The 57671-nt window shown below is 54.9% G+C and carries 51 protein-coding genes, 3 tRNA genes and 1 other annotated feature (2 of these 55 only partly in view); of the genes, 43 read left to right on the top strand and 11 right to left on the bottom strand.

The genetic code is table 11. The features are described 5' to 3' along the window. From BQ5462_RS11600 to BQ5462_RS02465, 3 genes are all read right to left on the bottom strand, one after another. Positions 1-699, bottom strand: partial view of an IS3 family transposase gene (locus BQ5462_RS11600; RefSeq protein WP_407923320.1) — the 5' portion only. Its footprint begins 174 nt before the window's first position; the window shows 699 of its 873 coding nt (coding positions 1-699); its start codon is at positions 697-699; its stop codon lies off the left edge, out of view. Then, positions 669-1247 (bottom strand): helix-turn-helix domain-containing protein, encoded by a 579-nt coding sequence (locus tag BQ5462_RS11595; protein ID WP_071141865.1) that lies wholly within the window; start codon positions 1245-1247, stop codon positions 669-671. Before BQ5462_RS11595 ends, BQ5462_RS11600 begins: the two co-directional genes overlap by 31 nt. 88 nt (positions 1248-1335) lie before the next feature. Next, positions 1336-2496 (bottom strand): iron-containing alcohol dehydrogenase, encoded by a 1161-nt coding sequence (locus tag BQ5462_RS02465; protein WP_071141864.1) that lies wholly within the window; start codon positions 2494-2496, stop codon positions 1336-1338. A 318-nt stretch (positions 2497-2814) separates the two neighbouring features. Between BQ5462_RS02465 and BQ5462_RS02460 the strand changes: the two genes are divergently transcribed. The 9 genes from BQ5462_RS02460 (at position 2815) to BQ5462_RS02420 (ending at position 11156) form a co-directional block, all read left to right on the top strand. Next, positions 2815-3225 carry a MerR family transcriptional regulator gene (locus BQ5462_RS02460; protein ID WP_071141863.1) on the top strand — a complete coding sequence of 137 codons (411 nt, stop codon included), beginning with the start codon at positions 2815-2817 and terminating at the stop codon, positions 3223-3225. Between the two features lie 53 nt (positions 3226-3278). After that, complete coding sequence (locus tag BQ5462_RS02455; protein ID WP_083378042.1) at positions 3279-3818, top strand: cupin domain-containing protein; 540 nt, start codon at positions 3279-3281, stop codon at positions 3816-3818. A 36-nt stretch (positions 3819-3854) separates the two neighbouring features. Further along, positions 3855-4775, top strand: a complete 921-nt coding sequence (locus BQ5462_RS02450) for an AEC family transporter (protein WP_071141862.1) — start codon at positions 3855-3857, stop codon at positions 4773-4775. A 4-nt stretch (positions 4776-4779) separates the two neighbouring features. Further along, entirely contained in the window at positions 4780-6516 is a 1737-nt protein-coding gene (locus BQ5462_RS02445) for a carboxylesterase/lipase family protein (protein ID WP_071141861.1), read from the top strand. 81 nt (positions 6517-6597) lie between these two features. Then, positions 6598-7674, top strand: a complete 1077-nt coding sequence (locus BQ5462_RS02440) for an alpha/beta hydrolase (RefSeq protein ID WP_071141860.1) — start codon at positions 6598-6600, stop codon at positions 7672-7674. Between the two features lie 12 nt (positions 7675-7686). After that, positions 7687-8826 (top strand): alpha/beta hydrolase, encoded by a 1140-nt coding sequence (locus BQ5462_RS02435; RefSeq protein ID WP_235819553.1) that lies wholly within the window; start codon positions 7687-7689, stop codon positions 8824-8826. Between the two features lie 12 nt (positions 8827-8838). Continuing rightward, positions 8839-9699 carry a carboxymuconolactone decarboxylase family protein gene (locus BQ5462_RS02430; protein ID WP_235819551.1) on the top strand — a complete coding sequence of 287 codons (861 nt, stop codon included), beginning with the start codon at positions 8839-8841 and terminating at the stop codon, positions 9697-9699. A gap of 103 nt (positions 9700-9802) precedes the next feature. After that, a complete protein-coding gene (locus tag BQ5462_RS02425) occupies positions 9803-10564 on the top strand; it encodes an EFR1 family ferrodoxin (protein ID WP_071141858.1) in 762 nt (253 codons plus the stop codon). A 4-nt stretch (positions 10565-10568) separates the two neighbouring features. Then, positions 10569-11156 (top strand): HD domain-containing protein, encoded by a 588-nt coding sequence (locus tag BQ5462_RS02420; RefSeq protein ID WP_071141857.1) that lies wholly within the window; start codon positions 10569-10571, stop codon positions 11154-11156. A gap of 117 nt (positions 11157-11273) precedes the next feature. On the opposite strand, the gene BQ5462_RS02415 is transcribed toward BQ5462_RS02420, so the two are convergent. From BQ5462_RS02415 to BQ5462_RS02405, 3 genes are all read right to left on the bottom strand, one after another. Then, entirely contained in the window at positions 11274-12749 is a 1476-nt protein-coding gene (locus tag BQ5462_RS02415; protein ID WP_071141856.1) for a sodium-dependent transporter, read from the bottom strand. Between the two features lie 124 nt (positions 12750-12873). After that, entirely contained in the window at positions 12874-14355 is a 1482-nt protein-coding gene (locus BQ5462_RS02410; protein WP_071141855.1) for a sodium-dependent transporter, read from the bottom strand. Between the two features lie 78 nt (positions 14356-14433). Then, a complete protein-coding gene (locus BQ5462_RS02405) occupies positions 14434-14853 on the bottom strand; it encodes a hypothetical protein (protein ID WP_071141854.1) in 420 nt (139 codons plus the stop codon). Between the two features lie 152 nt (positions 14854-15005). Here BQ5462_RS02405 and BQ5462_RS02400 point away from each other — a divergent pair, with 152 nt between their 5' ends. Continuing rightward, positions 15006-15773 carry an HAD family hydrolase gene (locus BQ5462_RS02400; protein ID WP_071141853.1) on the top strand — a complete coding sequence of 256 codons (768 nt, stop codon included), beginning with the start codon at positions 15006-15008 and terminating at the stop codon, positions 15771-15773. Between the two features lie 123 nt (positions 15774-15896). Next, positions 15897-16805 (top strand): protein-tyrosine phosphatase family protein, encoded by a 909-nt coding sequence (locus tag BQ5462_RS02395; protein ID WP_071141852.1) that lies wholly within the window; start codon positions 15897-15899, stop codon positions 16803-16805. Between the two features lie 195 nt (positions 16806-17000). On the opposite strand, the gene cysK is transcribed toward BQ5462_RS02395, so the two are convergent. Next, entirely contained in the window at positions 17001-17942 is a 942-nt protein-coding gene (gene cysK, locus BQ5462_RS02390) for a cysteine synthase A (protein ID WP_071141851.1), read from the bottom strand. 128 nt (positions 17943-18070) lie between these two features. Next, positions 18071-18769, bottom strand: coding sequence for a serine O-acetyltransferase (gene cysE, locus BQ5462_RS02385; protein ID WP_071141850.1), 699 nt, complete (start codon positions 18767-18769; stop codon positions 18071-18073). A 44-nt stretch (positions 18770-18813) separates the two neighbouring features. Beyond that, positions 18814-19032 (bottom strand) — a binding site (T-box leader). 144 nt (positions 19033-19176) lie between these two features. Between cysE and BQ5462_RS02380 the strand changes: the two genes are divergently transcribed. From BQ5462_RS02380 to BQ5462_RS02270, 23 genes are all read left to right on the top strand, one after another. Beyond that, a complete protein-coding gene (locus BQ5462_RS02380; RefSeq protein ID WP_071141849.1) occupies positions 19177-19890 on the top strand; it encodes a L,D-transpeptidase in 714 nt (237 codons plus the stop codon). A 164-nt stretch (positions 19891-20054) separates the two neighbouring features. Next, entirely contained in the window at positions 20055-20489 is a 435-nt protein-coding gene (locus BQ5462_RS02375; RefSeq protein WP_071141848.1) for a transcriptional regulator PerR, read from the top strand. Between the two features lie 132 nt (positions 20490-20621). After that, positions 20622-21407: an MBL fold metallo-hydrolase gene (locus tag BQ5462_RS02370; RefSeq protein WP_071141847.1), complete on the top strand. Its 786-nt coding sequence runs from the start codon at positions 20622-20624 to the stop codon at positions 21405-21407. A gap of 14 nt (positions 21408-21421) precedes the next feature. Then, positions 21422-22555: a S1C family serine protease gene (locus BQ5462_RS02365; RefSeq protein ID WP_071141846.1), complete on the top strand. Its 1134-nt coding sequence runs from the start codon at positions 21422-21424 to the stop codon at positions 22553-22555. Continuing rightward, entirely contained in the window at positions 22552-23034 is a 483-nt protein-coding gene (gene rlmH / locus BQ5462_RS02360; protein WP_071141845.1) for a 23S rRNA (pseudouridine(1915)-N(3))-methyltransferase RlmH, read from the top strand. Before BQ5462_RS02365 ends, rlmH begins: the two co-directional genes overlap by 4 nt. Before the next feature lie 70 nt (positions 23035-23104). Beyond that, positions 23105-24229, top strand: a complete 1125-nt coding sequence (locus tag BQ5462_RS02355; protein WP_071141844.1) for a DUF362 domain-containing protein — start codon at positions 23105-23107, stop codon at positions 24227-24229. A gap of 60 nt (positions 24230-24289) precedes the next feature. Next, positions 24290-25036 carry a metallophosphoesterase gene (locus BQ5462_RS02350; protein WP_071141843.1) on the top strand — a complete coding sequence of 249 codons (747 nt, stop codon included), beginning with the start codon at positions 24290-24292 and terminating at the stop codon, positions 25034-25036. Between the two features lie 112 nt (positions 25037-25148). Continuing rightward, positions 25149-25222, top strand: a tRNA-Gln gene (locus BQ5462_RS02345). Between the two features lie 12 nt (positions 25223-25234). Beyond that, positions 25235-25309, top strand: a tRNA-Glu gene (locus BQ5462_RS02340). A 228-nt stretch (positions 25310-25537) separates the two neighbouring features. Then, positions 25538-26011 carry an IS200/IS605 family transposase gene (gene tnpA, locus BQ5462_RS02335; RefSeq protein ID WP_071141842.1) on the top strand — a complete coding sequence of 158 codons (474 nt, stop codon included), beginning with the start codon at positions 25538-25540 and terminating at the stop codon, positions 26009-26011. 170 nt (positions 26012-26181) lie between these two features. Then, a complete protein-coding gene (locus BQ5462_RS02330) occupies positions 26182-27153 on the top strand; it encodes a FecCD family ABC transporter permease (protein ID WP_071141841.1) in 972 nt (323 codons plus the stop codon). A 50-nt stretch (positions 27154-27203) separates the two neighbouring features. Beyond that, positions 27204-27767, top strand: a complete 564-nt coding sequence (locus BQ5462_RS02325; RefSeq protein WP_071141840.1) for a flavin reductase family protein — start codon at positions 27204-27206, stop codon at positions 27765-27767. A gap of 276 nt (positions 27768-28043) precedes the next feature. Then, positions 28044-30437 carry a phosphoenolpyruvate synthase gene (gene ppsA / locus BQ5462_RS02320; protein WP_071141839.1) on the top strand — a complete coding sequence of 798 codons (2394 nt, stop codon included), beginning with the start codon at positions 28044-28046 and terminating at the stop codon, positions 30435-30437. A 75-nt stretch (positions 30438-30512) separates the two neighbouring features. Continuing rightward, entirely contained in the window at positions 30513-31178 is a 666-nt protein-coding gene (locus tag BQ5462_RS02315; protein ID WP_071141838.1) for a transcriptional regulator CcpN, read from the top strand. Then, positions 31171-31992, top strand: a complete 822-nt coding sequence (locus tag BQ5462_RS02310; protein WP_071141837.1) for a pyruvate, water dikinase regulatory protein — start codon at positions 31171-31173, stop codon at positions 31990-31992. The genes BQ5462_RS02315 and BQ5462_RS02310 overlap by 8 nt, the downstream gene beginning before the upstream one ends. Before the next feature lie 104 nt (positions 31993-32096). After that, positions 32097-33908 carry a DNA primase gene (dnaG, locus tag BQ5462_RS02305; protein ID WP_071142120.1) on the top strand — a complete coding sequence of 604 codons (1812 nt, stop codon included), beginning with the start codon at positions 32097-32099 and terminating at the stop codon, positions 33906-33908. 48 nt (positions 33909-33956) lie between these two features. Next, the gene (rpoD, locus tag BQ5462_RS11545) at positions 33957-35732 is read left to right on the top strand and encodes an RNA polymerase sigma factor RpoD (RefSeq protein WP_071141836.1); all 1776 of its coding nucleotides are present in this window, start codon (positions 33957-33959) and stop codon (positions 35730-35732) included. Between the two features lie 39 nt (positions 35733-35771). Then, positions 35772-35846, top strand: a tRNA-Ile gene (locus tag BQ5462_RS02295). A 221-nt stretch (positions 35847-36067) separates the two neighbouring features. Beyond that, a complete protein-coding gene (glyQ, locus tag BQ5462_RS02290) occupies positions 36068-36940 on the top strand; it encodes a glycine--tRNA ligase subunit alpha (protein ID WP_071141835.1) in 873 nt (290 codons plus the stop codon). Between the two features lie 6 nt (positions 36941-36946). Next, the gene (gene glyS / locus BQ5462_RS02285; protein ID WP_071141834.1) at positions 36947-39004 is read left to right on the top strand and encodes a glycine--tRNA ligase subunit beta; all 2058 of its coding nucleotides are present in this window, start codon (positions 36947-36949) and stop codon (positions 39002-39004) included. 287 nt (positions 39005-39291) lie between these two features. After that, positions 39292-41358 carry a hypothetical protein gene (locus tag BQ5462_RS02280; RefSeq protein ID WP_071141833.1) on the top strand — a complete coding sequence of 689 codons (2067 nt, stop codon included), beginning with the start codon at positions 39292-39294 and terminating at the stop codon, positions 41356-41358. Between the two features lie 59 nt (positions 41359-41417). Beyond that, positions 41418-42611, top strand: coding sequence for an ISL3 family transposase (locus BQ5462_RS02275; protein WP_071141821.1), 1194 nt, complete (start codon positions 41418-41420; stop codon positions 42609-42611). A gap of 47 nt (positions 42612-42658) precedes the next feature. Further along, the gene (locus BQ5462_RS02270; protein ID WP_071141832.1) at positions 42659-43111 is read left to right on the top strand and encodes a YadA-like family protein; all 453 of its coding nucleotides are present in this window, start codon (positions 42659-42661) and stop codon (positions 43109-43111) included. A gap of 166 nt (positions 43112-43277) precedes the next feature. Here BQ5462_RS02270 and BQ5462_RS02265 read toward each other — a convergent pair whose 3' ends face one another. Continuing rightward, positions 43278-44174 (bottom strand): LysR family transcriptional regulator, encoded by an 897-nt coding sequence (locus tag BQ5462_RS02265; protein WP_071141831.1) that lies wholly within the window; start codon positions 44172-44174, stop codon positions 43278-43280. A gap of 157 nt (positions 44175-44331) precedes the next feature. Here BQ5462_RS02265 and BQ5462_RS02260 point away from each other — a divergent pair, with 157 nt between their 5' ends. After that, entirely contained in the window at positions 44332-45402 is a 1071-nt protein-coding gene (locus BQ5462_RS02260; protein WP_071141830.1) for a tartrate dehydrogenase, read from the top strand. A 40-nt stretch (positions 45403-45442) separates the two neighbouring features. Here BQ5462_RS02260 and BQ5462_RS02255 read toward each other — a convergent pair whose 3' ends face one another. Further along, on the bottom strand, positions 45443-46582 hold the full coding sequence (locus BQ5462_RS02255) for a trans-sulfuration enzyme family protein (RefSeq protein WP_071141829.1): 1140 nt from the start codon (positions 46580-46582) through the stop codon (positions 45443-45445). A gap of 246 nt (positions 46583-46828) precedes the next feature. Here BQ5462_RS02255 and gatC point away from each other — a divergent pair, with 246 nt between their 5' ends. From gatC to BQ5462_RS02215, 8 genes are all read left to right on the top strand, one after another. Further along, complete coding sequence (gatC, locus tag BQ5462_RS02250) at positions 46829-47116, top strand: Asp-tRNA(Asn)/Glu-tRNA(Gln) amidotransferase subunit GatC (protein ID WP_071141828.1); 288 nt, start codon at positions 46829-46831, stop codon at positions 47114-47116. A gap of 14 nt (positions 47117-47130) precedes the next feature. Next, positions 47131-48597: an Asp-tRNA(Asn)/Glu-tRNA(Gln) amidotransferase subunit GatA gene (gene gatA / locus BQ5462_RS02245; protein WP_071141827.1), complete on the top strand. Its 1467-nt coding sequence runs from the start codon at positions 47131-47133 to the stop codon at positions 48595-48597. Next, positions 48597-50045: an Asp-tRNA(Asn)/Glu-tRNA(Gln) amidotransferase subunit GatB gene (gatB, locus tag BQ5462_RS02240; RefSeq protein ID WP_071141826.1), complete on the top strand. Its 1449-nt coding sequence runs from the start codon at positions 48597-48599 to the stop codon at positions 50043-50045. Before gatA ends, gatB begins: the two co-directional genes overlap by 1 nt. Positions 50046-50201: 156 nt before the next feature. Beyond that, entirely contained in the window at positions 50202-51518 is a 1317-nt protein-coding gene (locus BQ5462_RS02235) for an SGNH/GDSL hydrolase family protein (RefSeq protein WP_071141825.1), read from the top strand. A gap of 99 nt (positions 51519-51617) precedes the next feature. Continuing rightward, positions 51618-52484: an epoxyqueuosine reductase gene (locus tag BQ5462_RS02230; RefSeq protein WP_071141824.1), complete on the top strand. Its 867-nt coding sequence runs from the start codon at positions 51618-51620 to the stop codon at positions 52482-52484. Positions 52485-52517: 33 nt separating this feature from the next. Next, positions 52518-53741, top strand: coding sequence for an HD domain-containing protein (locus BQ5462_RS02225; protein ID WP_071141823.1), 1224 nt, complete (start codon positions 52518-52520; stop codon positions 53739-53741). A 417-nt stretch (positions 53742-54158) separates the two neighbouring features. Then, complete coding sequence (locus BQ5462_RS02220) at positions 54159-55397, top strand: Glu/Leu/Phe/Val family dehydrogenase (protein ID WP_071141822.1); 1239 nt, start codon at positions 54159-54161, stop codon at positions 55395-55397. A gap of 206 nt (positions 55398-55603) precedes the next feature. Continuing rightward, the gene (locus tag BQ5462_RS02215) at positions 55604-56797 is read left to right on the top strand and encodes an ISL3 family transposase (RefSeq protein ID WP_071141821.1); all 1194 of its coding nucleotides are present in this window, start codon (positions 55604-55606) and stop codon (positions 56795-56797) included. A gap of 165 nt (positions 56798-56962) precedes the next feature. On the opposite strand, the gene recQ is transcribed toward BQ5462_RS02215, so the two are convergent. Then, positions 56963-57671: the 3' portion of a DNA helicase RecQ gene (gene recQ / locus BQ5462_RS02210; protein ID WP_143038005.1), read on the bottom strand. The gene runs 1145 nt beyond the window's last position; 709 of the gene's 1854 nt are visible here — the last part of the coding sequence; its start codon lies off the right edge, out of view — the gene reads right to left on this strand; its stop codon occupies positions 56963-56965.

Below are 57671 nucleotides of genomic sequence, written 5' to 3'. Positions count from 1 at the left end.
TTCCATTACAGCGTTATCATGACAGTTACCCTTTCGAGACATGCTCTGAAAAATTCGTTCTTTTTTTAGTTTCCTGGTATAGGCCTTCATTTGGTATGCCCAGCCCTGATCGGAGTGAAACGTTCTTCGATATGGACAATCAGCAGTAATTTCGATTGCTTCAGCTTGAGCTTTCAGTATGCTTTCAGCCGAAGGACGTTTGGCTATTCCATAGCTGATGATTTCATCATCGAACATGTCCAGGAAAGGATCCAGATAAAGCTTGTGCAGGGTCAGATGTCCCTGTGTATCTACTTCATAATATTTGAATTCTGAAGTATCGGTCGTAATCTTCTGATGTGGGATATTCGTCTCAAAACGACGATGTATTCTATTCGGAGCAATGGTCCCTACCTTACCCTTATAGGAACTGTATTTACGGCTTTTCCGGGTAAAGGATGTTACCTGAAGGCTCAGTTTCTGCATGATACGTTGAACTTTCTTCTTGTTCACGCAAATCCCTTGATTCTTCAGCTCACCGGTCATGCACCGATATCCATAATCTTTATGCTGGCTGCGGATTTCCTGTATTTTATCCTCTACTTCCTGGTCTGGATTCACGCGGTCAAACCGTTTCTGCCAGTACATATAGGTCGCTTTGGGCATTTGAGTATAGGAGAGAAGGTCTTTCAATTTGAATGATCTTCGGAGACTGGAGATGATTTTCGCAACTCTCTCATTTTTGCTTCGTCCTCTAAACGCAGTCTCCTCAGTTCTTTTAAAAAAGCATTCTCTATACGGAGTTTAAGATTTTCATCCTCTAACTCCTGGACATGTTCCACACTGATGTCGACCATCGGCTGCTGAACCTGGGTATCTGTTTTTTTGGTTTGAGATTTGTTCAAAGTTCTCTTCCTGCCTTTTTTATGTGACCGTAACGCTTCCGGCCCCGCAATCTTGAATTCGTTGACCCATCTGGCAATCATGGATGGATTATTGATCCCTACTTGAATTGCCAGTTCCTGATATGAGATTTCATTTGTTAAGTAAGACTCTACCACAGAAAGTTTTTCTTTGAAAGAGTATATTTTTTGAGAGCGGGATCTCTTCAGTCCATTATCTCCAAATGCCTTGTAAGCAGAAACCCACTTTAGCAGCTGGCTGCTGCTTGTCATCCCATATTTACGTGAAATAGAAATACACCCTTCGTCACTGTTCAAGTATTCCAGTACTATTTTTTTCTTAAATTCATAGCTGTATTTTGCCATAAAAAACTGACCCCCAATTGTTAGATTTTTGGTCTAACAATTGGGGGTCAGCTCAGAAATCATTCACAACTCCTTATTTTTTATGTACTTATTTACATTCTTCCAGTACCTGCAGCAGTTCTTCCCGGCTGAAGGCTTTGCAGCATCCACCGGTCAGGATGGTGGTATCAGCTACCGCTTTCAGATCGGTGTTCGCAGGGATGCCCAGCTCCCGGAAATTGGTGGGCAGGCCGATTTCTTTGATGAAGGCGGCCAGCTTTTCCAGGAAGGCTTCTGCCAGGGCTTCCTGGTTCTTGCCTTCGGCAGGGATCTGCCATACATTCGTTGCTAGACGGGCGAATTGCGCCGCAGCAGACGGCAGATAATGCCGGTACAGTACCGGATGCAGTACGGCCAGGCCTCTGCCGTGATTACAGTTGGTGTAGGCTCCCAGCTGGTGTTCCAGCATATGGCACTGGAAATCGCCCTGTTTCCCGATCTTCAGGATGCCATTTTCAGCCATGGCGGCGGCCCATACCAGTTCGCTGCGGGCTTCGATATCCTGGGGATCCTTCAGGGTTTGACGGATATTGCGGATGATATTCCGCTGGCAGGCTTCGTTGATTTCATCCGAAAGATTGACCGTACGAGGATTGCCCAGGTAGGTTTCCATACAGTGGCTCAGAGAGTCGAAAGCACCGGAAATCACCTGTTCCAGCGGCATGGTCAGCGTATAGGCCGGATCCAGGATGGCGAACCGATAGTAGGAACCGGTCAGGGGAGACTTGCTCTTTTTGGCTTCGTGGGTGATGACGGCCCCGTTGTTCATTTCGGCTCCGGTTCCGAAGGCCGTGACCACGGCTCCCATGGGGATAAATTGGCTGGGAACCTGTTTCTTGCTGTATTCATAGTCCCAGATATCCTCGTCCAGGAGGGCCTGGGCAGAGACGATTTTGCAGCAGTCGATGACGGAACCACCGCCCACAGCCAGAATGAAGTCGATTTTCTTTTCCCGGGCCAGGCGGGCGCCTTCCTGGACTTTTTCGTAGGTGGGGTTGGACATGATTCCGGAAAAATCCACGATTGTCTTTCCGGCGGCTTCCAGCAGCTGGGTCAATTGGGTATAGACACCATTCCGCTTGATGGAACCGCCTCCGTAAGCCAGCAGTACATTGGGTCCGACCTTGGCCAGCTCACCGGGCAGGGATTGGGCAGCAGCGCCTTTCCCGAAATAAGTCTTGACAGGATACGCATACGTAAATGGATTCATGATGGATGTTCCTTTCTGTAAAGTCTGTGTGGTTTTGCTTTCGCTGTTATCACTGTAGTACCCGGGAGTCGCTACCGGTCAAGATTTTTTTTGTGAAACCTTCAGTAGAAACCTGAAGGTTCGTGCCTGTTAATCAGGGGAATCTTCTGTATGAGAAGGATTTCTTTATAATAGAAGATGCATCGGGGCGAAGGACTCTCCACTTTCCCGATGTTTGGTACTGATGAATCGGCATGGGGCCTTGAAAAGCCCCTTGACCGGTTGTTCGCACCGGATGCTAAAGTAAAAATTAATTAATAACAAAAGGAGATGGCGGTAATGTACACCATGAAACAGGCATGCGAGGCATCCGGATTACCTTATGAAACATTGAAATTCTATTGCAACGAAGGACTGGTCCCCAATTTGAAACGGGATCGGCTGAACCGGCGGATCTTCGATGATCGGGCTGTAGGCTGGATCAAGAGCCTGAAATGCCTGAAAGGTTGCGGGATGGGTATCAAGGAGATGCGGGATTATATGGTCATGTGCCTGGAAGGGAAAAAATCCATCCCGGAACGGATGACGATGCTCCAGAAAAAGAAGGAGGATTTAAAAGCCCAGATCCGGCAGGTGGAACAGTCCATCAAATATATCGAGAAAAAAGAGAAATTCTATCAGGACGTCCAGACGGGAAAAATCAAATACACAAGCAATCTTCTGCCGGAAGAGGACGAAGGGCAGGAATGAGACTGAAGGGAACAAAGCTCCCGGGCTGAAGGAAAGGAAAGAGAAAAAAGGGAATGATGATGCGGCAGATGGCGGGGATGGCGGTGGTCCTCAGTGTGATGACGGTCCTGGGGGTACGGTTGGGAAGTGCGGCAGCGGAAGCAAGGGCGCTGGCTGCCCCTCCGGCCATTGCTCAGGTGGAAAAAGAACTGAGACATTCCAAAGGTGCCATTTTTCCGGTGGGGATGTATAACGCAGGGAATGCGGCCCATTTTACCGGCTACAGTTATGCGGCTGCCCTGACGGATGGGAAGAAAGTCCCGGTGGTGAATGTGACCTTTTACCGGGGATCCCACACCTACTGGCATCGTCATTTTGGGACCTGCCAGATCCTGGTGGGAACTTCCGGTCATGGGTATTACCAGATTTGGGGACAGAAGCCCCAGAAACTGGAACCGGGACAGACCGTAACCATACCGGAAGGTGTGAAACATTGGCATGGCGCGGCACCGGGACAGAATTTTCAGCATGTGGTCGTTATGGAACCCGGTTTCCACACCACCCAGTGGCTGGAACCTGTAGATGAAAAAACATACGAAGCGCTGGCAAATTAGAAATCACAGAAACAGAATGCAGGAGGATTTGGAACGATGCTTGTATTGCAGCAAATGATTATTTTTGTATTGTTGATGTTGGTGGGAGCCTGGGCACGGAAAAAGCAGATCCTCACTGAGGAAAACCAGGCCCAGATTACTCAGCTGGTGCTGAATATCGCCTATCCGGCCATCATCCTGTCCGGAGTTACCGGAGAAGGACCGCATATCGCTGGCCCTGAACTGCTCCAGGCAGGGGGCGTGATCCTGGGGATGCTGGCGGTCCTGCTGGTGGTGGCCCGGGTACTGCCCCGACTGCTGGGCTTCCCCAAAGCTGAGAAGGGGATGGTCAATGTAATGACGGTCTTCACCAACATCGGTTTTATGGGCGTTCCCATGATCGACGGGATTTACGGAAAAGATGCCCTGATCTATATGACGCTGCTGCTGATTCCTTTCAATCTGCTCTTCTTTTCCTATGTAATCCAGACGATCAAGGGCGGAGGTGCACAGGCTGAACCCTTCCGGCTGAAGAATCTCCTGAATCCGGGGATGATTTCCTGTGTACTGGCCCTGATCATTTATCTGGGGCAGATCAAGCTGCCCTATGTACTGACGGCTTCCATCCGGATGCTGGGAAGCATGACGGGCCCTCTGGCCATGATGCTGCTGGGGGCGGCCCTTCTGGAAACGGATTGGAAAACCATGGTGAACCGGCGGATCCTGGTTTATACTGGAATCAAGATGCTGGTGTTGCCCATTGTGGGGACGCTGGCCCTGAAAGCTTTTGTGGACAATACGTACCTGCTGGCCACCTGTATGGCTACGCTGGCTACCCCTTCGGGCAATGTACTGCCGCTCCTGGCAGCTCTGTATAATAAAGAAGCCTATCCGGTTTCCGTCCAGTGTGTGGCACTGACTACGGGTGCGGCTGTGGTGACCATGCCGCTGGTGGCACTGGCTGTGGGATTGGGGTGAAAGCATGAAAATCAGAGAAAAAGCAACTTTGGGCATATTGGCCAGTGTGCTGGCTTTTTCTAGTGGCATCCTGGCGCCTGTTCCGGTCTGGGCCGCAGGGGCTGCTTCACAGCCTGCAAAACGGATCCAGCAGGTTCCCTTCCAGGCAGGTCCCGGGATTGCGGTGGCCAGGACCCGTGCAGGATTGGTACAGGGTTACAAACGGCAGGGCATCTATACATACCATGGAATCCCCTATGCGGAGGCTGAGGAACGGTTCCAGCGGGCCAAACCGGTGAAACCCTGGCAAGGGATTCGGCTGGCTGTGGAGTATGGTCCCATTGCCCAGCAGGAAAAAGGAAGCTTCCCCACCAGCAACTGGGTGGAACCCGGACGGGATTTCGCCATGAGCAACAACAGCCAGAACTTGAACGTGTGGACGCCGGGAATCCATGATGGAAAGAAACGGCCTGTGATGGTCTGGCTCCACGGCGGTGGTTTTTCCAACGGTTCGTCGGCAGAATCCCCTGCCTATGATGGGGAGAACCTGAGCCGCCGGGGCGATGTGGTGGTGGTTTCCGTCAACCATCGGTTGAATGTGCTGGGTCATCTGGATCTTTCCCAGTACGGAGCCAAATACAAAGATTCGGCCAATGTGGGCATCACCGATCTGGTGGATGCATTGCACTGGGTCCAGGATAACATTGCAGAATTCGGAGGAGATCCCCGGAATGTGACCCTGTTCGGGGAATCCGGCGGGGGAGCCAAAGTCCTGGCTCTGATGACCACTCCGGAAGCCAAGGGGCTGTTCCGGAAGGGCATCGTGGAAAGCGGTGCCGTGGAATCCATGGGACCGTACTTCATGCCCCGGCAGCAGAGCCGGCGGATTGCCCAGCTGACCCTGCAGAACCTGGGGCTGGCACCGGCGCAGGTGGACCAGCTGGAAACCATTCCCTATGACAAGCTGGCCCAGGCTTCTGATGCAGCCCTGGCTCAGGCCGGCAAAGAATTCGATGTACCCCTGTGGGATCACAGCGGGTACGGACTCAGCTGGGAACCGATCATCGATGGCAGTTTCCTGCCCACCAACCCGGCCACGGACCAGGGCTTTGCGGAGGCAGGGCGTGACATCCCCCTGCTGATTGGGAGCAACCGGACCGAATGGAGCAATTTCACGCTGCTTTTGGACCTGCAGCACAGCCAGTCGGATAATATCTATTCCTGGAATCAGCAGCAGATCGAAGCGGCTCTGGATAAAAAATATGGAGAACAAAAAGAAGCCGTGGTGCGCGAGTTCCTGAAAGCCTATCCCAACAAGACCCGAGCCGATGCGCTGTATATCGACACCATGATCCGTCAGCCCATCCTGAAAGTGGCCCGGCACAAAGTGGCCCAGGATGGGGCCCCTGTCTACAACTATCTGTTCACCTGGGATTCTCCGGTAATGGGTGGCTCCTATATGTCCTATCATACGGCAGAGATTCCCTTTGTCTTCCATAATATTGATAAACTGGAAGCCCGTATCGGAGACGGGGCGGATGCCCGGAAACTGCAGGATCAGATGAGCGATGCCTGGATTGCTTTTGCCCGGACCGGAAAACCGGCGGTGCCGGGAGGCCCGGAATGGAAACCGTTTACACGGAAGCAGGAAAATGTCATGATCTTTGACGACCAGGTCCGGCTGGCTGATGCACCGGACTATGCTCTGCTGAAATTGGTGGATCCTGGGTATCAAGATTCGTTGCCACCAATTGACCGGTAGTTACTACCGGGTGCTATCCTGTAAAATAGAAGAAAAAATAACAGTAAATCCAATTGCTTTGTAAAGAAAGGAAGGGCTAGTATGAAAATCAACAGATGGGTAACCGGAGCCATCCTCCTGGGACTGCTCCAGGCGGCACCGGCCTTTGCCATGAAACCGGTGACGATCGTGGACCAGGGCAGCTTTGCGGCTGGCGGAAAAGTCGTTACCGCGCCTGGAAAATTCAACGTGAATGCGGATCCCAAAGCCATGGGCGGGCAGACGCTCCACGGGGATCACGCCTATGCGTTCTATCAGGTCCCCCAGCATGCCCACAAGAATGCCCTGGTGTTCCTCCACGGGTATGGCCAGAGTGCCAAAACCTGGGAAACTACGCCGGATGGACGGGGCGGTTTCCAGAATATCTTCCTGGAAAAAGGGTATAAGACCTATCTGGTGGATGAACCCAGAAGAGGGAAGGCAGGTCGGTCCACGGTACCGACGACCATTTCGGCAACCCCGGATGACCAGCTCTGGTTCGACAATTTTCGGATGGGCCAATGGCCGGAAATCTATCCCAATGCAGCCATCCCTCATACCCAGGAATACCTGGACCAATTCTTCCGCACCATGACGCCGGATACCGGGTCCTTTGACGGGAAACTGGTGGCAGACGGGGTGACGGCCGTCTTTGAAAAAGCCGGAGACGGGGTACTGATTACCCATTCTGCCGGCGGTGGTCCGGGCTGGCTGGTGGCTGCTCAGTCTCCTCATGTAAAGGGTGTCATCGCCCTGGAACCGGGGACATTCCCCTTCCCGGAAGGCGAAGTTCCGGCTGTGGAGGAAACCACCAGTCCCTGGCCAGCCAAAGGGATGGCTGTCAGCAAAGAACAGTTCCAGAAGCTGCTGAAGATCCCCATGGTGGTCTATTTCGGTGATAACATTACCGGCGGGGATAAACCGTTGGCGAACTGGGGATTCGATAACTGGCGTGTCCGTCTGAACCTGGCTCGGAAATGGGAAGCGGTCATGAAGAAATACGGCGGAGACGCCCAGGTGATCCTGCTTCCGGAAAAAGGCATCAAGGGCAATACCCACTTCCTGATGAGCGATCTGAACAACGGGCAGGTGGCCAATGAAATGGAACGGTGGATGAAGGAAAAAGGCCTGACAAAGTAAGGAAAGAGAACCATGAAAAAACAAGTGATGCAGAAAACAATGGCGGCCCTGGCTCTGACCATGAGCCTGGCGACCTGTGTCCCGTCCGGGTTCGCAGCTGCGGCAGCAAAGCCCCAGGCTCCCCTTGTCATCGCGGAACAGGGAAGTTTTACAGTGGGCGGAAAGACACTGGCCCATGACTGTACCTTCTCTCCGGAACATTTCCTGGAACCCCAGGGTCAGACGGCTTATGGGGACCATGCCTATGTGGAATACCAGAAACCGGTCCATCCCCGGAAATACCCTCTGATTTTCCAGCATGGGGGTGCCCAGACCAAACGGACCTGGGAAACCACACCGGATGGACGGGAAGGCTTCCAGACCATTTTCCTGCGGAAGGGGTATACTACCTATATCCTGGATCAGCCCCGAATCGGGGAAGCCGGACTGGCCCTGCAGGCCGATAACGGTAAGAACCCCTATGCGGCCAATCCCATGTATGCCGATCATACCATGTATATGCTCTGCCGGCTGGGGACGTTCAAGGATGGCAAGCCGGTGGCTTTTGCCAATTCGGCGTTCCCCAAAGATGCGGAAAGCGTGAACCAGTTCCAGCGGACCTGGACGCCTTATACCGGCCAGCTGGATGATGATGTGAGTGCAGATGCCCTGGCGGCTCTGTTCGAGAAAACGGGGCCGGCCATCCTGGTGACCCATTCCATGGGCGGTACGGTGGGCTGGAGAACCCCGTTCCGTACGGATAAGGTAAAGGCCATCGTGGCCTTCGAACCGGGCGGCAGTCCGTTCCTGTTCCCGGAAGGGGAAGTGCCGAAGGCAGAAATCCCCGTCTATGCACCGGTCCAGGCTACGGCCAAGGGTGTGCCTCTGGAAGATTTCCTGAAACTGACCCGGGTTCCTATGATCCTGTTCTATGGAGATAACATTGCGGACAAACCTACGACGGAAGTGGGACCGGATAAATGGCGCAGTGAAATGGATATGGCAAAGAAATTCGTGGCAGCGGTGAACCGCCACGGCGGCGATGCCACGCTGGTCCATCTGCCGGATATCGGGATCAAGGGGAATACCCATTTCCTGATGAGTGACCTGAACAACCAGCAGGTGGCGGAGCAGATGGAAAAGTGGCTGGAGCAGAAAGGCCTGGCCAAATAAGGAGAAGGTCCTGTGAAAAAGACAACTTTATGGAAAAGACTGGCCGTAGGCCTGACTCTTGTGGGCATGTTGGGAGGCAGTGGAATGGCACTGGCAGCAGAAAGTACCTTGAGTGGATACGACCGGGCGGCTGCTGCCCGGAAAACCTATGAAAAGATGATGGGACGACAGACAACCGGATTGGAAAAGACCGATCCGGAACTGGATGCCATGCTGAAGGAATATATCTATGGCGATATTGCCCGGCAGGCCAAACTGCCCAGCCGGGAACAGCATCTGCTTACCCTGGCGGTGTTGGTGACCCAGCAGAACCAGAGTCTTCTCGATAAAAATGTGCAGGGAGCCCTGCAGGATGGGGTCAGTCCCCTGGAAATCCGGGAAACTGTGTATCAGCTGGCACCCTATATCGGTTTCGGCCGGGTGGCGGACGCCATGACGACTGTGAATGGCGTATTCCGCAAAAATGGAGTGGCCCTGCCTCTGCCGGCGGACGGAACCACCACGGATGAAGACCGGTTCGACAAAGGTCTGGCCTTCCAGGTGGGGACCTATGGGGAACGGATCAACCAGATGCGGGCCAACACCCCGGAAGAACAGAAGCACCTGCAGGATGATCTGTCTGCCTTCTGTTTCGGGGATATCTATACCCGGAAGACACTGGATCTGAAGACCCGGGAAATGATCACAGTGGCTGCCATCGGGACCCTGGGGACCGGTGAGCCCCAGTTCATTTCCCATGTACGGGGTCTGCTGGCCGCCGGGGCCTCCAAAGAAGAGGTCATCGGGGTGATCACCGTGATGAATCCCTATATTGGATTCCCGCGGACCCTGAACTGTCTGAAGAACGCCAATACAGTGTTTGCGGAGAAATAAAGGAACAGGAGACTGTGAAGAGTTTTCACAGTCTCCTTTTTTCTTTGGACAAAAATGCGGTACAATAGGAAGAACCAATCGTTGCTAAAGGGGAGTCACACATATGATCTATTATTTTTCGGCCACGGGGAATTCCCTGGCCATGGCAAAGCAGCTGGGCGAGGCTCTGGAGGATTCCTTCCAGTCCATCACCCGGGTTAGCGAGAAAGCTCTGCAGGGCGAAACCATCGGGCTGGTGTTCCCGGTGTTCTATGGGGATGTACCGGTGAACGTGGCAGAATTCGTCCGTACCCATGAGTTTCCCAAAGACGCCTATATCTATGCCCTGGCCACCTGCGGCAGTTCCTGGGGTCGCACGTTCCGGACCCTGCAGAACCTGCTGCAGGCGCAGGGCTGCAGGCTTTCCTGGAGCCGGGCCGTGCCTCTCATCGCCAACAGCACCATCTGCGGCAGGTCCCACATCGGCTACGATCTGCACAAGCTGGACAAGGAACCGGAAGTAGTGAAGGAAGCGGTCGAAGCCATCCGGAACCGGAAAGAAGATCACAGCCTGGAAACCGGGTCCCTCATGGCCAGCCTGTTCGACAATCCCATCGGCCACGCCATCGGCGACTGGTACATGCGCATCCAGGTGGATCCGGACCGGTGCAAAAAATGCGGCGAATGTGTGCGGCCGTGCCCGCAGCAGAACATCACGATGGGAGAGAAAGCGGCCGTCATGGGGAAGGACTGCATCCAGTGCCTGGCCTGCCTCCACGGCTGCCCGTACCAGGCCATCACCGTGCGGGGCCGGGTGGTACTCAAGGAAGACCAGTGGCGTCACCCGAGAGTGACGGTGCAGGAACTGGAACGGGAGGCGCGATAAAAGAATGGACGAACGCTTTGCGAAACAGCTGCGGTTCATCCTGGAGCTGGACAAGGAAAAGACCATATTGCGGCAGACTCATCTCACCGGGTACAAACGGCAGGAAGACGATGCGGAACACGCCTGGCACATGGCGGTGATGGCGTGCCTTTTGAAGGAATATGCCAACGAGCCCTTTGACCTGGCCAAGACCCTGCTCATGATCTTGCTCCACGATGTGGTGGAAATCGACGCTGGGGATACGTATGCCTATGATGCGGAAGCGGTGAAGAGCCAGCGGCAGCGGGAAGAAAAGGCGGCGGACCGGATTTTCGGCCTGCTGCCCGAGGACCAGGCCAGGGAATTCCGGGCCCTTTTTGAGGAATTCGACAGGGGAGATACGCCGGAAGCCCGGTACGCCCACGCCCTGGACAACTTCCAGCCCATCCTGCTGAACGATGCCAATGACGGCAAAGACTGGCGGGCCCATCAGGTGCATCGGCAGCAGGTGGAAAAACGCAATGCCCGTACCCACGAGGGCAGCGAAAAAATCGGGAAAGCCGTCCAGGCCATCATCGATAGAAACGTGGAAAAAGGGAACTTGCTGCCATAAAAAAAGGGGCTGTGAAATAATACTTCACAGCTCCTTAAATTCGCCAGCGTAAGCTGGCTTCCATCGGCTAGTGACTAGTGACCAGTGACTAGTGACGGGGTGTGAAAGAGCATTTTTTCACACCCCCTTTTTCCCTTTCACACAATACCAGATCCATACCAGGAACACTGCCGCAATGCCCAGCCAGTGGGCCAGGGTGGCAGGACCCTGTTTGATGAACATATCCTCGTAGCCTTTGAGATACACACCCAGCAGAAGCAGGGGCAGGCCATGGGTCAAATAGGGCTTCCAGAAACCGGGCAGGTTCCGGCCCTGGCCGGCGTTCACCTCCGCCAGGAAATTGTTCCAGCCCCAGCCGTTCTTGCGGGTGCAGAACAGCACGAAAGTCAGGCCGCCCAGGGGCAGCAGGTTGTTACTGACGATGAAGTCTTCCAGGTCCAGCACACCGGTGCCGGGACCCAGGGGCTGGAAGCCGCTCCACACGTTGAAGCCCAGCACGCAGGGGATACTGCCCACAGCAATGAGAACAAACACAATCCAGGCAGCCTTGGGCCGCTCCCAGTCGAACAGTTCCCGGAAGCAGGCGATGATGCTTTCCATGACGGCAATGACCGTGGACAGGGCGGCGAAGGACAGGAAGATGAAGAACAGGCTGCCCCAGATCCGGCCGCCGGGCATCAGGGTGAACAGGTTGGGGATGGTCAGGAAGATCAGGGACGGACCGGCGTCGGGCTGGATGCCGTAGGCAAAGCAGGCGGGGATGATGATGAACCCGCTCATGAGGGCTACGAACGTATCCAGGGCGGTGATGGTTATAGCTTCCCCGGGCAGGCTCCGTTTCTTGTCCATATAGGAGGCAAAGATCATCATGGCTCCGTTGCCGGCACTCAGGGTGAAGAAGGCCTGGCTCATGGCGGCGTAGATCACATTGCCCCAGCCAATCTTTTCAAGAGAAGGGAAGTTGGGAACCAGGTAGAACTCGATGCCCTTTTCCGCGCCGGGCAGGAACACGGAATGGACGGCCAGCACCATCATGAGCAGCAGCAGGGCACTCATCATGACCTTGGTGATCCGTTCGATGCCCTTTTCCAGGCCCATGTAGCAGACTACGAAGCCGATGAGGCAGGACAGGAACGTCCAGAAGCCCATGGTAAGGGGCTGGGCCAGCATCTGCTTGAACGTGGTCTGGATGAAGGCCGGGGACTGGCCCACGAAGGTGCCTTTCAGGTGCAACCAGCAGTATTCCAGCATCCAGCCGGTGACGGTGGTGTAGTACAGCATCAGGATGAGGACCCCGGCAATCCCGATGTATTTCAGATGGGGCCAGCGGCTGCCTTTGGGAGCCAGCACATCGAAGCATCGGGCCACGCTGCGGCGGCCGCCCCGGCCCATGGCGAATTCGCACAACAGCACCGGGATGCCCAGGATCAGCAGGAACAGCAGATACAGCAGGATGAAAGCCGCCCCGCCGTACTGGCCGCACAGATAGGGGAATTTCCACACATTGCCGATGCCGATGGCACAGCCAGCGCTGACCAGGATGAAGCCCAGCCGGGATTGAAAGGAGTCACGTTGGGAAGATGGTTCTGTCATAAAGTTCTACCTCGCTTCTTTGCTACAAATACATATACAATTATGGTTACATACGATACGATTTTACAATATATTCGCATATCTTGCAAATGGAACATAAAAAAGAAGAGCTGTGAAAAAACATTCACAGCTCTTCCTTCTTTTTCCCTGCCGCTGTATAGAAGATGAAGCCCAGGAACAGGGCGGCTACGCACAGCCAGAAAGCCAGGACCTGGGGCCCCTGCTTTACGAACATGTCGTAGTAGCCTTTGATGTAGATAGTGATGATCAAAATAGGCAGTACGTACAGCAGGTAATTCCGCAGAGAGGCGGGCAGGTTGCGGCCTTCTCCATCATTGGCTTCGGCCAGGAAGTTCTGCCAGCCCCAGCCGTTCTTCTTGGTGCAGAACAACACGAAGGCCAGGCTGCCCAGGGGCAGCAGGTTGTTGGAAACGATGAAATCTTCCAGATCCAGCACGGAGGAGCCAGGGCCCAGGGGCTGGAAGCCGCTCCACAGGTTGAAACCCAGCACGCAAGGCACGCTCAGCAGGATGATCAGCACCCCGTTGATGCACACGCTTTTCTTTCGCTCCCAGCCGTACAGGTTCATGCCGAAGGCGATGATGTTCTCGAACACGGCGATGACCGTGGACAGGGCCGCAAAGGACAGGAAGATGAAGAACAGCATGCCCCAGAACCGGCCGCCGGGCATGAGGGTGAACAGGTTGGGGATGGTCAGGAAGATCAAGGACGGACCCGCATCCGGTTTGATGCCGTAGGCGAAGCAGGCGGGGATGATGATGAACCCGGCCATGAGGGCCACAAAGGTATCCAGGGCCGTGATGGTGGACGCTTCGCCGAACAGGCTGCGGCCGTGGGGCAGGTAGGCCCCGAAGATCAGCATGGCGCCGATGCCGATGGACAGCGTGAAGAAAGCCTGGCTCATGGCGGCGTAAATTACGTTGCCCCAGCCCAGTTTGTTCATGGTTCCCCAGTTGGGCACCAGGTAGAATTCGATGCCCTTTTCCGCTCCGTCCAGGAACAGGGAATGGGCAGCCAGGACAATCATGAGCAGCAGCAGGGCGGTCATCATCCATTTGGTGATCCGTTCCACACCGTTCTGGATACCCAGGTAACATACGGCAAAGCCCAGCAGGCAGGTGACCACCATCCAGAACAGCAGCGTGGCCGGGTCCTTCAGCATGGCGCCGAACGTGGCTCCGATGAACTGGGTGGAAGCCCCTACGAATGTGCCCTTGATGTGGAGCCAGCAGTAGTAGAGCATCCAGCCGGTGACCGTGGTGTAATACATCATCAGCATGTAGCAGCCCACGATGCTGATGCCCTTGAACCGGTGCCAGCGGGTGCCCGGAGGTTCCAGGACTTCGAAGCTTCGGGCAGCGCTGCAGCGGCTGCCCCGGCCGATGGCAAATTCACATACCATCACCGGGATGCCCATGATCAGCAGGAAAATCAGATAAATCAGGATGAAGGCGGCTCCGCCGAATTGGCCGCACAGGTACGGGAATTTCCAGACGTTCCCGATGCCGATGGCGCAGCCGGCACTGACCAGGATGAAGCCCAGCCGGGAGCTGAAGGATTCCGTGGAAACAGCTTTCTCAGTCAAAAAAACACCTCATTTCAAAATGTAACAAATCTGTGACTTCTATTGTATTATAGTGTGTAAAAAGTTGCAACAGGACTTTTAACGGACTTTTGGCTGGATCATGGGCGGGGTCTGGGCCTGTACCTTGGGGCCGGTGGGCATGGGTGCCTGGGGCATGGGCTGGTTCTGGGGGTTCTGCTGCTGCATCATCTGGCCCTGTTGTCTGTTCCTGTCCAGGTGCTGTCCCTGGGGCTGATGGGCCTTTTGGGACGGCATTTCCTTCTGGGGACGGTTCTGCTGGGCCCGGCGGAGGGCTTCCTGCTCCATCCGCTGCTGCCGTTCCTGGGCGGCTTTTTTGGCGGCCTGTTTCGTGGAATGCTGGTGCCAGAAAAACAGTCCCAGGCACAGCACTGCCAGGACCACCAGAGCCAAGATCTGGTGGAGAGGAGAGCGGGGGCCGCTATCCCCGTCTTTTTTTCGGAATCCTTCCAACAGGAATTGTTGGATTTTCTTCAGCATATCGTACATCCTTTCTCATATACAGAAATCAAGAGTCTGAGCCTATTGTATCCTTCTCCCGACAAAATTACAATCGGCAGGGATGAAAGCTCTGTGATATAATAGGAAAGCATTGAATTGATTTTGTCTTGAAAAGAAAGGGCAGGAAACCCATGCGGAAAAAATACTTCTTTTTTGATATCGACCAGACCCTGGGCTTGGGCATCACCCGGCAGGTGCCGCCCGATACCCAGTATTGTATCGATGAACTCCAGAGGGAAGGCCATTTCGTAGCCCTGGCTACCGGACGGATCCAGTGTGATGCGGCGGCTTTTGCGGAAAAGCACGGCATCCATTCTCTGGTGGCGGACGGAGGCAACAGCCTTACGGTGGACGGAAAAATCCTGGAGATGGAGGGACTGCCCCTGGCTCCGGCCAAGGCCCTGCTCCGTCAGCTGGAAGACTGGAAACGGCCCTGGTCCGTGGTGCTGGACAACACCCTGGACCGGTACACCCCGTATGAGGACTATCCCCGGGAGGACCCTCACAATTATATGGAAACCAAAGTACAGCCGCTGCCCATCGACGACCTGCCGGCCATCTATAAGATCATGTATGTCCGGGGAAAAAACGGGGAGAGGGAACCGGATCGGCAGGGTCTGCCCCATCTGCCTTTCATCGATGACACCTGGCTGGTGGAGCCGGTGGACAAGGGCGCCGGCATCGAAAAGCTGATGCACCGGCTGGGAGCCGATCCCCACGACGCCGTTGTGTTCGGGGATGGACTCAACGACATCACCATGTTCCGGAAGCCCTTCTTCGGCGTGGCCATGGGCAACGCCCGACCGGTGATCAAGGAGCGGGCTGATTACGTGACGGATGACAACGATAAGGGAGGCATCCTGAACGCCTGCCGGAAGTTCGGGTGGATCACGAAGTAAACACTCCCCCTCCGTAGGGGCTACCCGTCAGGGGAGCCCGACTAACAATTACCTTCCTTTCCGTAGGGGCTACCCGTCAGGGGAGCCCGCAAAGTGAAGAGTGCAGAGAAAAGAGGCAATGAGATGAAGGTTTGGAAAATTACAACGGGGATCCTGCTGATGAGCCAGCTCTCCCTGGGGCTGGCCTGGGCCGATGCCCCTTCCATTGCAGCCATTGTGAAACCTTCCAAAGGGTACGTATGGCGGCTGGATACGAAGAACAAACTGCAACTGCCCCGGAATTACCGGGCAGACGTGGAAAACCGCATGAGCGGCAGTGCTCAGCCTTCCATTTTGGGGCTGTCCTCTCTGGTCCAGGAGCTGGCCCAGCAAGGGGTAAAGCCCAAACAGATCATCCTGGTAGACCTGCGGCAGGAATCCCACGGGTTCGTGAACGGCCAGGCTGTCAGCTGGTACGGGGACAACAACTGGGCCAATGTGGGCAGGACCGGCGATGCCATCCAGAAGGACGAAAACCGCCGGCTGGAGAAGACCCTGGATACAGAGACTTCCTATTACAAACTGGACAAGAATAAGAAACCCCATTTCAAAGGAAAAGAAAATGTGGTGGCAGCCCTGACGGAGCAGCAGGCGGCTGCGTCCTTTGGTCTGGGATATGCCCGGTTTGCCAGTACGGACCATATCTGGCCGGAACCGGAGGAAGTGGATGCGTTCCTGGCCTGGCAGAAGACGCTGCCGGAAGACGCCTGGCTGCATTTCCACTGCCAGGCGGGCAAGGGCCGGACCACGGCTTACATGATCATGCGGGACATCTGGCTGAACGGGCAGAAGGACAGCCTGGAGACCATCTGTGACCGGCAGCATGCCCTGGGCGGCCAGGATGTGCTCCACATGACCCATAAGGAAGCCTGGCGCCAGACCATCGACGACAACAAAGTCTATCGCCTGAAGCAGTTCTATACCTATGTAAAAGGGCTGCAGCAGGGTACCATTACGGGAACGTGGACGGAGTATCTGAAGCAGAATCCGTGAATTAGTGATTATTGGGTAGTGATTAGTGTGAGTGCGATCCGTTCGTAGGGGCTACCCGTCAGGGGAGCCCGTTCCCAGGTCTGAAGGTTTTGTCATTAAAATTTGCATAGCAAATTTTTTCCTTCACCAACCACGAATCACTAGCCACTAACCACAAAAAATAGGGACTGTGACTTTTGTCACAGCCCCTATTTTTTACTTATCTTTTTTCAAAAATCCCGGCGTGGTCAGATACCGGTCGCCGTTATCCGGCAGCAGAACCACCAGGGCCTTACCTTTGTTTTCCGGACGCTGGGCTACTTGTACAGCCGCAGAAAGGGCAGCACCACCGGAAATCCCGATCAGGAACCCTTCCTTGTGGATGAAGTCCCGGGCGGTGGAGTAGGCTTGGTCGGTGGTGGCCGTCAGCACTTCATCGTAGATCTTGGTATCCAGGGTCTTGGGCAGGAAGTTGGTGCCGATGCCCTGGATTTTATGAGGACCGGGTTTGCCCTTGCTCAGCAGGGGAGAATCCGCCGGTTCCAGAGCGATGACCTGTACGGAAGGTTTCTTTTCCTTCAGATATTCACCTACACCGGTCAGGGTACCGCCGGTGCCCACGCCGGCTACGAAGATGTCCACTTCGCCGTTGGTGTCTTCATAGATTTCCGGGCCCGTGGTGGCTTTGTGGGCCGCCGGGTTGGCCGGGTTGTCGAACTGTTCCGGAATGAAGCTGCCGGGGATGGCGGCTGCCAGTTCCTTGGCTTTTTCCACGGAACCGGCGATGCCCTTTGCGGCTTCCGTCAGCACCACTTCCGCACCGTAGGCGGCAATCATGTTCCGCCGTTCGATGGACATGGTTTCCGGCATCACCATGATGGCCCGATAGCCTTTCATGGCAGCTACCGCAGCCAGGCCGATGCCCGTGTTGCCGCTGGTGGGTTCGATGATGGTGCCGCCGGGTTTCAGGGTGCCCCGTTTTTCCGCATCTTCAATCATGGCCTTGGCAATCCGGTCTTTGGCAGAACCAGCCGGGTTGAAGCTTTCCAGTTTCACCAGCAGGCGGGCTGCCAGGTTCTTGTCTGCAGCAAACTTTTTCGGTTCCAGCAGGGGGGTATGGCCAATCAGATCCAGGACACTCGTATATACTTTAGACATCATATTCTCTCCTTTGATATTCACAGATGATGTTGTTGGATGGTTGCAGGCAAATCAAAAGAGAGTCAACATCGCGGACCGAGGGGCCCGTTCCACCATTCTGTCTGCATAAGGAAGCCTCCTCCTGGTTATCGGAAATTCACAGCCCGTTTCAGCGGGACTGCTGTCTGCTGGGCGCGCAGGTCATTGACCTGCCGTTTTAAAATGGCCACCTGTTTTTCCAGGGCCGTAATCTGATCTTCAATGGGGTCGGGCAGCCGGTTGTGGTTCAGATCCACATCCCGTTCACTGTGGGCCGGTGCCACCCGGATGCCCTTGCGGGCCACCACATGGCCGGGGATGCCCACCACGGTGGAGTAGGGAGGGACCTCTTTCAGCACCACACTGCCGGAGCCGATCTTGGCCCCTTCTCCTACGGTGAAGGATCCCAGAACCTTGGCACCGCAGGCCACCACCACATAATCACCGATGGTGGGATGGCGCTTGCCTTTTTCCTTGCCGGTACCGCCCAGGGTCACACCCTGGTAAAGGGTCACGTTGTTGCCGATGATGGTGGTCTCGCCGATGACGATGCCCGTGCCGTGGTCGATGAACAGTCCTTCGCCGATTTGGGCACCGGGATGGATCTCGATACCGGTGAAGAATCTGGACACTGTGGAAATGAGCCGGGCCGTCACGAACCAGGACTTTTCATAGAAGAAATGGGAAAGCCGGTAGGCCCAGATGGCATGGAGACCGGAGTAACACAGGAGCACTTCCAGTGTGTTTTTCACTGCTGGATCCCGTTGTTTGATGACCCGGATGTCATTGCGCATGGATGCGAACATAGCCTATCTCCTCCCTTTTTGGATACAAAAAAAGACCGCCTCCTGACAGAGGCGATCTCTCGCGGTTCCACTCTGATTGCAGCAAAACTTCTGCTGCCACTCATACCGGTAACGGCGGCTACCCGTAAAGCCCTACTTCAGGTTCGGACTTTCTGCTCCCAAAGGCATTCCCGCTTCTCAAGCTTCAGCGCAAACTTTCAGCCGGTGATTCGCGCTCTCTGTGCCACTTTTTGAAGGGTACTTGTTTTGGTCATTGCATTTTCGTTTTGAATATGGCTGTATTGTATTATTTTCGAATACACTTGTCAAGTATTATTTTATTAAAAATTTTTACAGGGTCCCCGTTGCAGCCTCTTACGGGAAAATGGTATGATATTCTTTACTGAAATGAAAGAAGGCAGAAAGTAATGGAGAAGGATCAGGGGAGAAACTCCTCAAAGAACCATAAAAAGTACGGCCTGCTGCTGATGGTGTGTGTCCTGGTGTTCCTGGGCGTGCTGCTCACCGGTTGTTTTGCCCTGGGGTACCATGGAGTGGGAGCTCCGGGACCTACCGTGCCGGTGAAGACAGAGGCACCGAAAGAGCCGCAGACACCCCCGGAAAAACAGCAGTCACCGGTGGAAAGCCTGCAGCAGCCTAAAGAAGACCAGAAAGAGACGGCCCAGCCGGCTGCGCAGCAGCCCCTGGAGCCCGGGAAGAAGTATTCCATCCTGGTGGATAAGAGTGAGCACAAACTGTATCTGAAAGACGGGGATGCGGTGGTACGAACCTGGGGCTGCGCCATCGGAAAAGGAGGCCTGGGCCAGAAGGAACGCCGGGGTGATAATATGACCCCCACCGGGACCTTTACCATTGATGAAATCGATGATGCCTCCGGATGGAGCCATGATTTCGGTGACGGCAACGGCGAGATTCAGGGAGCCTATGGCCCCTGGTTCCTGAGCTTGGATACGGAAGAACTGAGTCAGGGCAACTGGGACGGCATTGGAATCCACGGCACCCATGATCCGGCTTCCATCGGCACCGATGCCTCGGAAGGATGTGTCCGTCTGGATAATACAAATCTGCAGCAATTGAAACAAGTTGCTTATATAGGCATGCCTGTGACCATTCAGGACTGATACCAAATACGCTTTGTAATAATCATTCCAGAAAACACAAAAATCAGCGTCATATCAAGCTTTTTTAACATAAAAAGAGTTGACAAAATAAATACAAACCTGTATATTAAATATAGTAATTATTATTAAAAAGACATATCCACAAAAAAGATAAGAAGGAGGTGTTGGATACGTTAACTGCAGGAGAATTGGCCCAACTGCTCCGGGACAATGGCTGTAAGGTTACACCCCAGAGACTGGCCGTATACGATATGCTGGCCCATACCACGGAACATCCCACCGCAGAAATGATCTATAACAAGGTGAAGGAGAAATACCCCACCATGAGTTTCGCTACGGTGTACAAATCCGTGGAAATCTTCAGCAAGCTGCACATCATCCAGGTGCTGAACACCGGGGAAGACAGTTTTCGCTATGACGCCAATGTGATGGAGCATCCTCACATCCGCTGCATGAAATGCGGCAAGGTGTGCGATGTACCCCATCTGGATGCCAAAGCCATCGAAAGCCTGGTGGCAGCGGAAACCGGGTTCACTGTCCAGGGCCATCAGTTCTATTTCTATGGTCTGTGCCCGGATTGTCAGCCCAAAAAAAACTGAAGCCGAAACAAAATGCCGGACTCGCAAGAGTTCGGTATTTTTTTACATTTCTTTCCTTGTTTTTGCTATAATGATAAGTATAATAGCGGGGAGAAGGATTGCCCCGACATTTTTGTATAGAACGGTGTTTGTATGACTTTGACGAATTTTGCTGTTGCGGTACTGGCCAGCGGAAGCCGGGGCAATTCTACCCTGATCCAATGCGGACAGACCGCTATATTGATCGATGCGGGGATTTCCTGTCGGCGGATCGTCCAGGGACTCCGGGCCTGCGGCCTGGAGCCGGAAGCCCTCAGCGGGATTTTCCTGACCCATGAACACAAGGACCATGTGGCCGGTCTGGATGTGTTTGCCAGACACTACAGCCAGATCCCCATCTTTGCCAATGAACGGACCTGGGCCCAGCTTCCGGTACGGCGGCGGCTGCCCCGTACCCAGGTGCGGGTGATTCCCCGGAGCTGTACCCTGGGCAGCCTGCAAATCAAGTCCTTCCGGATCCCCCATGATGCAGCGGATCCGGTGGGCTACGAGATCTTCAGCGGGGATGAGAAGTGTACCTACCTGACAGACTGCGGGACCATCACCAAAACAGTGGAGCAGGCGGCGGAAGGGGCTGATGTAATGGTCCTGGAAGCCAATCACGATGAGACCATGCTGCGGAACGGACCCTATCCCATCGCCCTCCAGCGGCGGATCATGGGAGAGGACGGGCATCTGTCCAACAAGACAGCCGGTCAGTTCCTGGCTTCTCTGGAGTCGCCCCCACGGGAAGTGTTCCTGGCCCATCTCAGTGAAAAGAACAATACGCCGGATCGGGCCTATCAGACCGTGAAGGATGCCCTGGAGGGGGCTTCCAGGATCCGGAAGATTCAACTCTATGTGGCCAGCCAGCAGACGCTGGTCAGCAACGTGTGGTAAAAAGGAGAACCATCATGAGATACGATATCAAGAAGAAAACAGCAGGAATCCTGCTGGCCCTGTCTGTAAGCACCAGCATCCTGGCCGCGGGCTGCGGTGCCGCCGGCAGCAAGAGTGCTGCCAACAAGGCGGAGACCAAACCGGCCGTAAACCAGGCGGAACAGATCAAGCAGAAGGAAGCCAAACTCAGTTCCGCCCGCAATACTCCCATTGTCCAGGCCGCCAAGAAGGTGGGGCCTGCCGTGGTCGGTATCACCAACAAAGCGCTGGTACGGGATTATTTCAACCGGACCCAGCTGGTGGAACAGGGCAGCGGCTCTGGGGTGATTTACAGCAAGGATGGCCTGATTGCCACCAACAACCATGTGGTGGCCGGGGCCCAGGAAATCGTGGTGAGCCTGCCGGACGGCAAGACCTACAATGGGAAAGTGCTGGGTACGGATCCCACCACGGATCTGGCTGTGGTGAAAATCGAGGCCAATGAAGATCTGCCTGTGGCTGAATTCGGAGATTCCGATTCCCTGATGGTGGGCGAACCGGCCATTGCCATCGGCAACCCCCTGGGGATGGAATTCCGGGGCAGTGTGACGGCGGGCGTGATCAGTGCTCTGAATCGGAGCCTGGATATGGGCGAACGGCGATTCAAGCTGATCCAGACCGATGCGGCCATCAACCCCGGGAATTCCGGCGGTGCCCTGGTCAATGCAGATGGTCAGGTCATCGGCATCAACAGTGCCAAGATCGCTGCCTCCGGGGTGGAAGGCATCGGCTTTGCCATCCCCATCAACGAAGCGAAACCCATCCTGCAGGAACTGGCCACCAAAGGCCGGGTGGTCCGTCCGTATCTGGGGGTGAGCCTGCTGGACAAGAACCTGGCCCAGCGGCTGGGCTTTGACCTGGATCTGAGAGGAGGGCTGTTTGTTGTAAAGTTGTTTCAAAACGGCCCTGCATATCGTGGTGGAATCCGTCCAAACGATATTATCGTTAAGTTCAACGGTACTGCGGTGGATTCTGTAGCCGACCTGCGGGATGCACTGGGCAAGTGCCAGGTGGGTGAACAGGTTCCTGTGACCATCCTGAGAGGGGACGAAGAAGTGACCAAAACGGTGACGCTGACCGAGATGCCTCAGCAGAGCAGCCAGCAATGATTAGGATCACCATTGCCTGCGTGGGCAAACTGAAGGAAAAATACCTGCGGGACGCGGAAGCGGAATTTACCAAGAGACTGGGGGCTTACTGCCAGCTGGAGACCCGGTGCATCAATGAGGAGAAGATGCCCGACAATGCTTCACCGGCAGAGGAGAACCAGATCCTGGCCCGGGAAACGGAACGGGTGCTGAAGCTGATCCCGGAACACAGCTATGTGGTGCTGCTGGATCTGAAGGGAAAGGAAATCTCTTCCCCGGAACTGGCCGGGAAACTGGGCCAGTGGATGGTGGAGGGAGTGAGCCACCTGACCTTTGTGATCGGTGGTCCTTTCGGATATACGGATGACCTGCGGAAGCGTGCGGACTTCCGCTGGAAATTCTCACCGCTGACATTTACCCACCAGATGATCCGGATCCTGCTGCTGGAGCAGATCTATCGGGGGGTCAAGATCCTGCGGAAAGAGAAGTATCATCATTGAGGGGATACGTGGTTAGTGGGTAGTGAGTAGAGACTGGGTCGCGCATGCGGCCTGCAAGGGGGAGAAAATCATGGAAAAAGCAAAGGTATATTTTACGGATTTCCGGTGTCCGGTGGGGACCAGCCTGCTGGATAAATTCAAACGGCTGTGCAAACGGGCCGGACTGGAAAGCATGGAACTGGAAGGCAAATATGTGGCCATCAAGATGCATTTCGGGGAATTGGGCAATCTGGCCACCATCCGGCCCCAGTATGTGAAAGCCCTGGCAGACCTGATCAAGGCCAGGGGCGGGAAGCCCTTCCTGACAGATTGCAATACCCTGTATCCGGGCAGCCGGAAGAACGCTCTGGACCACCTGGAATGTGCGGCCCTGAACGGGTACAATCCCACCACCACTGGCTGCCAGATCCTCATCGGCGACGGGTTGAAGGGGACCGATGAAGTGGAAGTTCCGGTGCCGAACGGAGAATATATCAAGAACGCAAAAATCGGACGGGCGGTGATGGATGCCGACGTGTTCATCAGCCTGGCCCATTTCAAGGGCCATGAAGCCACCGGTTTCGGCGGTGCCCTGAAAAATATCGGCATGGGCTGTGGCAGCCGGGCAGGCAAGATGGAACAGCATTCCTCCGGCAAGCCAAAAGTGAATGAGGAACTGTGCCGGGGCTGCCAGCGCTGTGCCTCCGAATGTGGCTCTGATGCCATCTATTACCAGAACCACAAGGCCCATATCGATGAGGAAAAATGCGCCGGCTGCGGCCGCTGCATCGGGGCCTGTGCTTTTGATGCCATCGAGACGGTACAGTGGGATGCCAACGAGCTGCTGGACAGGAAAATGGCGGAATATGCCCTGGCTGTGATCCATGGCCGGCCCAGTTTCCACATCAATATGGTCATGGACATTTCTCCCAATTGTGACTGTCACGGAGAAAACGATGCGCCCATCCTGCCCAATATCGGTATGTTTGACTCCTTTGACCCGGTGGCCCTGGATCAGGCCTGTGCCGATGCCTGCCAGAAAGCCCAGCCCCTGCCCAACAGCCAGTTGTCCGACCATCTGGCGGAAAAGGGCTGGCAGTGCCACCACGACCATTTCCTGGACAGCAATCCCCGGGTGGACTGGGAAACCACCCTGGTACACGGGGAAAAGATCGGGATCGGGACAAGAGAGTATGAATTGGTTACTTTGAAATAACGGATAACGGAGGCGCAGCAGCCTGGTCACTGGATGATAGCACCAAAGGGGGTGGAACAGATGGCACTTTATGCGTTGGGAGATCTCCATCTGGCCTTTCAGCGGCCCGACAAGAGCATGGACGCCATGGGGCCCGTCTGGGTCCGCCACGAAGAAAAAGTCTGGAAAAACTGCCAGGAACTGGTTAAACCGGAGGATACCCTGGTGCTCCTGGGGGACCACTCCTGGGGCCGGAAGCTGCCTCAGTGTCAGAAAGACCTGGAGTTCATCGCTGCCCTGCCCGGCCGGAAGATCCTCCTGCGGGGCAACCATGATATGTTCTGGGAGGCCCAGAAGACGGAGGCCTTGAACGAACGGTATGCCGGGAAACTGTTCTTCCTGCAGAACAATTTTGCCACCTATGGGGACTACGCCCTGGTGGGGACCAAGGGTTTCACCTTCGAGGGACCGTTTTTGATCAACCGGTTCACCGGCGAGGTCCTCAGCTGGGACGAAGAGGCGGAGAAACATGCCCGGAAACTGGTGAATCGGGAAGCCCGGCGGCTGGAAGAATCCTTTGAAAAAGCCAAAGCGGCCGGGTACAGGAAATTCATCATGTTCCTCCACTATCCGCCCACCAGCATCCTGGAGGAAGACAGCGTCTTCACCCGCATGGCAGAGCAGTATGGGGCCCGGCAGGTGATCTATGCCCACTGCCATGGAGAGAATACCTTTGATGACAGTTACAGAGGGGAGTACAATGGAGTGTACTACCGGCTGGTATCAGGGGATTATGTGGATTTCGTGCCCCAGAAAATCCTGGACTGAAAAAATTTCAACTTTTTTTGAAAAAGGGGTTGCAATTTATGGGATTCCCGGTTATACTATAGAAGTGCTCTCGAGAGAAGCAAGAAACAAAAAAGCAATCGAGAGAGATTACTCCGGGATGGTGTAATGGTAGCACAGGAGATTCTGGATCTTCTAGTCTGGGTTCGAGCCCTAGTCCCGGAGCCATTTTTTTATCTTGGCGCCATGGTCAAGCGGCTAAGACGTCGCCCTCTCAAGGCGAAATCACGAGTTCGATTCTCGTTGGCGCTACCAAGGTTTATACGTAGGAGTCCCCTGCGGGCCATATACTCGTGAGGAAGATACTGCATCATATAGGAAAGGGCTGTCGCTTGTGCGGCAGCCCTTTTTTGTGTTCTTTTGAAAACCACGCCATAGTGGCGTGGTTCCGGAAAGCTTATAGCTATGAAAAAAACTCCCAATGTAGTACGATGCAATTGACCTGTCAGTCATGCAAAGTAAAACATTAGGAGGTGCACTACAATGCCAAGTGGGCAAAGTAATGTTAACTATAGCTTAGCACACACAAGATGGAATTGTAAGTATCATATTGTGTTTGCTCCAAAGTATCGGAGAAAAGTTTTCTATGAAGAAAAAAGGTTGGCGATCAGAGAAATCTTACGACAACTTTGCTCATGGAAAGGGGTAGAGATTATCGAAGGAGAAATCTGTCCTGACCATGTGCATCTGTTAGTAAGTATCCCGCCCAAAATTAGCGTTTCGGGATTCATGGGATACCTGAAAGGCAAAAGCAGTCTCATGATTTTCCAGAAGTTTGGAAATATGAAATTTGCTTACCGAAATCGCGAATTTTGGTGCAAGGGATACTATGTCGATACTGTCGGCAAAAATACTGTGGCAATTAAAAATTATATTGCCAATCAGCTGAAGCAGGATAGGGTAGCGGATCAGTTAAGTATCTTCGACCCCAGGGACCCGTTTACGGGTAGCAAGTAATCCTGTGCGTGGCTGACAGGCCAATTTTTTAACGTACTTGTACGTTGCCAGTAGTATTAGGGCTATGCCCGAAAAGGAAAAACCACCCGCTATGCGGGTGGATGATTATTTGGTAAACAGCCGGTCTCGTCCTGTCCCGGCTGGCTGGACAGAAAAAGGAGGAACTGCTGATGAGAAAGGGAAAACTGCTGGGCATCCTGCTGGTGGCCCTGGTTCCCGTCTGCCTGATGGCCCTGGTCACCGGTCAGGTGCCAGTGTCCCTGCCCCATCTCCTGACCGGCGGCCTGACGCCCCTGGAGCAGAATGTGGTATGGAACCTGCGCCTGCCCCGGCTGCTGCTGGGCCTGGGCACGGGAGCGGCCCTGGCGGCTTCCGGGGCAGCTCTCCAGGGGCTTTTCGGCAATCCCCTGGCGGATCCGGGCATCCTGGGGGTGTCCGGCGGGGCTTCCCTGGGAGCGGTGATCCTGCTGCTCACCGGGCTGCCGGCCCGGCAGTACCTGTTCCTGCCTCTAGGGGCTTTTGCCGGGGCGGCGCTGGCTTCCCTGCTGGTGGGGATCCTGGGCCGGAGTGAGAACGACAGGGAACCGGTCAGGCTGCTCCTGGCCGGGGTGGCTGTCAGCCTGTTCTGCGGAGCCCTGACGGCAGGTCTTTTGAGTTTTGCTCCGGACGCCATCATGCGCCAGTACTTTTTCTGGACCCTGGGGAACCTGGGGGTGGGAACCTGGCAGCAGGCGGCGGTGCTGCTGCCCCTGCTGCTGGTTGTGCTCCTGGTCCTCTGCCTGTGGGGACGTCCGCTGAACTTGCTGAGCCTGGGGGAGGAACAGGCCCTGGCTCTGGGCCTGGATGCGCCCCGGTGGCGGAAACAGGTGCTGGGCTGGGTCTCCCTGCTCATGGGACTGGCCGTATGTGCCGGCGGGAATATTGGCTTCGTGGGCCTGATCATTCCCCATATGCTGCGGCTCCTGACGGGACCCGATCACCGGAGCCTGCTGCCTCTCAGCGCCCTGGGCGGGGCTCTGTTCCTGGTGCTGTGCGACAGCCTGGGCCGGGCCCTGCTGCCCGGGGGTGAAATCCGGGTGGGAATCGTCACGGCCCTGTTCGGGGCCCCCTATTTCCTGTGGCTGCTGCGCCGTCGGGGTTGACAGCTTTTCGTATAATGGAAATAGAAGAACCTGTAAGGAGCGTGATAGCAATGCGGAAAGATTTTGGCGCCAGACCGGTGACCTATCCTCAGCCGGTGTATATGATCGGGACCTATGATGAAAACGGGGTACCGGATGTGATGAATGCAGCCTGGGGCGGCATCAGCAATGATACGGAGATTTCCTTCTGCCTGGCCCGGACCCACAAAACCGTAGCCAACCTGAAGAAAACCGGGGCTTTTACGGTCAGCATGGCTACGGAGGCCCAGCTGGCCGCCTGTGATTATGTGGGCATGGTATCCGGCAACAAGGTGCCGGACAAAGTGGCCAGGGCCGGGTTCCATGTGGAAAAATCCAGCCGGGTGGATGCCCCCATCATCACAGAGCTGCCCATGGTGCTGGAATGCAGGGTGAAGAGCTATGATGAAGAAAACGAACGGCTGGTGGGTGAAATCGTGAATGTAAGCGCTGATGAAAGCGTACTCACCGAGGGAAAGGTGGATCCGGCCAAGCTGCGTCCCCTGGTGTTCGATGCCATGAACCATACCTACCTGGTGGCCACCAGGACGGTGGGCAAGGCCTTTGCCCATCCGGAAGCGCCGGGAAAAGAATAAGTTGTAAAAACCTCCAGCTGGTGGCAATCAGCTGTGCTGGTAAAAATCGACGGGGTGTGAAAAAATGCTTTTTCACACCCCGTCACTAGTCACTAGTCACTAGTCACTAGCCGATGGAAGCCAGCTGACGCTAGCGAAATAAAGGCGCTGTGGATGATTTTTTCACAGCGCCTTTATTTTTGGGTATACTCCTTGAATAATGCACCATATAGTGATATAGTATACACTATATTAAAGAAATAACCGCCAATAGCGTAGAGCAAAGGAGCGTATACCATGGATAAGTCCAAAGCATATTTGTTGTGGTTCGAACAGCTGGAACGGAAAGACGTGGATATCGTAGGGGGGAAATCCTCTTCTCTGGGGGAAATGACTTCCAAGACGGATGTGCCCGTTCCCTATGGGTTCGCCACCACGGCCTATGCCTACCGGTACTTCATCAAGGAAACCGGCCTGGAGGAGCGGATGCGCACCCTGCTGGCCAGCCTCACCGATGTGGATGACAACGACCAGCTGAGCAGCGTATGCAGCCAGCTGCGGGCTGCCATCATGGAACAGGAAATGCCCCAGGATCTCCAGGATGCGATCCGCAGGGCATATGCGGAACTGGCCGATAAAATGGGGGAAAAAGCCCCTTACGTGGCTGTCCGTTCCAGCGCCACGGCGGAAGACCTGCCGGATGCCAGCTTCGCCGGCCAGCAGGATACCTACCTGAACGTACAGGGCGCTGACCAGGTCATCGCCAAGGTGAAGGAATGCTATGCTTCCTGCTTTACGGACCGGGCCGTGTACTACCGGGAAAAACAGGGCTATGACCATCTGTCCCTGGCGCTGTCCGCGGTGGTGCAGATGATGGTGTTCTCCAAAGCTGCCGGGGTCATGTTCACCGTGAACGTGGCCAACGGTGATGACCGGAACATCATGATCGAAGGTGCCTGGGGCCTGGGCGAATATGTGGTCGGCGGTGTGGTGACGCCGGATACCTACATTGTGTCCAAGGAGGATATGAAGATTCTGTCCGCCACGGTGAATGAACAGGACGTGATGCTGGTCCGCAAACAGGGCGGCGACACGGAAGAAGTGCCGGTGCCGGAAGCGGACAGAAAACGCCAGACCCTGACCAACCAGCAGATCCTGGAACTGGCCGGGTATGCCAGGAAAATCGAAGCCCATTACGGCTGCTACATGGATATGGAGTGGGGCATCGATGAACGGGATGGGAAGATCTGGATCCTTCAGGCCCGTCCGGAAACCGTATGGTCCCGGAGAAATAAGGAGAAGAAGGGGAAAACGGAGAAGGAACCCCAGAGCGCAGCCAATGCAAAGGTCCTTCTGAAAGGCCTGCCGGCCAGCCCGGGCATGGGCTACGGCAAGGTCCATGTGATTGCAGACCCCAAGGACATCGATGAATTCCAGGACGGCGAAATCCTGGTCACCGAAATGACCGCCCCTGACTGGGTTCCGGCCATGAAGAAGGCCCAGGCCATCGTTACCGACAGCGGCGGCATGACCTGCCACGCTTCCATCGTCAGCCGGGAACTGGGCATTCCCTGCATTGTAGGTACCAAGAGCCGGGGCCAGGCGGCCACCTCCGTCTTGAAGAACGGGGAAGAAATCACGGTGGATGCCAGTAACGGCGTGGTGTTTGCCGGCAACCTGCAGGTGAAGAAAGCAGAAGCAGCCGCAGCACCCCAGGCGGCCACCGTAGTGGCCCAGGAAACCTTCCCTGTGACCGGGACCCGGATCTACATGAACCTGGGGGATCCGGACCTGGCCGAGAAATACAGCCAGCTGCCCTGCGACGGAATCGGCCTGATGCGGGAAGAATTCATCTGGACCACCTATATCCACGAACATCCCCTGTATCTGATCAAGACCGGTCATCCGGAAAAAGTGGTGGATATGCTGGCAGAAGGGTTCCGCAAGGTATGTGCTGCCATGGCACCCCGGCCGGTGACCCTGCGGTTCAGCGATTTCAAGTCTACGGAATATCGGGACCTGAAGGGCGGGGAAGCATTCGAACCTCACGAACCCAGTGACCTGCTGGGCTGGAGAGGCGCTTCCCGGTACTACGACCCCAAATACACGGAAGCTTTCCGGCTGGAATGCAAAGCCGTGCGGAAAGTGCGGGAGGAATACGGTCTGAAGAACCTGAACGTGATGATCCCCTTCTGCCGTACCGTGGACGAAGCCCAGAAAGTGGTGGAAATCATGGCTGAAGAAGGGCTGCACAGAGGGCCTGATTTCAAGGTATGGCTCATGGCGGAAATCCCGGCCAACATCATCCTGGCGGATCAGTTCAACCAGTTCGTGGATGGGTATTCCATCGGTTCCAATGACCTGACCATGCTGATCCTGGGCTGCGACCGGAACAACGATGGCATTGCCCATCTGTTCGACGAACGGAATCTGGCCGTACGCAGGGCCATCCGTCACCTGATCGAAGTGGCCCACAGGGATGGAAAGACCGTTTCTCTCTGCGGCCAGGCTGCCAGCGTGTACCCGGATTTTGCTGCCTTCCTGGTGCAAAGTGGCATCGACAGCATGTCCGTGAACCCGGATGCGGTGAAGTTCACCAAAAAGATGGTTGCCCAGGTGGAACAGCGGCTGATCCTGGACAAACTCACCGGACGGGGCCGGAACCTGCACGATGAAGAACTGGCCTGGTAAGCAGTAACCCAAAGGGGCTCCTTGCACGGAGGCCCCTTTTCTCTTATAATGGAATCAGAATCCTTTGGAAGGGAGATGAGCCCCATTCCTCTGAGTGAAAGACAACGGAAAATCGCCGAAATCGTGCGCCAGGAAGGTCCTGTGGCGGGGGAAGCCATCGCCCGGGAACTGGGGCTCAGCCGGGCCGCTCTCCGGTCCGATCTGGCCATCCTGACCATGAGCGGTATCCTGGATGCCCGGCCCCGGGTAGGGTATTTCTACACCGGAAAGAATACCCTGGGACTGCTTCAGGAGGAACTGTCCTCCATTACGGTGGAGGACATCAAAAGCGTCCCCATTGTGGTCAGCAGCGACAAAAGTGCCTATGATGCCGCCATCACCATGTTCCTGGAAGATGTGGGAACGGTATTCGTGGTGGAAGGGCCGGAAGGGCTGCTCCATGGGGTGGTTTCCCGAAAAGACCTGCTGAAGGCAGCCATCACCCCCGGCTCGGACCTGCACCAGCTGCCTGTGGCCATGGTGATGACCCCGCTCAGCAAAATCGTCACAGCCGCGCCGGAAGAACCGGCGGCCTCGGCAGCCCGGCGGCTCATGGACAGCGAAATCGACTGCCTGCCTGTGGTGCGCCAGGTGGGGGATGACCCCCGCAAGCTGCAGCTGGTGGGCCGGGTGACCAAGACCAACTTTACCCGTCTTCTGGTAGAGCTGGCAGAAGGGAAGGGAGGAACCTATCATAGCTAAAGCACCGATCATCTATGCCATTTCAGACTCCATCGGCGAAACCTCGGAATCGGTGGTGAAGGCCACCACCAGCCAGTTCGTCCAGGAGAAATTCGATATCATCCGGGTGCCCTATGTGAAGAGCGTGGAGCAGATCAACAAGATCCTGACGGAAGCCAGGGAACAGAATGCCATTGTGTGCTATACCATCGTTTCTCCGGAAATGCGGAAAGCGGTGGCCCAGAAGGCCATCGAACTGGATGTGGAAGTGGTGGACATCCTGGGTCCTGTGCTGAAGGCCATCGAAAAGACCTCCGGCCTGCTGCCCAAGAACCAGCCCGGTCTGATCCACGCCCTGGACCATGAATACTTCAAACGGGTGGCAGCGGTGGAATTCGCCATCAAGTACGATGACGGAAAGAACCCCTGGGGCCTGGCCAAGGCCGACCTGGTGATCATCGGGGTGTCCAGGACTTCCAAGACGCCCCTTTCCATGTACCTGGCCAACAAACAGCTGAAGGTGGCCAACGTACCGCTGGTACCGGAGATCCCGCCGCCGGAGGAACTGTTCAAAGTGCCTTCCAGCCGGATCATCGGTCTTTTGATCGACCCCTTCAAGCTGAACGAGATCCGCTGTGCCCGGCTCAAGGCCATGGGCCTCACCGACGGGGCCAACTATGCCGATATCCACCGGATCCAGGAGGAACTGGAATATGCCCGGGCCATCATGCAGCAGCTCCATTGCATGATCATCAACGTGTCCAACCGGGCCATCGAGGAAACCGCCAGCCTGATCCTGGAATACCTGCGGAAACGGTTCGATTACGAATCCTGAAAACAGCGCTTTTTGCCTTGTCAAGAGGAAATCCCTGCAAAAGCAGGAATTTCCTCTTTTTCGTCGAATAAGAATACTATTGCAGAAAGAACAGGATGAGTTCCATGGATGACATGAAAGAGAAATTCGCCAATTTCAAAGAGCAGGTGCGTCAGGCAGCCGATCTGGTGAGCATCGTTTCAGAGACGGTGGCTCTGAAGCGGAAGGGCAGCCGGTATTGGGGCTGCTGCCCGTTCCATGGGGAAAAGACCCCCTCGTTTACGGTGGATCCGGCCAAGGGGCTGTTCCACTGCTTCGGCTGCGGGGCCGGAGGCGATGTGTTCTCCTATGTGATGAAACGGGACAACCTGACCTTTCCCGAGGCCTTGAAGCAGCTGGCGGGCAAGTACGGCATCCCGGTGCCGGAGCGGGCCAAGACTGCCCGGGAGATCGCCCGGGAAAAGGAAACCCGGGAGGTGCTGGAGGCCAACGACCTGGCGGCCCGGTTCTTTCATTCCTGTCTGGTGAACACCCACTACGGGCAGCTGGGCATCCAGTATCTGGCCGGCCGGGGCATTGGACGGGATATCATCGATTCCTTCGGCCTGGGCATGGCCCCGCCGGACTTCACCACCCTGGCCCGTGCCCTGGAAGGACGGGGCGTAAAGGAAGAGGTGCTGCTGAAGGCCGGGCTGGTGAACCGGCGGCAGACACGCGGAGTATACGACAAATTCCGGGAGCGGGTCATGATTCCCATCCGGGATCCCCGGAGCCGGGTGGTGGGGTTTACAGGACGGATCCTGAACAAGGAGGCCTCTCCGGCCAAATACATGAATACCGGGGAAACGGCCTGGTTCCACAAAGGAAACCTGCTGTTCGGCCTGGACCGGGCGGCTCCCGCCATCCGGAAACGGCAGCAGGCCCTGATCGTGGAAGGCCATATGGATGCCATCAGCCTCCATGCCGCCGGTATCGACTGGGCCGTGGCCTCCATGGGAACGGCCTTCACAGAGCATCAGGCGGCGCTCCTCAAACGGCTGACCCCGGAAGTGGTATTCTGCTTCGACAGTGACCGGGCCGGCCGGGCAGCAGCCATGCGGGCCATTCCCCTGGCGCTGCGGGCCGGGCTGAAATGCCGGGTGATGCACGTGACCGATGGAAAGGACCCGGATGAGTTCATCCGAAAGGAGGGCCGGACGGCGTTCGAAGAATTGCTGAAGAACGCCAAACCCGGTATGGACTATCAGGTGGATTCCACCCTGGCGGCCTGCGACACGGAGACCCTGGGGGGCAAAGTGGAAGCGGTGGCCCGGGTGCTACCCTTTTTTCTGGACTGCACCAGCGACGTGGAAGTGGGGGAGCGGATCCGGGACCTGGCCCGGCGGCTGTCCATCGATGAAGGGCTGATCCAGAGCGAATACCGGAAGCTGACCCACCAGGATGGGAAGCAAAAGCCGTTCAATCCGGAATGGCTGACCCAGAAGCAGGTGAAGCTGACCAACCCTACGGAACAGGCCGAGCGTCTGGTGTTGCGGGCGTTCCTGGAGGGCATTCCGCCCCAGCCCGGGCAGGAAGGAATCGCCAGCCTGGCCACCTTTACCACTCCGGCCCGGCAGGAAATCTTCCGGGCCTTTCTCCAGGCAGTCCAGCAGGGAACGCTGCAGGATCCCCGGGATCTGTTTGCCAGCCTTGGCCAGGAGGCCCAGACAGAACTGACCCGGATCCTGAGCTTGAATGTGCAGACGGAAACCCTTCCTTCCATCCTGACGGACTGCCTGAACCGGCTGCAGGTGGCAGCCCTTGATAAAGAATATGAAAAACACAGTCAGCTGGCGGAAAAGTATGAAAAAGAGGGAAATGAAAAATTTTTGCAGGAATTAGAGGAATGTCGGCGAATAAAAATGGAGATAGGGAAATTGGCAAATCCGGTCCAGTGACCGGAACTGTCTGTTTTTCTCATTTGGTAGAAAGGAGGGAACGCCCCAATGACTGAAAAAGAAAAGAAAGAATTGGAGCCGCAGGTGTCTCAGAGCGTGACATCGAAAGAAAGACAGAGTGAGGCGAAAACCACTACGGCGGGGAAAGCCAAGGCTGTTCCAAAAAAGAAGAAGGCGGCAAAAACCACGGGAAAGGCGGGTTCAGCAACGAAAAGCAAGAGCAGGACGAGCAAAAAAGATAAGCCCAAGACCGCGGCGGAGTATTTAGCCGAGTTTGAAGCGCTGGCCAAAAAGAATCATGGCGTTCTCACCTATAAAGAGATTCAGGACCGGATGCAGAACGTAGATGATGTGTCTGTTGATCAAATGGATGCCATCTATTCCAAACTGGCTGAAAAGAACATTGAAGTGGTCGATGACGGTTCCGAAGACGAAGAACCGGATACAATCGATGAAGATGAACTGAAGGTGGATGAATCGGAACTGGCCAACCTGTCCGTTCCGGAAGGGGTCATCGTCGATGATCCGGTCCGCATGTACCTGAAGGAAATCGGCCGGGTACCCCTGCTGGCCGGGGATGATGAGATCAAACTGGCCAAACGGGCCGATAAGGGCAACCAGGCCAAGGCCATCCTGAAGGGGGAACAACCCGACGGAGAATTCGAACCGGTGAACAAGCGCCTGTCCGTGGGCAAATTGCTGGAACAGGCCAATGACCTGCTGACCCGGGAAAGCGTATGGGTGGACAACCGGAGCGTTTCCCTGGCTTACAAGAGGGCCCAGATGCTGGCCAACACCGATCATGTACTGGATCATGATCAGTACCAGGATCTGATTACCGCTTTCACCATGGACGAAAAAAAGCGGTTGAACCGGCTGCTCACGGAAAATAAGTACAAAGTAATGCATGACGTGAAAACGGTGGACCTCCCCAAAGGGGAAGAAGCTGACAAAAGCTATCTGGGGACCCTGCAGGAACTGTTCACAGTGATCGAGGACAAGGCTGCCCACCAGAAGGTGGATGAAGACCTGCAGAAACAGATCGAGGAAGCCCGGAAAAAGTTCAACCGGCTGCTCCACCGCATGGAATTCTGCGGGGACAATGCCAAGAAATGCCTGTCCGAAGCCAACCTGCGTCTGGTAGTCAGCATTGCCAAACGATATGTGGGCCGGGGGATGCTGTTCCTGGATCTGATCCAGGAAGGGAACCTGGGGCTAATCAAGGCCGTGGAAAAGTTCGACTACAACAAGGGCTTCAAGTTCAGTACGTATGCCACCTGGTGGATCCGGCAGGCCATCACCCGTGCCATCGCTGACCAGGCCCGGACCATCCGGATCCCGGTGCACATGGTGGAAACCATCAACAAGCTGGTGCGGGTATCCCGTCAGCTGCTGCAGGAACTGGGCCGGGAACCCACTCCGGAGGAAATCGCCAAAGAAATGGATGTGCCTGTGGAACGGGTCCGGGAAATCCAGAAGATCGCCCAGGAACCGGTTTCCCTGGAAACACCCATCGGCGAAGAAGAAGATTCCCATCTGGGGGACTTCATCGAAGACCAGGAAGCACCGTCTCCGGCTGATGCAGCTTCGTATACCCTGCTGCAGGAACAGCTGGGCAAGGTCCTGCAGGAACACCTGAGCGCCCGGGAACGGCGGGTGCTGGAACTGCGGTTCGGCCTGCTGGACGGACGGACCCGTACCCTGGAAGAAGTGGGCCAGTATTTCGGGGTCACCCGGGAACGGATCCGGCAGATCGAAGCCAAGGCCCTGCGCAAGCTGCGGAGCCCGAAACGGAGCAAACCGCTGAAGGAATTCCTGGAATGATTGACAGGGATTTGCTTCCTGTTATATAATTTTTGCATTGGGCCTATAGCTCAGCGGTAGAGCCCCCGGCTCATAACCGGTTGGTCCTTGGTTCGAATCCAAGTGGGCCCACCAACTGCGAACCTTCCGGCGGAACTTGACAAGTTCCGCCGGATTTGTTATAGTTCCTCTGTAATACGCAATGAAGGAGTTGGCATCCCGGAGCGTTCGCTTCACAAGAGAGGCTGCCTTGGGCAGCAAACAGGGTGGAACCGCGGAACAACCTCCCGTCCCTGTAATGTAGAGTATCCTGTCTATATTACAGAGACGGGAGTTTTTGTATAGGAGGAGAGAAAATGGATTTTCAAACCATCATTTTGAACTTGCAGAAGTACTGGGCCAACCAGGGCTGCATCATGGCACAACCCTACGACGTGGAAAAGGGCGCCGGCACCATGAACCCTTCCACCTTCCTGCGGGTACTGGGGCCTGAACCCTGGAACGTGTGCTATGTGGAACCTTCCCGTCGTCCGGCTGACGGCCGGTACGGCGACAACCCCAACCGGCTGTACCAGCATCACCAGTTCCAGGTGATCATGCAGCCGTCCCCCTGCAACATCCAGGAACTGTACCTGGAAAGCCTGCGGGAACTGGGCATCCATCCGGAAGAACATGATATCCGGTTCGTGGAAGACAACTGGGAATCTCCCACCCTGGGCGCCTGGGGCATGGGCTGGGAAGTCTGGCTGGACGGGATGGAAATCACCCAGTTCACCTACTTCCAGCAGGTAGGCTCCATCGACATCAAACCGGTGGCTGTGGAAATCACCTACGGCCTGGAACGGCTGGCCATGTACATCCAGGGCGTGGAAAATGTCTACGACCTGCAGTGGGTGGGGAATGTGACCTACGGTGACGTATTCCACACCAACGAAGTGGAACAGTCCCGGTACAGCTTCGACATTGCCGATATCGACCTGCTGTTCGATCTGTTCGACAAGTACGAAAAGGAAGCCAAACGGGTCATCCTCACCGGCAACATCCGTCCGGCCTACGACTATGTGCTGAAATGCTCCCACACCTTCAACCTGCTGGATGCCCGGGGTGCCATCAGCGTCAGCGAACGGACCAACTACATCTCTCGGGTGCGGGCACTGGCTCGTCTGTGCGCTGCGGCCTATGTGGAACAACGGGAAAAACTGGGTTTCCCCATGCTGAAGAGAGGGTAAGGAATCATGGCAAATTTATTATATGAAATCGGAACGGAAGAAATGCCGGCCCAATACATGCCCGGCATCCTGAAGGAATACAGGGAACTGGCTGCCAAAAAGCTGGAGGAAGCCCGCATCCCCTTCAAAGATGTGAAGGTCTATGGTACGCCCCGGCGGATGGCTTTTGTGGCCTCTGAGGTAGCGGACAAACAGGAAGACAGCACCGTGGAAAGCAAGGGGCCGTCCCTGAAAATTGCCTTCGACGGCGACGGCAATGCCACCCGGGCTGCCCAGGGCTTTGCCCGGGGCCAGGGTGTGGACGTAAAGGACCTGGTCCAGAAAGATGGCTATGTGTACGCCATCAAACACCTGGCAGGCAAAAAGACGGAAGAACTGCTGCCGGCCATCCTGGACGACATCCTCCATTCCCTGACCTTCCCCAAGACCATGCGGTGGGCGGATTACGACTTCGGGTTCGTCCGTCCCTTCCGCTGGATGGTGGCTCTCCTGGACGACAAAGTGATCCCGGTGGAAGCCAACGATGTGAAGAGCGGAAACCAGGCCCGGGGCCATCGGTTCCTGAGCAACCACCTGATCACCATTCCTGACGCTGCCTCCTATGTGAAGACCCTGGAAGACAACTTCGTCATGGTGGATGTGGACAAACGCCGGGCTACCATCAGGAAGCAGATCGAAGACCTGGCTGCCGCCGAAGGGGGCAGGGCGGCCATTTCTCCCGACCTGCTGGAAGAAGTCACCTTCCTGGTGGAATGGCCTACGGCTCTGTGCGGCCATATCGATGACAAGTACCTGCGGCTGCCGGACTGCGCCATCATCACCCCCATGCGGGACCATCAGCGCTACTTCCCCATGTTCGATAAAGATGGCAAGCTGATGCCCAAGTTCATCACCGTCCGCAACGGCGGCAAGGAACATCTGGACATCGTGACCCACGGCAACGAACGGGTGCTGCGGGCTCGTCTGGACGATGCGGTGTTCTTCTTCGACAACGACCGGAAGAAGTCTCTGGCACAGCATCGGGAAGCCCTGCACGAAGTGGCTTTCCAGCATGGGCTGGGCAATATGTACGACAAGACCGAGCGGCTGCAGAAGCTGTGTGACGAGCTGGTGAAAGCCACCGGTCTCCCCGTGGATGCCCAGGCTGTGGAACGGGCAGCACTTCTGTCCAAAGCGGATCTGGTCACCGGCATGGTCACTGAATTCACCGAACTCCAGGGCACCATGGGCAGGGAATATGCCCTGCTGGACAATGAAGGGGAAAAAGTGGCCCAGGCCATCGGGGAACAGTACATGCCCCGGTTCGCCGGCGATGAACTGCCCCAGAGCAACGAAGGCCGGATCCTGGCTGTAGCCGACAAGCTGGACAACATCGTAGCCACCTTCAGCCGGGGTCAGGCTCCCACCGGTTCCCAGGACCCCTACGCCCTGCGTCGTCAGGCTCTGGGCATCCTGAACATTGTGGCCGATGGAGGGGTGCACTTCCCGCTCCGGGCCGTGCTGGCAGAAACCCTGAAGAACCTGCCGGTGGAAGTGGAAAAGGAAGACCAGCTGCTGGATGAAGTGGTGGACTTCTTCGCCCAGCGGGCCAAGAACATGCTGCTGGACCAGGGTGTGCGTTACGATGTGGTGGATGCAGTGCTGGGTGCCAGCGTGGATGATCTGGCCGAAATCTTCGACCGGGCTGCAGCTCTCACCCGGTATCTGGAAAGTGACAAAGCCGCAGACAGCATCCAGGCCTTTACCCGGGTGGAGAACATCAGCAGGAATAATGTGGTGGAAGCCCCTGTGGACGTGGCGCTGTTCCAGGATGACGCCGAAAAGGATCTGTTCGAAGCGGTGGAAAAGGTGGCTGGGGAAACGGCTGCCCTGGCCAAAGAACGGAAATTCGCCGACCTGCTGGCTGCCAATGATGTACTGGCCGCTCCGGTGAACGCCTTCTTCGATGCGGTCATGGTCATGGACAAGGACGAGAAGGTGAAGAACAACCGTCTGGCCCTGCTGAACCAGGTGAAGAAACAGGTGAACCAGGTGGCCGATCTGAGCCAACTGGTGATGAAATAAGAGAACGCTCCGATCCGCCCTGCGGACAGAGAAAGAAAGCGGTACAGCCGCTGCTGAAGGGAACTCAAAAGACTGTGAAGGTCCTGCCATGGGTTGGCAGGACCTTCACAGTCTTTTTTTGCGGGAAGCAATGTCTCCTGGGAAAAGATTGGCACGCAATCATTATGTATGACAGGATATATAGAATGATTGTACTTTACAGAAAAGTGGCAGGATGATAAAATGACACATATCCATATAATAATACAGAATTAAGCAAAAATACCCAAAACAGGGGAGGAAATGATATGGAAAGAAGATTGAAGGAAAAAATCCTGCGGGAGCTGTCTTGTGACAAAATGTCCACGGGGGGGACGTTAAGAGAAAGAACCGCTTTTCTGGCGGCAGCGGCCCTCATGGTTTCAGGGATGTCTGGCACCGTTGCGGCTGCAGACAAGGACATTGTGGACAAGGGCGCACAGCCCATTGCTTACGATATCAGTCCGGTCAACGACGGGACCAATATTGCCATCGGCAAGAATGCCAAGGTCTTTATCGGTGGCGGGACCCAGGAATCCATGCTTTCGTTTGGAGAAGAGGTCAAGGGGTCCGGCAGCATGCACATCCATGATAACAACCATGCGAAGCAGAATCTGCCGGAAGCCATCGCCGTGGGGACGAATTCTTATGCCCGCACAGGAGCTATTGAAATCGGGGCCCACACGTTGGCTGAAAAACAAATCGCCATTGGGGATACCACGGCGGACCAACTGCGTCAGTTTGGTGTAGCCTCCACCACGCTGGGGACCAATTCCTATACCGGCGGTGGCTTTGCTACTACCATTGGCAGCTATAATGTACAAACTAATCAGTATGAAGCAAAAAATGGATGGGATACGTTATTCAATGCGACGAAAAATGCATTTTCTACGGTTATCGGCACCTTTAATTCCAATGAATCCATGACAGGAAGCAGCAGCAGCGGCGTCGCCAATATGATTTCCGGTATGGCCAACAAAGTGACCAACAGCAACGGGGCCATTGTCATGGGGGCCGGAAATAGTGTAAAAGAATCAAGCAGCTACATTGATGCCTCTCCTTACAGTACGCACTTTGACTCTGTTGCCGATATGCAGAAAGCTTTGATGGATGGTGTTGCCAAAAGTGCGGGCGGTGCTACCCTGGTCATCGGCGGTGCCAACAGCGCTGAAAAGACACAGAACTCGCAAATCATGGGCGTGGGGAACTCCATGAAATCGACGACTTACAAGAAAGTACAGTACAACTATCTGGATGGGTTCAACAGTTCCATTACCGATGCCAGCCATGTAAAGGTGCTGGGACAAAGCGTCACCATCAGCAAAGAGGCAGATTCCAATACGGTCATCGGCGATTATCGCACCGTAGCAGAAGGCCAGACCCATAACGTGATTATCGGCAATGCTGATGAAAAGGCGCCGCTGACGACTTCCCATAAAGAAACGGTCATCCTGGGTTTCAACGCCAATGCCTCTTTTAACGGCAGTGTGGCTCTTGGTGCCGGTTCCCTTGCCGACACGGAGGCAGGGATCTTTGGCTGGGACCCTGGGACGCAGCAGGCAAGCACCTTGGATTCTCCTGTATGGAAATCTTCCTGGGCAGCCGTCTCCGTAGGGGACAGCACCCATACCCGGCAGATTACCCGGGTGGCAGCAGGTTCTGCGGATACGGATGCGGTGAACGTGGCACAGCTGAAAGCTGCCATGGAAAATGCAGCTCCCAAATTGGAACTGCTGGCGGGGGACGGCATTAAAATCGAAAAAGATTCTGCAGGCAAGCGTTATACCATCAGTGCCAATCTGACTGGGGGAGAAACGGCGACCGACAGCACAAAAGTGGAACCCAAGACGGAAGGCACGGGCTCTGGATCCGGCGATTCCCAGGAAACAGTCCCGGGGAACGGGAAACCCTTGGAAATCTTGGCAGAAACCAAGGCCACCAAATTTGCCGCAGATGAGGGGTCTGCAGCGGTCAAACCTTCGGAAACCCTGCATGTCGCAGGAGATGGGAAGAACCTGTCAACCAAAGTGGAAGGGAATACCCTTTCCGTGAATCTGAAAAAAGACCTTGCCGTGGACAGCGTAACCGCAGGGGGAACGAAACTTTCCTCTGATGGGGTAACCATTGCCGGCGGTCCTTCTATGACAAAGGATGGGCTGGATGCCGGAAGTAAAAAAATCACCAACGTGGCAGCGGGAACGGAAGAGACGGATGGAGTGAACTATGGACAGCTGAAAGGCGTGGAAAACCGGGTGGAAGAAAATAGGTTCTATAATAAATGTTGGGGTCTTGTGGACACTCCTGTTCACAAGACCCCTTGTCTTACGATAAAATAAAGACATATCTAAGCTACATTTCACCTCAACCACCACGAAGAACTGAAAGGAGAATAGATATGTCTTTCTTTCATTTTATCGAAAAAAGCTTCCATTGGGAAGAGGGTTCCATAAAAGAATTTGAAAAATTGGGATCCAGCCTCCTCCTTTACGTGGAATTCACTTCTACAGCTTCTCGTTGCCCCTACTGTCATCATAAAATTCTTCATATTAAGGACTATCGGGACCAAAAAGTCCTCTTAGGGCACTGGAACACCCATCCTGTTTCTGCTATTGTTCATAAAAGAAGATTTTTTTGCCCTTGCTGCCATAAGACATTTTATGAAAAAATTCCTGGCGTCGAGCATTACCAGCGGCGTTCTAACGATGTAAAGAACAGCATCATCCAAGCCTGTTCTGAACTGGCGAGCTTTAAAGCTATTGCCAGAAGCCATGGTGTCTCTGTTTCCACCGTAATCCGGTATTTTGATGGACTTACTTTTAAAAGGCCTCTCCATCTGCCTGAAGTTCTTTCTTTAGACGAATTTCGTGGGAACGCTCATGGGCAAAGATACCAGGTCGCTGTGAATGACCCTCAGCGTCATGAAACTCTCGATATTTTGCCAAAGAGGACAGCGCTGGAATTGATTCGTTATTTTAGCCAATTTTCAAGAGCAGAGCGATTGAAAGTAAAATTTGTCGTAATGGACCTTTCGTCACTTTTCCGCAAGGTCATCAGAGCGATGTTTCCTGGTGCAACAATTATTGGTGACCGATTCCACATACAGAGACTGGTCATTTGGGCGCTTGAACGGGTTAGGAAAAATGTACAAAAGTTATTCGACGAAAAAAGAATTTATTTCAAGAGAAACAAACATATCTTGAACAAGAGGGGTGATCGTCTGACAGAAGAAGAACTGGCCAGCCTTCGGGAAATCTTGAAGCAGTCTTCAGAATTACAGAGAGCCTATGCCTTAAAAGAGGCATTCTTTAAGGTGTTTTCTATGAAAGAACGGTCTGCTGTTGCTTCATTCTTATCTCGTTGGTTATCATTAGTCGAAGAAAGTGGGGTTGAAGAATTCAAGAGTGTTATAAAGACGTTCACTGATTGGAAGACAGAGATTTTGGAAGGATTGAGTCAAGCGTATTCGAATGGTTTTACGGAAGGAATGAACAATAAGATTAAGGTGTTAAAGAGAGTAGCATTTGGTTTTCGCAACTTTGAACGATTCCGTTCTCGGATTTTACTGCTTTCGATGGTGAAATTAAAATAAAAACAGACGTGAGCAAAAATCGCTCACGTCCGTGTGTGGTAGATGAATTGGAGCTTACCCCAACATTTGACAAAGAACCAGAAAATACCCGGAACATCAACCAGGTCAACGGCCGGGTCTCCAAACTGGACAGCCGTCTGAACAAAGTGGGGGCCGGGGCTGCGGCACTGGCAGCACTCCATCCCCAGGATTTCAATCCTGATGACAAATGGGATTTCGCCGTAGGCTTCGGCAATTACCGAGATGCCAATGCCATGGCTCTGGGTGCTTTCTATCGCCCGGATGATCGGACTATGTTCAGTGTGGCCGGGAACTTCGGCAATGGAGAAAATATGGTCAACGCAGGGATCAGCGTGAAACTGGGGAAAAACAGCCCCTATGCGGGTATGGACCGGCAGGCCATGATCCATCGTCTGGCCAGCCAGGACCGGGAACTGGAGGCACAGAACCAGCGGATCGCCAAACTGGAACAGCTGGTGGCACAGCTGATGGCGAAGTAAAGGACGACAAGAAGGCAAAGGGAGTGTGAAAAAATGGTTTTTCACACCCCGTCACTAGTCACTAGTCACTAGTCTCTAGTCACTAGCCGATGGAAGCTAGCTGACGCTAGCAAAATAAAGGCGCTGTGGATGATTTTTTCACAGCGCCCTTTAATTTGGCGGCCAATCACACCTGCTGCTTCTGCCGGGGCCACCGTTTCTTCACGAATTCCAGGAAACGCTTCAGCGCCGGGAACTGCTCCGGATTCCGGTTCCAGACAAAATTCACGTGGCCGATGGCAATCTGCTTTACGGGAATGGCCACCAGGTTCTTTTCATCCCGGGCGAACTCCTCGGACAAAAAGCCCACCGCTGCCTGGTGCCGGATGTATTCCAGGATGGTGAACACCTGGGAAGTCTGGTGGAGAATAGGGGGATGGATCTGACAGGCGGCAAAGAGCCGGCGCAGATACCGGGTCTGGCCGAAGGTATCTTTGAACAGGACAAGGGGTTCCTGGGCCAGATCCATCAGATCCACTGCTTTTCGTCCGGCCAGGGGATGGTCTTTGTGGACGAACAGCATCAGGAGGCTGTCTTTGACCACGTAGCAGGAATAGGGCTTTTCCGGCAGATGGGTGGTGACACAAAGGGCCACATCGATCTCGTGCTGCTCTAGAAGGGAGTAGAGGATGGGGCCGGTGGCTTCGGTAGTCTGGATCCGCATCCTGGGAAAAGCATCCAGGAAGGCCCGGTGCAGACCGGGGAACAGGGTGTTGCCGCACATGGGCACCAGGCCGATGCGCAGCAGGGTTTCCCCGGAGCCCAGGGAACGGGCCGTTTCTTCCAGGGTTTCGTACTGTTTCTGGAATTTCCGGGCCTGCTCCAGGAATACCTGTCCGGCGGGGGTGAGGATGAGGGCATTGTGCCTTCGTTCCCACAGGGGCGTTCCACAATGGGCTTCCAGCTCCCGGATGGCTTTGCTGAGGCCGGGCTGGGAGAGATGCAGCTCCTCAGCGGCCCTGGTGAAATTCATGTAGTGGCAGGCAGTGATGAAATAGCGGATTTGATCTGGAGTAATGGACATGGGGCGACCTCCTGATTCTTTTGGGTTTGCCAAACTTTTTGTTAGTCTGGATGAATGACTGAAAGTTCACAAAATACGGCTCCTATAGTATAGTAATACCATGAAACGACGAGACCGTCCATGGGATTTTGGAACCTGGAAGAAAGAAGGAGAAACAATGGAAAGGAAAATCTACAAAATTGCAGTCATCGGAGGAGACGGCATCGGGCCGGAAGTGCTGGCGGAAGGCATCAAGGTGCTGAACCGGACGGCGGAACTGGATGGTTCTTTTGCCTTTGACTTTACGTATTTTCCCTGGGGATGCCAGTATTATCTGGAACACGGGGAAATGATGCCGGAAGACGGAATCGAACAGCTGTCCCGTTTTGATGCCATTTACCTGGGGGCCGTGGGCTATCCCGGGGTGCCGGACCATATTTCTCTGCGGGGCCTCCTGATCAGGATCCGCAAGAGCTTTGACCAGTATGTGAACCTGCGGCCGGTGAAGTTGCTGAAAGGGGCTCCCTGTCCCCTGGCCGGCGTGAAGCGGGAGGACATCGACATGGTCTTTGTCCGGGAAAACAGCGAAGGGGAATATGCCGGGGCCGGCGCCTGGCTGTATAAGGATACCCCCCGGGAAGTGGTGATCCAGGACAGTGTATTCTCCCGGTTCGGCACGGAACGGATCATCCGGTATGCCTTTGAGCTGGCCCGGAAGGAACATAAATCCCTGACCAGCATTTCCAAGGGGAATGCGTTGAACTATTCCATGGTGTTCTGGGATCAGATCTTTGCCGAAGTGGGTAAGGAATATCCTGATGTGGAAACCCATTCCTACCTGGTGGATGCGGCCAGTATGTTCATGGTGAAAGACCCCAAACGGTACGGGATCATCGTGTGTTCCAACCTGTTCGGCGACATCCTTACCGACCTGGGCGCCGCCATTTCTGGTGGCATGGGACTGGCAGCCGGGGCCAACCTGAACCCGGAACGGAAGTATCCTTCCATGTTCGAACCCATCCATGGCAGTGCACCGGACATTGCCGGTCAGGGCAAGGCCAACCCCCTGGCTTCCATCTGGTCCGCCAGCCAGATGCTGGATTTCTTCGGGCATAAGGACTGGGGAAAGAAACTGATTGATATTATCGAAGAGATGATGGTGGAAAAGAAGGTCCTGACCCCGGATATGGGCGGAACGGCCACCACGGAAGAAGTGGGGGACGAAGCAGTCCGGCTGTTGGAGAAATAAAAAACAAGGCTGTTGCACTGGACATGCAGCAGCCTTGTTTTTATTTGCACTGATGGAATGCCTGGGCCAGGTCGTCCCGCAGGTCTTCTTTGTCTTCCAGTCCTACGGAGAACCGGAGCAGGGTGTGAGTAATGCCTTTCTCCTCTGCTTCTTCCGGGGTCAGGTCCGCATGGGTCTGGGTAATGGGATAGGTCAGGAGGCTTTCGGTGCCTCCCAGGCTTTCGGCAAACTGGATCAGACGGATGCTTTGCAGGATGGTCTTTACGTAGGCTTCTTTCTTTACGTAGAAGGAAATCATGCCCCCGAAGCCGCTAGCCTGTTTTTTCTGGATGGCATAGCCGGGATGCTGGGGCAGGCCGGGATACAGCACCTTTTCCACGATGGGCTGTTCTTCCAGCCACTGGGCCAGGTACAGGGCGTTTTCCTGGTGCTGTTTCATGCGCACGGGCAGGGTCTTCAGGCTGCGCAGCAGCAGCCAGCTGTCGAACACGCTGAGCACGGCGCCGGTGGTCTTATAGATGGTACGCAGCCGGGCAGCCACGTCCGGGTCTTTGCTGATCACGCAGCCGGCCAGCAGGTCGTTGTGGCCGGACAGGTATTTGGTGGCACTGTGGAGCACGATATCGGCACCCAGGGTCAGGGGCTGCTGGAAATACGGGGACAGGAAGGTGTTGTCCACGATGACCAGCAGGCCGTGTTTGTGGGCCAGGGCGCTGAGGGCTTCCAGGTCCGTGATTTCCATGGTGGGGTTGGTGGGCGTCTCCAGGTAGATGGCCTTTGTGTTGGGCCGGATGGCCTTTTCTACGGCATCCAGATCGCAGGTGTGGACCGCCGTGAAGGTCATCCCATAGGGTTCATAGGTCTTTTCGAACAGCCGGAAGGAACCGCCGTACAGATCAAAGCCGGTCACGATGTGGTCACCGGATCTGAACAGGCGCATCACGGCGTCGATGGCGGCCATGCCGGAGGAAAAGCACAGGGCATCGACACCGGCTTCCAGGGTGGAAAGGACTTTTTCCAGGCGGGCATGGGTGGGATTGGATTCACGGGTGTAGGCCCAGCCGGTGGACTGGCCAAGGCCGGGGTGGGCAAAAGTGGATGTGAGATACAACGCAGGGGAAACGGCACCGGTGGCATCGTTGGGGCCGCTCCCGTGGATACAGGCAGTGGTGAATTTCATGACAGGGTTCCTCCTTACAGGTGCATGGCAGCACCAAAACTATACCAATATAATAGACAATCAATTCCCTTATACAATACTGTTTCCCAGGGCCATTTGTCAAGGGCGGAGAAGGGCCTGGAGACAGGGAAAAGCCCGGTAACCGGTTTTCTATTTATCCGACCTGTGATATAATCTTTAGGTAAAACTGGTTTCAGCGGGTAATGACGGCCTGCTGGAATAGATTTTCGATAGGCGGTGAAAAAAATGAGCGTTACAGTCAATGATGTAAAGCATATCGCGAATCTGTGCCGGTTAAATGTTCCGGACGATGAAATGGACAAGTTCGTTGAACAGTTCAACCAGATTTTGAATTATGCTGAAATCTTAAAGAAAGTGGATACCACGGGAATCGAACCTTCTCCCTATGTGCTCCCCATCAGCAATGTGCTGCGGGAAGATGTTCCGGTCCAGAGTCTGTCCCATGAGGATGCCATGAAGAATGCACCGGAGGAATATGAAGGCGGCTTCAAAGTTCCCCGGGTGATCGAATAAGAGGAGGCAGAACAGTGGCACTGTATAGAGAAACTGCACATGAGCTCCACGACAAGCTGGTCAAGAAAGAAATCAGCTCCGTGGAACTGACGAAAGCGGTCTGCGACCGGATCGACGAAGTGGAAGATCAGGTCAAGGCCTATATTACGTTGGATAAAGAAAACGCGCTGGCCCAGGCTGCCAAAGTGGACAAGATGATCGCTGCCGGCGAATCCATCAAACCCCTGGCCGGGATCCCCGGCGCCATCAAAGATAACATCAGTGTGAAGGGCGTGCGCATGACCTGCGCTTCCAAGATCCTGGAAAACTTCACGCCGGTGTATGATGCCCACGTCATCGAAAACCTGCGGAAAGAGGAAACCATTTTCCTGGGCAAGACCAACATGGATGAATTCGCCATGGGGTCCACCACGGAAACGTCCCATTTCCAGATTACCCATAACCCCTGGGATCTGACCCGTGTACCCGGCGGTTCCTCTGGCGGCAGCGCTGCATCCATCGCAGCCGGGGAAGCCATCTGGTCCCTGGGCTCCGATACGGGCGGTTCCATCCGGCAGCCGGCCTTCTTCAACGGCTGCGTCGGTCTGAAACCCACCTACGGCCGGGTTTCCCGGTATGGCTGCGTGGCTTTCGCCTCCTCCCTGGATCAGATCGGGCCCATCACCCGTGATGTGACGGATGCGGCTCTGGTATTGAATACCATCAGCGGCCTGGATGCCCATGACTCCACCAGCTATGACGCTCCTGTCCCTGATTACACCAAGGCCCTGCGTCAGGACGTGAAAGACCTGACCATCGGCCTGCCCAAGGAATACTTTGGGAAAGGCACCGATCCCAAAGTGGCTGCCCAGATCAAACTGGCTGCCAAAAAGTTCGAAGAACTGGGTGCCCATGTGGTCGAAGTGTCCCTGCCTCATACGGAATATGCCGTCATCACGTATTACATCATCGCTCCGGCTGAAGCTTCCGCCAACCTGGGTCGTTTCGACGGCGTACGGTACGGCTTCCGGGAAACTTCCGCAGAAAGCGCTCCGGAAATGATGCGCAAGACCCGTACGGAAGGCTTCGGCAAGGAAGTCCGCCGCCGGATCATGCTGGGGACCTATGTACTGAGCTCCGGCTACTATGACGCCTACTACAACAAAGCCATGCAGGTGCGGACCCTGATCCGTCAGGACTTCGCAGACGCCTTCAAGAAGTGCGACCTGCTGCTGACCCCCACCTCCCCTGTGGTGGCTTATCCGCTGGATGCCAAGATGGATCCTCTGACGGTCTACATGCTGGACGTGACCACCATTCCGGTGAACATGGCCGGTCTGCCCGGGATCTCCATCCCCTGCGGTTTCGTAGACAACATGCCTGTGGGCGCTCAGCTCATCGGCAAAGCACTGGGCGAAGAAACCCTGCTGCGGGCTGCCTACACCTTTGAACAGGCTACGGATTTCCATAAAGCCGTGGCACCTCTGGGAGGGTTGAAATAATGACAGAATATACTACCGTAATCGGTCTGGAAGTCCATGCAGAACTGAAAACCAAGACCAAGGCTTTCTGCTCCTGCTCTACGGAATTCGGCGGTGCTCCCAACACCCACGTATGCCCGGTCTGCCTGGGTATGCCCGGGGCTCTGCCTGTGATCAACAAGCAAATGGTGGAATTTGCCCTGCGCTTTGCACTGGCTGTGAACTGCGAAATCCAGCGCTACAGCAAATTCGATCGGAAGAACTACTACTACCCGGATCTGGCCAAAGCCTACCAGATTTCCCAGTTCTATCAGCCTATTGCCCTGAAGGGCCATCTGGATGTGAACGTGGACGGGAAGACCAAACGGATCGGCATCACCCGGATCCATATGGAAGAAGATGCCGGGAAACTGGTGCATTCCGGTGCTTCCATCAGCACGTCCGAGTTTTCCGCGGTTGACTACAACCGGGCTGGCGTTCCCCTGATCGAAATCGTATCCGAACCGGATATGCGGTCTGCGGCAGAAGCCCGTGCCTATATGGAAAAACTCCGTGCCTATCTGCAGTACACCGGCGTCTGCGACGGAAAGATGCAAGAAGGTTCCATGCGCTGCGATGCCAACATTTCCATCATGCCGGTGGGTTCCAAGGAATTCGGCACCCGTGCTGAAATCAAGAACCTGAACTCTTTCAAAGCCCTGGAACGGGCCATTGAATACGAAGTGGAACGGCAGAAGGAAATCCTGGAAGACGGCGGCCATGTGGTCCAGGAAACCCGTACCTGGGACGATGCCCAGGGCATGACCTTCTCCATGCGGAGCAAGGAAGAAGCCCACGACTACCGGTATTTCCCGGAACCCGACCTGGCCCCCATCATCATTGAAAAAGAATGGGTGGAAAAAGCCAAGAGCGAACTGCCGGAACTGCCGGATGCCCGGAAAGCCCGTCTGATGAACGAAAAAGGCCTGGACGACTACTCTGCTGAACTGATCGTAGCCGACAAGAAGATGGCCGAATACTTCGATGCCGCCGCTGCGGAAACCGATGACGCCAAAGGCGTGGCCAACTGGATCCTGGGCGATGTGTCCGCTTACCTGAACAGCAACAACTGCGGTATCGGCGACTTCCCTGTTTCCCCGGCTCACCTGGGACAGATGGTTGCCCTGATCAAGAAGGGCGTGCTGTCCAGCAAGCTGGCCAAGAAGGTCTTCGCTGAAATGCTGAAAAAGGATGAAGCTCCTGCCACCCTGGTGAAGAAACTGGGCCTGGAACAGGTCAGCGATGAAGGTGCTATCCAGAAGATGGTGGACGAAGTCATTGCCGCCAACCCGCAATCCGTTGCGGATTACAAAGCCGGCAAGGACAAGGCCATCGGCTTCCTGGTGGGCCAGATCATGAAGAAATCCCGCGGCAAAGCCAACCCGGGCATGGTCAACAAACTGATCATCAAGACCATCAAAGGTGAATAAGGAAAGAAATGCGACCATGAACCATGTGTCATGAGCCTGTGGAAAGGATCCGCCCGGCAGGGCGGATCCTTTTCTGTTATGGAAAATGTCATAGAAAAGCCCTCTTTTTTTCGTGGAAATCTGGTAAAATAAGCCATTACGAAAGGAGGGGTGGGGATGTTCCAGTCCATTTTGAAAAACGGACGGCTGTGGCGGTTCCTGCTGGTGATGGCCCTGCTGCCCGGGCTGTTTGCCGGCCAGTTCGGCAATTCCCTGCAGCACCGTATCAGCCGGTTCCTGAGCCGATATTCCCAGCCGGCCCCCCAGCTGGCGCTGCTCCGGTGGCCGGAAAATCTGCAGGCCGTCCGCTACGAACTGGAAATCTTCTCCTACGTACCGGACAGCCTGGATCCCCGGCTCCCGGTGGATACCGTCCTTTACCGGAATGATGAACTCTACGGGAACCAGCTCCTCCTGGATGAAAAACAACTGCCCGGTCTGGAGGAGGAACAGCCTCTTTTCTGGCGGGTGCGGCCTCTGGATATGGAGGGTGCCCCCATTGGGGCCTATTCTTCCGTCCGGGAATTAAGAACATTCCTCCAGCGCAATCACCGCTATGCTCCGGAACCCCGGCCCACGGTCAAACCGGGTCCGGGTACCCGGCTGCTGTATCCGGTGTATTCTTACACCGCCCTGCCCGGTGCCGCCCAGTACGAAGTGGAGGTCCTGGATGACCTGCCGCAGCAGCTGGACGGGATCCTGCCCTCCGCCCATCGGGTCTATGCAGAAATCACCGAATTGACGGACCTGTACGACAAACAGCCCCGGATCGGTACCTGCTACTGGCGGGTGCGGGGCCTGGACAGGCGGGGCCTGCCCGTGGGTGAATGGAGCCTGCCTCAGAAAATCAGCCTGGACCCGGACGAGGGGATCCAGGTGGGTATCTACGGAGACAGCATTTCCCACGGCGGCGGACATATGTCCTTCAGTCCTTCAGATTTTGCCTACAGCTACAGCTCGTATATATCGGTACCCACCGTGAATCTTTCGGAAAGCGGAGATACCAGCCAAATGATGGTGGAACGATTCGAAAAAGACGTGCTGCCCTTCCATCTGAAGACCCTGCTGATCATGGGCGGTACCAACAGCCTGCGGGATGGGACCGCGCCGGAGAAAGTGATCGCCGATTTGAAGAAGCTGCAGGCACTGTGCCGGGAAAACGGGATCACGCCGGTGCTCCTGACCCTGGCACCCATCAATCCGGATAACATCCAGCGGGCTTTCGACGAAGAATCGGATCCCCACTGGCAGGAGGCATTTGCCAAAGTGAATGAATATATCCGCAGCCAGCCCCACATCGATGTGGCGGCCCCTTTCGAGGCCATGGGGACGGAACTTCCTACAGAAATGGCCTTGGACGGACTCCATGGAGATGTTACAATGAAGAAGATCATGGGGGAGACCATCAACCATCATTTACAGGAGTTCCTGTAATCGCTTGCATCCAAAGGACCTGTCCCTCCCGGGGCAGGTCCTTTCCATAAGCTGCAGACTAATGACTAGAGACTAGTGACTGCCAGAAAGGAGGAAGCCATGGACAGCCAGCCCATCAAAGATTTCTGCCGCAGCCTGGGACTGCCGGCTGTGGGGATCGCTCCCAACCGGCTGCCGGAACCGGAGCAGCCTCCGGACATCTGTCCCCTGGCGGCTGGGAAGGGACCGGAACGGTACGATCTGACCGGGGTGCTGCCCGGCTGTCAGGCAGCCGTGGTCGTCCTGTTTCCCTATTACCAGCCGCCGGTGGAGGGGGCCAACCTGTCCCTGTACTGCCAGTTCCCCGATTATCACGGAATCATCCGGCAGTACCTGGACCGCGTCGCTGCCTGGCTGGGCCAGCACTGGCCCGGGAGCCGGCAGGCGGCCATTGTGGATACGTCGGTGCTGGCCGAACGGCAGCTGGCCGTAGAAGCGGGACTGGGCTTTGAGGGGGATAACGGGTGCCTGATCCATGGAACCTGGGGTTCCTGGTGTTTCATCGGGGCGGTGCTTACCACCCTGCCTCTGGAACCGGATGCCCCTCACAGAAGGGAATGCTGCCACTGCGGCGCCTGTGCCCGGCACTGTCCCGGCGGCTGCTTTGCCAGCGGACGGTACGATTACCGGGTCTGCAAGTCCTACCTGACACAGAAGAAGGGAGAACTCACACCGGAAGAAATCGCCATCCTGCGGAAGACGCCGCTGGTGTTTGGCTGTGACGAATGCCAGCGCTGCTGCCCCCACAATGCACAGGTTCCCGTGACCCCCATACCAGAATTCAAAATGCGGCGCCAGGCCCGGCTGACAGCCCGGGAACTGGAAAATTTGACCAACCGGCAGTTCAAGGAAAAATACGGCGAGCGGGCTTTTGCCTGGCGGGGGAAGAAACTCCTGCTGCGGAACCTGGCCCTGCTGGACGAGTGATACATAAAAGATGATCGGTAAGGAGGTACAACCATGGAAACGACCAAACAGCCGGCCCTGCCCAGGGATCTGCTCCAATTCATCTACGAAGCGGCGTATATCCAGCGCTGGAATGACCACATCCGGCCCCAGGGATTCACGGAGCTGGACAAACAGGCCCACAAGATGATGATCCTTTATGTGCTGGCCCGGTATGAAGAACAGGATCACGGGGCGAAGCTGGACTGGCAGGTGCTGGTGGAAGGGGGCATCTTCGAATTTCTCCACCGGGTGGTGCTGACGGACATCAAACCACCGGTGTTCCACGAACTCATGCGCAAGAGCGGACCCCGGCTGAACCGGTGGGTGTACCAGGAACTGGCACGGCGGATCCCCAGCCTGCAGGGAAGCGATTTCCTGAAACGGATGCAGCAGTACTTCGACGGGCAGGACCATCCTCTGGAAAAACAGCTGATCCGGGCGGCCCACTATCTGGCCACAGAGTGGGAATTCCGGATCATCGACCGGATGAACCAGGGAATCTTTGGGGTGGAGGAAATCAGGGACCGGATCCACGATGAGATCGAGGAACACTTCAACCTGGCCGGGGTGCAGAAGATCGCCATGAACGGCAAGACCCGGAAATTTGTGGACCTGATCGGCAAGCTGCGGTTCCAGAAGCGCTGGTCCCAGTCCCCCCGGGTGCCGGAGACCTCCGTCATGGGGCACGTGCTGGTGGTGGCCATCATGGGGTATTTCTGCGCCCGGTCCCTGGGAGCCTGCAGGGCCCGGCTGGTGAATGACTTCCTGGGCGGCCTCTGGCATGACCTGCCGGAAGTGCTGACCCGGGATATCATCTCACCCATCAAGCGGTCCATAGAGGGCCTGGATGAACTGATCAAGGAAATCGAACAGCGGCAGATGGAAGATGTACTGCTGCCTCTGCTGCCCCAGGCCTGGCAGGAGGATATCCTGAATTTCACGGTGGACGAATTCCGCAATAAGATCCGGCTGGACGGCAGGGTCCAGGTGCTGGAGGGAGATATCCCGGAAGCCTACAATCAGGATGTGTACAGCCCGGTGGATGGGGAAATGCTGAAGGGATGCGACCATCTGGCGGCGTTCCTGGAGGCCTGGCTCAGCATCCAGTGTGGCATCACCTCTCACCACCTGGCAGGCGTGGTGGAAGAACTTCCCCGGCAGTACGCCCATAAAGTGGTCGGGGGTGTGGATTTCGGAGCGATTTACGAGCAGTTTGAAAAAGGTCGTGAGCTGTGAGTCATGAGTCATGAGCCGGTGGAGGCCAGCTTACGCTGGCAGGGGAAAATTTGCCCGCTGGGCGACCTGGGTCCGGACGTCCCTGACGGGCCGTCCCTACGCATGTAACGTACCCTGCGATAAAATTTCGTAGGGTCTACCCGTAAGGGGAGACCGTTCCCAGGTCTGGAGATTTTTGTCCCTATATTAAAATTTGCCAATAGTAAATTTCATCCATTCGCGTATGACGTATGACGGGGTGTGAAAAATCATTTTTCACACCCCTTTACTCTGATTTTATTAAATAATTTGCAAAAATAAAATTGTATACAAGATACAAAAAACGATTGCGTATTTTCTGAATCGTGCTATAATGGGCTTGTAAGGGTTCAAAGATAAGAGTTTTAGGAAAGTTGAAAATTTTAGGAGGCGTTACAAATGAGTTTGTTTGAAATGGCAAAAATCCCTATGGAAAAAGCTAGCAAGCTGATCAACCTGGATCCCAACGCTGAGGCTGTCATCTCTCAACCTGAACGTACTCTGGAAGTCAGCATCCCTGTGAAGATGGATGATGGCCATGTACAGGTATTCACCGGCTATCGTTCTCAGAACAGCACCATCCTGGGACCTGCCAAAGGCGGCGTACGGTATCATCAGAACGTTTCCATGGACGAAGTGAAGACCCTGGGCTTCTGGATGACCACGAAATGCGCCATTGCCGGCCTGCCTTACGGCGGTGGTAAAGGCGGTATCATCGTGGATCCCCGGAAAGTTTCCAAGACGGAACTGGAAAAGATCACCCGTGGGTACATCGATAAGATCGCACCGGTAATCGGCGAAAAGAAAGATATCCCGGCTCCTGACGTGAACACCAACGCCCAGATCATGGCCTGGATGTGCGATGAATTCTCCAAGATTAACTGCCAGTTTGCTCCTGGCTTCATCACCGGTAAAGCCGTATGCATGGGCGGTTCTCTGGGCCGTACTTCTGCAACGGGCCGTGGCGTGATCACCGCAACCCTGGAACTGTTGAAGAGAGAAGGAATCAAACCGGAAGATGCAACCCTGGCCATCCAAGGTTTCGGTAACGTAGGTTCCTGGACTGCCAAATGCGCAGCAGACAAAGGCCTGAAGATCGTAGCCCTGAGCGATATCAGCGGCGGCATCTATGATGCAAACGGCTTCGATCCGTACAAAGTGGAAGAATACGCCAAGAACAACGGCGGCGTAATCAAAGGCTATCCTGGTGCAAAAGCCATCAGCAACGAAGAAGTCCTGGAACAGGATGTAACGGTACTGATTCCGGCAGCTCTGGAACTGCAGATCACTGCCAAGAACGCCGACAAGATCAAAGCCAAGATGATCGTGGAAGCTGCAAACGGCCCGACCGATGCAGAAGCTGATATCATCCTGGAAAAGAGAGGCATTCCTGTAGTGCCCGATGTGCTGGCCAACGGCGGCGGCGTAACCGTATCCTACTTTGAATGGGTACAGAACCTGTACAGATACTTCTGGACGGAAGAAGAAGTTGTGGACAGACAGGAACAGATGATGGTGAAAGCCTTCGCAAATGTATATGATGCAGCCAAGAAGTACAACACCACCATGCGTGTAGGCGCCTACATCGTAGCCCTGAACGCTCTGGCTGAACCCATGAAACTGAGAGGCATTATCTGATAGAACCCTACAAACGGAATCTGTACCAGGACGGTACAGCAAAAATCCCCGGACAGTGGTTGTCCGGGGATTTTTGGGTTCTATAATAAATGTTGGGGTCTTGTGGACACTCCTGTTCACAAGACCCCTTGTCTTACGATAAAATAAAGACATATCTAAGCTACATTTCACCTCAACCACCACGAAGAACTGAAAGGAGAATAGATATGTCTTTCTTTCATTTTATCGAAAAAAGCTTCCATTGGGAAGAGGGTTCCATAAAAGAATTTGAAAAATTGGGATCCAGCCTCCTCCTTTACGTGGAATTCACTTCTACAGCTTCTCGTTGCCCCTACTGTCATCATAAAATTCTTCATATTAAGGACTATCGGGACCAAAAAGTCCTCTTAGGGCACTGGAACACCCATCCTGTTTCTGCTATTGTTCATAAAAGAAGATTTTTTTGCCCTTGCTGCCATAAGACATTTTATGAAAAAATTCCTGGCGTCGAGCATTACCAGCGGCGTTCTAACGATGTAAAGAACAGCATCATCCAAGCCTGTTCTGAACTGGCGAGCTTTAAAGCTATTGCCAGAAGCCATGGTGTCTCTGTTTCCACCGTAATCCGGTATTTTGATGGACTTACTTTTAAAAGGCCTCTCCATCTGCCTGAAGTTCTTTCTTTAGACGAATTTCGTGGGAACGCTCATGGGCAAAGATACCAGGTCGCTGTGAATGACCCTCAGCGTCATGAAACTCTCGATATTTTGCCAAAGAGGACAGCGCTGGAATTGATTCGTTATTTTAGCCAATTTTCAAGAGCAGAGCGATTGAAAGTAAAATTTGTCGTAATGGACCTTTCGTCACTTTTCCGCAAGGTCATCAGAGCGATGTTTCCTGGTGCAACAATTATTGGTGACCGATTCCACATACAGAGACTGGTCATTTGGGCGCTTGAACGGGTTAGGAAAAATGTACAAAAGTTATTCGACGAAAAAAGAATTTATTTCAAGAGAAACAAACATATCTTGAACAAGAGGGGTGATCGTCTGACAGAAGAAGAACTGGCCAGCCTTCGGGAAATCTTGAAGCAGTCTTCAGAATTACAGAGAGCCTATGCCTTAAAAGAGGCATTCTTTAAGGTGTTTTCTATGAAAGAACGGTCTGCTGTTGCTTCATTCTTATCTCGTTGGTTATCATTAGTCGAAGAAAGTGGGGTTGAAGAATTCAAGAGTGTTATAAAGACGTTCACTGATTGGAAGACAGAGATTTTGGAAGGATTGAGTCAAGCGTATTCGAATGGTTTTACGGAAGGAATGAACAATAAGATTAAGGTGTTAAAGAGAGTAGCATTTGGTTTTCGCAACTTTGAACGATTCCGTTCTCGGATTTTACTGCTTTCGATGGTGAAATTAAAATAAAAACAGACGTGAGCAAAAATCGCTCACGTCCGTGTGTGGTAGATGAATTGGAGCTTACCCCAACATTTGACAAAGAACCGATTTTTGTGTATCTCAAATATCTGCCCTATCCGCTTGTAAACAGGGCGGGGAACCGCCGGATGGCGGGAGCTCTTCAGGGCTCTGCTATAGATTGTTTTCCTGACAAAAATCCTTGATGACATTGAGGAAGGCGTCACCATACTTCTCATCCTTGGCCTGCCCCACACCCAGTACGGTCAGGAACGCTCCGTGGTTCCGGGGCAATACCCTGCACATATCCCGCAGGGTCCGGTCGCCGAAAATCACAAAGGGAGGGACCATGGCCTTTTCTGCCAACTTTTTCCGCAGGGACCGAAGCCGGCTGAACAGTTCCTCTCCCTGCTCCTGGGTGAATCCCTCCGGCAGGGCAGCCCGGGGCAGATCGGACGGTTTCCTTCTGGGTCTGCCAGAATCTGTTTCCGGTTCCTGGGCTTTCCGCAGGAGCACCCGGATGGAGGTATCCTGCAGCTCCCAGATCTTTTTGGAGATCCGCAGCACTGGATATTTGTCCGGGCTGATCAGCAGGTAGCCCTGTTCAATCAGGCAGCGGATCATTTCCTTGATTTCCTTCAGGGTATACTGGTGCAGGGCGCCGAACAGCCGCTGCCGGTAGAGCCCTGTCTCTTCCACCCGGGTGGAATGGCTGCCGGCCAGGGTATTGGCGATCAGGTTCATGCCGTAGGGACGGCCCGCTTCGTGGATGCACTTGACAATGGCCTTGGTCTGTTCCGTGATGTCGATCTCCTGGAAATCTCCGTTGCAGGAGGAACAGTTGTCGCACCGGGCAGGGGCTTCCTCCCCGAAATAGTGGAGC

Source organism: Acidaminococcus timonensis, assembly GCF_900106585.1.
GTDB classification, from domain to species: Bacteria; Bacillota; Negativicutes; order Acidaminococcales; family Acidaminococcaceae; genus Acidaminococcus; species Acidaminococcus timonensis.
The sequence above is the reverse complement of the archived record's forward strand: the minus strand, read 5'-3'. Positions and strand labels throughout refer to the sequence as shown.

Excerpts from the sequence above, each read along its gene's own strand:
- BQ5462_RS11595 (WP_071141865.1), bottom strand. The coding sequence starts at position 1,247 with ATGGCAAAATACAGCTATGAATTTAAGAAAAAAATAGTACTGGAATAC.
- BQ5462_RS02465 (WP_071141864.1), bottom strand. The coding sequence starts at position 2,496 with ATGAATCCATTTACGTATGCGTATCCTGTCAAGACTTATTTCGGGAAA.
- BQ5462_RS02460 (WP_071141863.1), top strand. The coding sequence starts at position 2,815 with ATGTACACCATGAAACAGGCATGCGAGGCATCCGGATTACCTTATGAA.
- BQ5462_RS02455 (WP_083378042.1), top strand. The coding sequence starts at position 3,279 with ATGATGATGCGGCAGATGGCGGGGATGGCGGTGGTCCTCAGTGTGATG.
- BQ5462_RS02450 (WP_071141862.1), top strand. The coding sequence starts at position 3,855 with ATGCTTGTATTGCAGCAAATGATTATTTTTGTATTGTTGATGTTGGTG.
- BQ5462_RS02445 (WP_071141861.1), top strand. The coding sequence starts at position 4,780 with ATGAAAATCAGAGAAAAAGCAACTTTGGGCATATTGGCCAGTGTGCTG.
- BQ5462_RS02440 (WP_071141860.1), top strand. The coding sequence starts at position 6,598 with ATGAAAATCAACAGATGGGTAACCGGAGCCATCCTCCTGGGACTGCTC.
- BQ5462_RS02435 (WP_235819553.1), top strand. The coding sequence starts at position 7,687 with ATGAAAAAACAAGTGATGCAGAAAACAATGGCGGCCCTGGCTCTGACC.
- BQ5462_RS02425 (WP_071141858.1), top strand. The coding sequence starts at position 9,803 with ATGATCTATTATTTTTCGGCCACGGGGAATTCCCTGGCCATGGCAAAG.
- BQ5462_RS02420 (WP_071141857.1), top strand. The coding sequence starts at position 10,569 with ATGGACGAACGCTTTGCGAAACAGCTGCGGTTCATCCTGGAGCTGGAC.
- BQ5462_RS02415 (WP_071141856.1), bottom strand. The coding sequence starts at position 12,749 with ATGACAGAACCATCTTCCCAACGTGACTCCTTTCAATCCCGGCTGGGC.
- BQ5462_RS02405 (WP_071141854.1), bottom strand. The coding sequence starts at position 14,853 with ATGCTGAAGAAAATCCAACAATTCCTGTTGGAAGGATTCCGAAAAAAA.
- BQ5462_RS02400 (WP_071141853.1), top strand. The coding sequence starts at position 15,006 with ATGCGGAAAAAATACTTCTTTTTTGATATCGACCAGACCCTGGGCTTG.
- BQ5462_RS02395 (WP_071141852.1), top strand. The coding sequence starts at position 15,897 with ATGAAGGTTTGGAAAATTACAACGGGGATCCTGCTGATGAGCCAGCTC.
- cysK (WP_071141851.1), bottom strand. The coding sequence starts at position 17,942 with ATGTCTAAAGTATATACGAGTGTCCTGGATCTGATTGGCCATACCCCC.
- cysE (WP_071141850.1), bottom strand. The coding sequence starts at position 18,769 with ATGTTCGCATCCATGCGCAATGACATCCGGGTCATCAAACAACGGGAT.
- BQ5462_RS02380 (WP_071141849.1), top strand. The coding sequence starts at position 19,177 with ATGGAGAAGGATCAGGGGAGAAACTCCTCAAAGAACCATAAAAAGTAC.
- BQ5462_RS02370 (WP_071141847.1), top strand. The coding sequence starts at position 20,622 with ATGACTTTGACGAATTTTGCTGTTGCGGTACTGGCCAGCGGAAGCCGG.
- BQ5462_RS02365 (WP_071141846.1), top strand. The coding sequence starts at position 21,422 with ATGAGATACGATATCAAGAAGAAAACAGCAGGAATCCTGCTGGCCCTG.
- rlmH (WP_071141845.1), top strand. The coding sequence starts at position 22,552 with ATGATTAGGATCACCATTGCCTGCGTGGGCAAACTGAAGGAAAAATAC.
- BQ5462_RS02355 (WP_071141844.1), top strand. The coding sequence starts at position 23,105 with ATGGAAAAAGCAAAGGTATATTTTACGGATTTCCGGTGTCCGGTGGGG.
- BQ5462_RS02350 (WP_071141843.1), top strand. The coding sequence starts at position 24,290 with ATGGCACTTTATGCGTTGGGAGATCTCCATCTGGCCTTTCAGCGGCCC.
- tnpA (WP_071141842.1), top strand. The coding sequence starts at position 25,538 with ATGCCAAGTGGGCAAAGTAATGTTAACTATAGCTTAGCACACACAAGA.
- BQ5462_RS02330 (WP_071141841.1), top strand. The coding sequence starts at position 26,182 with ATGAGAAAGGGAAAACTGCTGGGCATCCTGCTGGTGGCCCTGGTTCCC.
- BQ5462_RS02325 (WP_071141840.1), top strand. The coding sequence starts at position 27,204 with ATGCGGAAAGATTTTGGCGCCAGACCGGTGACCTATCCTCAGCCGGTG.
- ppsA (WP_071141839.1), top strand. The coding sequence starts at position 28,044 with ATGGATAAGTCCAAAGCATATTTGTTGTGGTTCGAACAGCTGGAACGG.
- BQ5462_RS02315 (WP_071141838.1), top strand. The coding sequence starts at position 30,513 with ATGAGCCCCATTCCTCTGAGTGAAAGACAACGGAAAATCGCCGAAATC.
- dnaG (WP_071142120.1), top strand. The coding sequence starts at position 32,097 with ATGGATGACATGAAAGAGAAATTCGCCAATTTCAAAGAGCAGGTGCGT.
- rpoD (WP_071141836.1), top strand. The coding sequence starts at position 33,957 with ATGACTGAAAAAGAAAAGAAAGAATTGGAGCCGCAGGTGTCTCAGAGC.
- glyQ (WP_071141835.1), top strand. The coding sequence starts at position 36,068 with ATGGATTTTCAAACCATCATTTTGAACTTGCAGAAGTACTGGGCCAAC.
- glyS (WP_071141834.1), top strand. The coding sequence starts at position 36,947 with ATGGCAAATTTATTATATGAAATCGGAACGGAAGAAATGCCGGCCCAA.
- BQ5462_RS02280 (WP_071141833.1), top strand. The coding sequence starts at position 39,292 with ATGGAAAGAAGATTGAAGGAAAAAATCCTGCGGGAGCTGTCTTGTGAC.
- BQ5462_RS02275 (WP_071141821.1), top strand. The coding sequence starts at position 41,418 with ATGTCTTTCTTTCATTTTATCGAAAAAAGCTTCCATTGGGAAGAGGGT.
- BQ5462_RS02265 (WP_071141831.1), bottom strand. The coding sequence starts at position 44,174 with ATGTCCATTACTCCAGATCAAATCCGCTATTTCATCACTGCCTGCCAC.
- BQ5462_RS02260 (WP_071141830.1), top strand. The coding sequence starts at position 44,332 with ATGGAAAGGAAAATCTACAAAATTGCAGTCATCGGAGGAGACGGCATC.
- BQ5462_RS02255 (WP_071141829.1), bottom strand. The coding sequence starts at position 46,582 with ATGAAATTCACCACTGCCTGTATCCACGGGAGCGGCCCCAACGATGCC.
- gatC (WP_071141828.1), top strand. The coding sequence starts at position 46,829 with ATGAGCGTTACAGTCAATGATGTAAAGCATATCGCGAATCTGTGCCGG.
- gatB (WP_071141826.1), top strand. The coding sequence starts at position 48,597 with ATGACAGAATATACTACCGTAATCGGTCTGGAAGTCCATGCAGAACTG.
- BQ5462_RS02235 (WP_071141825.1), top strand. The coding sequence starts at position 50,202 with ATGTTCCAGTCCATTTTGAAAAACGGACGGCTGTGGCGGTTCCTGCTG.
- BQ5462_RS02230 (WP_071141824.1), top strand. The coding sequence starts at position 51,618 with ATGGACAGCCAGCCCATCAAAGATTTCTGCCGCAGCCTGGGACTGCCG.
- BQ5462_RS02225 (WP_071141823.1), top strand. The coding sequence starts at position 52,518 with ATGGAAACGACCAAACAGCCGGCCCTGCCCAGGGATCTGCTCCAATTC.
- BQ5462_RS02220 (WP_071141822.1), top strand. The coding sequence starts at position 54,159 with ATGAGTTTGTTTGAAATGGCAAAAATCCCTATGGAAAAAGCTAGCAAG.
- BQ5462_RS02215 (WP_071141821.1), top strand. The coding sequence starts at position 55,604 with ATGTCTTTCTTTCATTTTATCGAAAAAAGCTTCCATTGGGAAGAGGGT.